A 57,671-nucleotide genomic window follows, 5' to 3' on the forward strand; every position below is an offset into this window, starting at 1 on the left:
AAACGGGTAAAGCGGCGATTTTATCCGCTAACCGTTCCAAGATGACTTTCATCCCTTCAAAACGGGCGATTTCTGAAATATTGTCCAGATGCGTATCGATGACTAAAAAGTCATGTCCTTTTCTATCTCTTAGTACCGTCCACAAACACAGACGCAAGTATTCCGCTTCTGGATGAATACTTGGCACATCAGGTGTCAGAGATAACCAAAATGAGCCTGAATCTACTTTAGAAAACATCGTCTTCTTATAATAGATCCCGATACCTTCTCCTGTTCCATCGCCGTCTCGTTCAGCAGTTACCGACTCGTAATCAGTCAATCTTGCTAAATCAGCGACTTGCGTCGGCCGGACTTCTTGTACGCACAAAATATCCCAATCATGATAATCGATCAATGCCAATACTTTGTCCGCACGATAAGACCATTGCCACTCTTTATCGTAATCCGTATCCACACGTAAATTGTAAGTTGCCACTTTCATTTCTTCATATCCTTTTTAACAATTTTTGGATCTGTTGCATTTCTTTTCGAATCTGTTTGGCTTCACCGCCGCCATGCCCTTTGTTTAAATACACAGTTAATTGTTTTGGGGTTGAGATTCGATGGTAACTGACAAAAAAATCGGTCATTGGGCAGATAGGATCCTGGCTCCCTACTGAAGCAAAGACAGGGCCAGTGATTTTTGCTGCCAGATTTTTCAAATCATAGTAGGCCATTTGGTAATAGATGGTCTCCTTGCTATCTGGAAAGGTATCAATATATTCTTGCATCACATGATAGCTCCCAGTTCTGCTTTCGATGCGGTGAGAAATATTCGAGTGACTAGGAACATCTGCAAAAGTCGCAAAGATTGGCGTTTCAGCCAGCGCATTGACAATTAATGCAATCCCGCCGCCTTGTGACCCGCCTCTTAAAATCACTCGTTCAGAATCAATCTCCGGCAGCTCTGCTGCGACCTCTAGCAGGCGAAGACTATCTGCAATCATGCGTTTCATATAAAAATCTTCTTTTTTTAAAATTCCTCGACCAAACGGTGCCTCATGTTGCGTCGTTTCATAAGGATGTGTATCTTTCGTACGGCCGCCTTGCCCGCGATTATCGATCACCAAGCAGGCACAATCAATCAATGCCCAGTGGGCAAACTGAAAGGGTTCCTGTAGGTGATTCATATAACCTAAATAATCGATGACGATTGGAAGTTGGCTCTTATTTTTCGGAACTAAAAGATAGCCGTAAATCGTTTCATTGTATAAACTTTGGAAATTGACCTGATAGACATCGATTCCTGTCAGCAATGCTGGTTGTTGCTTTCGTTCAAACGCTAATGGAATCTGTTTGATTTCTTGTTTGACTTGTCGCCAAAAACGGTCGATTTCCTCCTGAGATGGTTCATTTCTAATTGATTTCATTGACGTCACCCTCTTTTGCCCACACCTTATGAAAGAACAGTACTTGCAGATAAGCGAATCCTGAAATACCTAAACATACGAATAAGAAAGAATTGATCTTATTCAGCAATAGAAATACGAATACTGGAATCACTAGCAAGATGATCGCATTTGCGGTACTACTCAACACCGCATAGGCAGTTTCGTGTGCGGTTTGTTTGACTGTGGAAGAAAACAAACAAAACAGTAGGACAAACACCGTCAAGAATAAACCAGCTAAACTGCTGAGTATCACTGCCAACACCCCAAGATAAGTGGTGATTCCCATCAATCCATAAATGATCGCCGCGGTGACAGCAACATACCCCACGATGATCCCTTCAAGTACGATTCCACGTTTGATATTTGCTAGAAAAGCTCGACTATACCGTTGCCAAACTGGAACATCTTTTTCTTGGTAAAGCTGATCGATGGTTTGATACAAGGCGATCAAGGCTGGTCCTGTCAGTACAATCGTGACCGCAGGAACAAGGAACAAAAAACTTAATAGGATCATATCCGCGGCAAAGGAAAAGACACGATAGTACCATCCTTCATAAGAGAAAATTTGTTTCATCTCCACTCACCTGCTCCCTTTCTAGTTTCAATCCTACTGATTTCTTGTTGTTTTCTTACTCATCTCTTGTTTATTATCCTTTTGCTAAAGTAGTAAAAAGATCCTTTTACATATACTTTTGTTGGTACATTTCTACATCTGCTCGTCTACACTGCGCTTCGCCTACAGTTGCTTCTAGGCTGGCGCCAAGAAGAACTTGCATGTCTTGCTTTGTAAGCCAATCGCAGTGTTTCAAAGCACCGAGTAGGTACTTTTCTACATCTGCTCGTCTACACTGCGCTTCGCCTACAGTTGCTTCTAGGCTGGCGCCAAGAAGAACTTGCATGTCTTGCTTTGTAAGCCAATCGCAGTGTTTCAAAGCAAAAAGAGGAAAGGTCGTTGGGTCTCGCTTTCCTCTTTTCATCCTTTCTATAACTGATTATTTAAGTTTTTCGCGGTTTTCTGCCATTTTTTCAGATTTGACTTCTTTGATTGCATCCCAATTGTTGGAATCTAAGAAACTTTCAAAATCAGACAGTGTTGAATCAAACGTTTTTTCATCTTTTGAACGAATCAAGGAGATGACTGTGCTATTTAGTTTTGTTTTGATCGAATTATTGGAACGAGCTTCTGCAGTCCCAGCATCTGGATCTGTGTTCTCAATAACAAAGTGCGGATAAAGTTTTCCTTCACCCCATTCTTGCATTTGGGTTAATGCGCTCTCTGTTTCTACTTTCAATGCATTGACACGGTCATTGTTGAAGTAGTTGAAGCGACTGATACCATATTTCTTGTTGTACCCTTCGTTATCTGTTTTCTCCATTTCTTTTACTTCAGGTAAGTAATCGATTTTGCCTTCGTCATTGTATTCATAAGTGACGCCTTCAACACCGAATTTCGTCAAGATTTGTCCTGGTTCATCGATCAAGTAAGTGAATAGTTGAGTGACTTTTGCTGGATCGACTGCATCTTTTGTGATGTAGTTGATCAACCAGCCTGAGATACCGGTTTGATTCAATGTTGGTTTCCGGCCTGATGTGCTGGCTGGTCCATCAATAGCAATATAGCGAGTATCAGAATTCTTCATAAATTCAGTAAAGTTGCCGCCTTGACCACTAGTTCCTGCAACAAGCATCGTTGCATATTTCCCTTGTTTTACTTTTTCATCATAGGTCGGACCGTCATCTGTAAAGCTGTCATCACTGATGTTGCCTTCACGGTATACTTTGTTGAATGTTTTCAACCAATTGATATATTCTTCATCTAAGTTGCGGTCATAGTAATTACCAGATTCATCTTCTAATGGAACACCTAAGAAGTCTTGTAATTTATCTAAGAAAGGACCTGCTGTGTCACCGACAGTCGTGAAGCCCATTGGGGTTAGATCAGGATATTTCTCTTTGATTTGATCCATTACTTTGACAAAATTTTCTGGTTTAGAAATGTCTGGTTTGCCAAGTGCTTCATAGACATCTTCACGAATGACGAAGTTATCATTTACCGGAATATTGCCGCTTTCATAATCGGCTGCTGTATTCGAATAGTTTGGATAGCCATATGTTTTGCCATCGTCTAATGCAAACCAATTGAAGGTATCTTCTGTTACGACATTCAATAGGTAAGGATCATATTTTTTCGCTAGATCATTCAATGAGTAAGCCCAGCTATCTGCTTTAGTGGCTGCTTGACTGGTTTTGTCCATCAATGTCACGATGTCTGGCATATCGCCACTTGAAATAAGTGCATTCAACTTCGAGTCGTCTCCGGAAATAAATTCGATATCGATATTTAAATCTTTCTTGATCTGTGCGGTGGTAACATCTTCCCCAAAAGGTAATGCCGTCCAGTCTGAGTTGATGTACCAAGTGATTTTAGTTGGTTCTTTTTTGGTATCAAGTTTCCATGCTGGTGTTTTCTCATCAAGCTCATAACGATCTTTGATCGAAAAATCTGAGCTGCTAGCGTCATTCGAGCTGCCGCCACATGCTGCTAAGCTAAGTAATGCTGTTGCTGCCAATAAACTGCCTAATACTTTTTTCATACTGATCCCTCTTTCTATTCTTTTACCGCACCGGCCATCATACCGCCGATGAAGTGTTTTTGAAGTAATGGATAGATAATCAAAATTGGTACAGTCGTGATAACGATAGTAGCCAATTGCACCCCGCGGGTCGTTGCCTGCACGACAAAGTCGGTACTACCGCTTTCGGTCATCGTGCTTAAGTTGGACTGCACAATGATTTCATAGATCTTCATTTGCAGCGGATAGAGATATTCTTTGGTGATGTACAATTTTGTGGTCATAAAGTCGTTCCATTGTCCGACACCATTGAACAATATGATGGTAGCTAATGCTGGTTTCGTTAATGGTAGGAAAATCTTGTAAAAAATTTGAAATTCGCTGGCCCCATCGATTTTCGCCGATTCTTCCAAAGAAGGAGGAATCTCACGGAAAAAGTTCATCAAGATAACGACGTCATAATAGCTGAATAACGCTGGAATGATATAGACCCAAAATGAATCTAATAACCCTAACGATTTGATCAGCAAATAGGTTGGGATCATCCCCCCGCCGAAGTACATCGTAATGACTCCTAGCGTGGTGTAGATATTCCGGCCGATCAGCCGTGATTTACTGAGTCCGTATGCCACAACGGCACAAAACAGTGTATGTGTCACTGCCCCGATCAATGTTTTCAGTACAGAGATCAAAAATGCCCGTGGGATACTGTCATCGGAAAATACTTTCCGGTAATTCTCCCAAGTAAATCCCCGCGGCCATAAAACGAGACCGTTTTCAGCCAACCCTGAACTAGAAGATACCGATGAGACTAAGATATTCCAGATTGGAATAATGATCAGCAGCGAAAACAGAACGAGGATCACTGTGTTAAAGAAATAAAACCATTTGTTCTCTTGTGTTCTTCTTTTTATCACTTGGTCACCCCTCCTATAAGATAACTGAATTGCCATTGTTCAATTTGCGTGTCACACGATCGGTGATGACTAGAAGAATGACAGAAATGATTGCTATTCCCAAGCCAACCGCTGTTGCATATGAGAAATCGCCTTGTGTCAGACCCATTTTATAAACGAATGAGTTGATGACTTCCGATTTGTTTTGGTTTTGTGAATTCATCAAAACCAATGTCTGGTCTAAATTAGATCCTAAGATGCCGCTCACATTTAGGATCAGATTCAATGAAATGATCGGCGTCAAAAGTGGTAATGTGATTGTCCGAATCTGCGTCAACTTGGTGGCGCCATCGATTCTGGCCGCTTCATAAAAAGTTGGATCGATACGAGACATTCCTGCAAGATATAAAATCGTTCCCCATCCTACTTCTTTCCAAAGGTCAGATAAAACAGCGATCCACCAATATTTATCAGGATCCAACAAATGATTGACACCTTTATCCATCATTCCTAAAGACATCAGGACTTGGTTGATAAACCCATTGGTCGACAACCATGAAATCATCATACCGCCTAGGACAATCCAAGAAAAAAAGTGAGGGATATACGAAACGGTTTGAATAAATTTCTTCAATTTTCCGTCCCGCATCTCAAAAATCATAATGGCGAGAATAATTGGAATCGCAAAGCCTAAGCCTAACTTCATCATACTGATTGCTAACGTATTCCCAACTGCTTCCCAGAAAAAACTGTCGTGTAAAATAATTCGGAAATTCTCTAACCCTACCCATGGTGCAGAGGAAATCGTATCAATGACCGTATAATTCTTAAAAGCAATAATGATTCCATAAATTGGAATATAATTAAATACGATCATGAATGCCACGCCTGGTAGTACCATCCAATGCAGTTGCCGCTGCCGGTATATCTCTTTCAGCTTACTCATACGCAAAAACCCTTTCTGTTATCGTCTCAACGCTCATCCTATCTTTTTCTTTTTAGTGAAACGTTTCTACGAGTTGATTATAAATCGCGCTAGAAAGAAATGCAAGCCTTTACATCATTAAAGTTTTATCATTTTTCATTATCTCATTTTTAATGACTTACATATCCTTTAAAGATATTTTTCACAAACAAAAACCTTTAATAACAAGGTTATCCGCTACACCAGATCACTTATTTTTGTTTTTCTACAGCTCTTGCAACTGTTTATTGCGTTGTTTCTTTTCTCGAAGCAACTAATTTTAGAACATGAACGATAGAAAAACGTTTCACTAAACCATAAAAAAAAGAGCTTTACAGCTCTTCAAAATGATTTTCATAGCCAAAATGGGTATAAGCAAGTGTGGTAGCGATCCGTCCACGTGGTGTTCGTTTCAAAAACCCTCTCTGAATCAAGTAAGGCTCATACATATCTTCCACGGTCTCTGTTTCTTCACCGATGTTTACAGATAATGTGCTGAGGCCCACAGGCCCTCCACCATACAACTCGATCATCGTTCGAATCAGCTTCTGATCCACATAATCTAAACCAGCATGATCGACTTGCAAAAGCAGCAAAGCTTTATCTGCGATTTGGCGGTCAATGATTCCATTCGCTTGCACTTGCGCGAAGTCTCGAACACGTTTCAGCAAGCGGTTAGCGATCCTTGGCGTTCCTCGAGATCGTCGAGCAATCTCAAATGCCCCTTCTTCCACGATCTCCGTCTGAAAAATATCCGCTGAACGTAAGACGATTTCTTTTAAGTCTTGGTCTTCATAATATTCCATATGAGAAATGATCCCAAATCGATCCCGTAATGGTGCAGAAAGCATCCCTGCCCTAGTCGTAGCTCCTACTAGGGTGAATGGCGGCAACGGGAAATGGACCGGATGCGCAGTTGTTCCTTGGCCAACCATGATGTCCACGAAGAAATCTTCCATTGCAGAATAGAGCATTTCTTCGGCAACTCGCGGCAAACGATGGATCTCATCAATAAACAAGACATCCCCCGGCTGCAATTCATTCAAAATCGCAATCAAGTCTCCCGGCTTTTCGATAGCAGGTCCACTAGTCGTCTTGATGTTGACCGCCATTTCATTGGCGATGACCATCGCCATTGTCGTCTTTCCTAATCCAGGTGGTCCGTAAAGCAGCACATGATCCAATGCTTCTTCCCGATTTTTGGCTGCTTGAATGTAGATCGACAACTCTTCTTTTACTTTATTTTGACCGATATATTGCGCGAGAAACTGCGGACGCAATGATTTTTCGATCAATTCTTCTGTTTCATTCGTTTCCGGTGAAACAATCCGTTCATCCGTCACCTAACTCGCTCCTTATTTTTTCATCATCAATTTTAATGCTTCTCGTAAGTATTCATCTGTTGATTTAGTCGTATTAGGCGCTAAATATTTCTCAGCTTTCTTGATTTCTTTTTCACTATAGCCTAATGCTTTCAAAGCTGCCATCGCTTCGTCCAACGCGGTATTCGCCACAGTGACTGGTGCCGTTGGCTCTTCACCGACTAATTCTGCGACTTTTCCTTTTAAGTCCAATATCATTTGCTGTGCTGTTTTTTTGCCAACACCTGGGAATTTGGTTAAATAAGTGACATCTCCGTTTTCGACAGCCGTGATCAATCCCGCATGGTCTTCATTCGCCATAATTGCCAATGCACTTTTAGGACCGATCCCAGAGACGCTGATCAGTTTTAAAAATAATTGCTTTCCTTCTAATGTAGAAAACCCGTATAAACTATGGGCATCTTCTCTAATTACTTGATGCAGATAAATCTTCACTTCTTGATTCAGCTTGCCGCTGAACGCATACGGATTGCCGAATGCCACTTGATAACCGATACCGTGCGTTTCAACAACGATATACGCCGGAAAGATATCCGTGACTTTTCCAATAATATATTCGTACATAACCGTTCCTTTCTATACATCTAGCTGTACATACGTTCCCTTTATTGTAGCATAGACTGAAAGACAAAAAAAGAAGCAAGCGAAGCTTGCTCCTTTACTCAACAAGAGAAGTATATTCTCCATATCCTTGCTCAGCCATTTCTTCCAATGGGACGAATCGCAAGGCTGCGGAATTGATGCAGTAGCGCAACCCGCCTTTGTCTTGCGGGCCGTCTGAAAAAACATGTCCTAAATGGGAATCTGCTTCTTTACTGCGGACTTCGACACGGTGCATGCCATGAGAGAAATCTGCTTTCTCTTTGATTTCTTTGCGGTCGATGGGCTTCGAAAAAGAAGGCCAGCCACAACCAGCATCATACTTATCTGTCGAAGCGAATAGCGGTTCGCCGCTGACGATATCCACATAGATCCCTTTTTCATAAAAATCATCATAAGTCCCTGTAAAAGGACGTTCGGTCGCATTTTCTTGTGTGACCGCATATTCGATCGGTGACAATTTCGCTTTCAAATCTTCTTTTGATTCTGACATTTTTCTCACCTGCTTTCTTCTCTTATCTTGCCTTTTTTCCAATCGTTTGTAAACGAACTTGCTTCTTTACTTAAGAAGAGGGCAGTTCTGGCCACCTTCTGGTTCTTTCAGCAAAATGATAAAACGGCGGCTGGTCTTTCGTATAGATTTCTTCTGTGAAAACTGCTTCTGTCAATTCTTGAAACAAACCAGTGGCAAAGAAGAATTCTGCCGTCTCCTGTGCATAATAAAATAAGCTAGAACCACACTGGCGGCAAAATCCCCTTTACGCCCAATTAGAAGAGTTATACCGTTGAATCAAGGATTCGCCAGTAAATGTGATTTGATCACGGGAACAAGCGGCCAGCGCTAAAAAAGGACCACCATGAAATTTCTGACACATTGAGCAATGACAAGCAGTCACTTGGGGACGAACCTCCGTTAGCTCAATCGTAACTTGACCACAAAGACACCTACCGGATAGATTCATTTTTCCAGCTCCTCCGGAAATTCTTTTAATAACTTGGCAACCGTATTAACAGGGAAGCCAACGATCGTATAAAAATCCCCTTGGATCGCTTCAACAAACACTTTTGCTGCTCCTTGGATCCCATAGCCCCCGGCTTTGTCTTGATATTCCCCAGTTTTCAGATACTCGGTAATCATTTGCTCCGTCAACAGACTAAAGGAGACTTGTGCAGAAACCAATTTTTCTCGTCGTTTTTCTTGTTTTTGTAAAACGACCGCAGTATGGACCCAATGAGTCTTTCCACTCATCTTCTGCAACATCCTTCTGGCATCTGCTTCATCAACAGGTTTGCCGAAAATCTCCTGGCCAACCACTACGGTAGTGTCACTGGCGATCACAAGATCTGTGGGAAAGCAGGCTGTGACAGCTGCTGCCTTTTCCCGCGCCATTCGCTGCACATACTCCTCTGGTGCCTCTCCAAATACCACAGACTCATCGATATCTGCCGGCTGTATCTGAAAAGATGGGACCAATTCCGCTAATAATTCTTTTCGCCGTGGCGATTGAGAAGCTAAGACAATCATTCCATTCCACTCCTTGCACGATGCGGATCTTGGATCCGTTTAAACATTCGCTCCATATCACTATTGGTAAAATGAATCAATACCGGACGTCCATGAGGACAATTGAAGGGATTCTCACACTTTGCAAGATCCGCCAACAGGATTCGTGCTTGCGCCTCATTTAGATAATGATTGGCTTTGATCGAACGTTTGCAGCTCATCATGATCGCTGTTGCTTCCCTGAATTTCTTGACGCTGACTGAACCTGTCTCTAAAAGCATGTCGATCATTTCTCGAATGATGCTTTCTTCTTCTCCTGCTGGGTACCAAGTGGGATGCGCCCTTACAATAAAGCTGTTCGCCCCAAACTCCTCCAAATGGATCCCAACTTCTTGTAATTTTTTAGTTTGTTCCTTCAACTTAATCGCATCATTATTGGGATAATCTAAGACGATCGGTACCAATAATTCTTGCAAATCGTCGCTCACTTCTCCGATTTTTTCCCGAAAATATTCATATTTGATCCGTTCTTGGGCCGCATGCTGGTCCACGATATAAAGTCCTTCGTCGCTTTGAGCAAACAGGTACGTCCCATGCATCTGTCCGAAATATTCTAAATGAGGGAAACGTTGCTTGGCAGGCGTTTCTTCTAACAAACGATCCACATATTTCGTATAGTTTTTCTGTCCGGCATGCAGTTCAGGATGCAGCCGTTCTTGCGCCTGCTCTTCGATTAACGACAAGTCCTGCTGACTGGCATCCTCGAGAACAGACGCTGCTGGTTGATCAACTTCTTGGACAATCTCTGTCACAGGTCCTGTCGCAGCAAAGGGATCTCGCAACGTTTTATTGGGCAGTGTTTCTTCCAGACTATCGAAAACTGCTTGATTTTCCACAGAATATGCCGAAGACTCCGGAGCCTTTTCCCTTTGCTCCGCGCTTTCTGGAAGTTTTCCACCTTCCTCCACAGGGTTTTCCACAAAGTTATCCACAGTCTGTTGATAACCTGATGACGCCACTTGAAACTTTCCTGTCTCGCGGTTGAAAGTTAATCCCGAAGAAGTCGTAGGACTCGTTACCAGATCCAGTTTCGTTTGTTCCACAGGTTCAGTGGTCACTTTTTTCTTAAAACGAAGATTATCGGCAGCATTCGGAATCAAATTCTCGTCTCGCAAACTGTCATTGATCGATTTACTGATCAATTTGGTCAGTTCTTCTTCTTTTGATAAACGTACTTCTTGTTTAGTGGGGTGAACATTGACATCGACTAATAATGGATCCATCGTGATCTCCAGGACCGCAATCGGGAATCGTCCCACCATCAATTTTGAGCCATATCCAGCAACGATTGCTTTATTCAAGGCAAAATTCCGAATGCATCGTCCATTGATGATCGTGGATAGATAATTACGGCTAGCCCGGGTCACTTCAGGCAACGAGACATAACCAGTCAGCTTAAAATCAAGATCTTCACTGTTGATAGCTAACATTTTTTTAGCAGTCTCAACACCATAGATCCCGGCGATGGTTTGTTTCAAATCCCCGCTACCAGTAGTAGTCAGCATTTTATTGCCTTCATGGACCAAGCGAAAAGCAACTTCCGGGTGACTCAATGCAATACGGTTCACGATATCGCCGATATTGGCCAATTCTGTCTGCAATGTTTTGACATATTTCAAGCGCGCTGGCGTATTATAAAAAAGGTTTTCTACAGTGATCTTCGTTCCTTGGCGCAAGTTCGCTGGTATATGTTCTTCCACAGTGCCTCCCTTCAACCGAAGGAATGAGCCTTGGGAAGCATCTTTGACAGCTGTTTCGATTGTTAAAATCGAGACTGAGGCAATACTTGGCAATGCCTCACCGCGAAAGCCAAGTGTCCGTATCCGAAACAAGTCATCGCGGTTATGGATCTTACTGGTGGCATGGCGCTTGAAGGCCGTAACGACATCTTCTTCGGCAATCCCCTCGCCATTATCGATCACCTGGATTTTGCGTAGACCGGCTTCTTCAATGAAGATATCGATCTGTGTGCTGCCGGCATCCACTGCATTTTCCACAAGTTCTTTGACAACAGAGGCTGGCCGTTCCACGACTTCACCGGCAGCGATTTGATTCGCTAGACGTTCAGATAATTCTTGGATCTTGCCCATCTGTTTTCCTTCTTTCTAGATTCGTTTTTGCAATTCATAAAGCTTATTTAACGCATCCATTGGGGTCATTTCTAAGAGATTCAGTTTTTTCAACTGATCGATGACGCCAACTTCTTCTGTGGACACCTCGCTAAACAATGAAAGCTGTTGTGTTTCTTCTATCACAGGCTTTTCGATCGTTGGTTCATGTTCTTCCAGAGCTTTCAAGATCGTTGCCGCCCGTTGTAGTAATCCGCTAGGCAGTCCTGCAATTTTCGCCACATGGATTCCGTAGCTCTTGTCTGCCGGACCTTCCATCATTTTATGCAGGAAGACAACTTCACCGTCTTTTTCTACCGCTCCTACATGAATGTTCCGCAAACGCAGTAATTCTTCGTCCAATATGGTCAGTTCGTGATAATGGGTCGAAAAAAGGGTCTTCGCTTTGACTTCTTTATGGATATATTCAATGATGGCTTGAGCAAGTGCCATCCCATCATAGGTGGCTGTTCCACGCCCTAATTCATCGAATAGGATCAAACTGTTTGGTGTGGCATGACGCAACGCCTGATTGGCTTCCATCATCTCGACCATGAATGTACTTTGTCCAGCAATCAAGTCATCGCTGGCACCGATTCGGGTAAAGATGCGGTCAAAAATCGGCATTTCTGCTGATTGCGCAGGAACAAAACAACCGATTTGAGCCATAATCACTAACAGTGCCAATTGCCGCATATACGTACTCTTACCAGACATATTCGGTCCAGTGATCAGTAAAATATCGGTGTCTTCATGCATCACGATGCTATTAGGAATATATTCTTGGTGCCCCAGCACTTTTTCCACAACGGGATGACGCCCATCGATGATATTCAAGGAGCGCTCTTTTTTCAAAACTGGCCGTACATATTGATAGCGTTCAGCAATTGTCGCAAAACTTTGTAACACATCGACTGCACTAATGGCTTTGGCTAATTTCTGCAAGCGAAGGATACTTTTTTTCACTTCTTCTCGTACTTCCAAGAACAATTGGTATTCCAGATCCACCGATTTTTCTTCCGCTTCTAAAATCACTGTTTCCAGCTTCTTTAATTCAGGTGAAATAAAACGCTCCGCATTAGCAAGGGTCTGTTTTCGTTCATAACGGCCTTCTTCGAGACCAGCCAGATTGGCTTTGGTGATTTCGATGTAATAACCAAAAACACGGTTGAAGCCCACTTTTAAATTCTTGATGCCTGTTTCTTGGCGTTCTTTGGCTTCTAACTCAGCTAGCCACTGCTTGCCGTTGCGCATCGCTTCCCGATACTTGTCTAGTTGTTCGTGAAAGCCATCTTTGATGACATTTCCTTCAGTGATCTGCAGCGGTGCGTCTTCATCGATGGCGCTATCGATCAATGCCACTAACTCATCCAGTGGCTCCAATTCGATCAACAGGTCATTCCACTCTCCACGATTGATGCCTTTGATCAACTGGGCGATCAGAGGAACTTGCTGCAAAGAAGATTTCAGCTGCAGAAGATCCCGTCCATTGACATTGCCAAAGGCAACTCGCCCAACTAAGCGCTCCATGTCATATACTTTTGTCAGTGCGTCTTGTAAGTCTGCTCGTTCAAAAAAGCTGTCCAACAATGATTGAACCATTTCTTGACGTGCAAAGATCTTCTTTGGTTGGATCAAAGGACGATCCAACCACTGCTTCAATAAACGGGCACCCATTGCTGTTTTGGTTTCATCTAATAACCATAAGAGTGTTCCATGCTTTTTGCCAGTTCGAATGGATCGACTCAATTCGAGATTGAACTTTGAGTAATAGTCCATTTTCAAAGAATGATCTGGTTGATATTCTACTGCTTGCTGGATATGAGCCAAGCTGCGTTTTTGGGTGATTGCGAGATAACTCAATAATTTGCCAGTGACCGTCTTTTCATCTTCAGGCAATCCGCTAGTCAAAAAACGGAATTCAGCATTTTCTTCATATGTCTCTTGTTTTGAAAAAACAACACTCAAGCGAGTGGTCAACAGTTCTTTAAGGGAGTCAGGAACTTCGCTGCACAAAACGACTTCCTTGGTTTGTAAGGCAGCGGCCTCATTCAATACCGCGTCCTCGTCTTCTAAAAGCGCGGTCTTTAACTCGCCGGTACTCAAGTCTGCATAAGCAAAACTGTAACCTTGCGTCGTTTTCATCACAGCCGTCAAGAAGTTATTATCTTTGGCGGACAGCCCTTTGCTATCCATCACTGTCCCTGGAGTGATCAATTGAACGACTTCCCGTTTGACCATTCCTTTGGTGGTTTTGGGATCTTCGACTTGTTCACAGATGGCGACTTTATAGCCTTGTTCGATCAACGTATCAATGTAATTACTGGCGGCATGATAAGGGACTCCGCACATTGGGATCGGTTCTTCCGCATTTTTGTTGCGGCTTGTCAATGTCAGCTCCAAGATTTGTGCAGCTTTGATCGCATCTTCATTGAACAGTTCATAGAAATCTCCCAGACGATAGAACAAAAAAGCATCTTGGTATTGTGCCTTGATGCTTAAATATTGTTCCATCATAGGAGTGTTTTTAGTTTTTTGAGGCATGAGCATCTTCCTCCTCGATGGCTTTATTCACTTGCTTTTGGATTTCTGTTGTGACGTAGTGCAGCAATTCATCTGCTTCCTGAAGTGCCGCACGATAGGCGATCACGAGTGGATGCTGGTCATATTGTTGGGTCAACTCAGCCACTCGTCGCAAAGCATCCTTTTTTGCTTCCGGTTTATCATAATGTTCATACTGAACGATTTCTTTTTGGGTTTGCTTGATTGCTTCTTCTAACTCCAGCAGCTTTTGATTCTTTTGCGCCCGTTGTTGAATCCTTTGAAACTCTTGTACTACCGGGTGTTGTGCCAATAATTGCCGCAACGCAGCCAATTCTTGTGCTACTGCTGTTTCTTTTTCTAATGGGTCCATGATTCTCCTATTCTGTAAAAGGCCGGTCTTCGCTGATTTGGATTGGACGAATCGATTTGGCTTTTCCAGTTTGTTCATCGATCTCGATCAGACAAGCGGACAAAATACTGCGTCCGTTCTCGATCACTTCAAAGCGTTGCGGCAATGCCGTCAAGAATTTTTCGATGATAGGTTCTCGTTTCATCCCTAAAATCCCATCATAAGGACCAGTCATTCCTACATCTGACAAATAAGCCGTTCCTTGTGGCAAAATTCGGGCATCATTGGTTTGTACGTGGGTGTGTGTGCCGACGACTGCAGAAACTCGTCCGTCTAGATACCAGCCCATGGCTTGTTTCTCACTCGTTGTCTCACCATGAAAATCAACAAAGATAAATGGTGTACGCTTGCGGGCGATAGTCACCAACTCATCCATTTTACGAAAAGGGTCATCAATGTCGACCATGAAAGAGCGTGCTTGCATATTGATGACTGCTAATTCGATCGCATTGACTTTCACAAAGACCATTCCTGTACCAGGAGTCCCTTCTGGAAAATTTGCCGGACGAATCATTTTTTTTGCATCACCAATAAATTCAAAAATATCTCGATTATCCCATGTATGATTTCCTAGTGTGATCACATCGACGCCATCTTGAAGAAATTTCTTATAAATTTTCCCCGTGATCCCCCGACCCGCAGCTGCATTCTCGCCATTTGCGATCGTCACTTGCGGCCGATAGGCTTTCTTCAATTTTGGTAAATACTCTGTCAAGGTATTTCTCCCTAACGATCCAACCACATCTCCAATAAATAATACCCGCACACTTTTTCCTCTTCTCTTTTAACATCTTTCTTTATTATAAGTGTTTTTCTTGAGAAAAAAAAGAGCTATTCCATAACAGCAAACAACCTTAAACTACAGGAATTCCTTCCTACCGACTGCTCTTGTTGCTCTTCTAGGACCCTTTAGAAAATAAAACACTCTCCAAACAACGTTGGTCGTTTGGAGAGTCATCATTATTCAGCAACACGTTTCACGATCGCAACGATTAAGTCCCGCGCCTTTGCCATCGCTTCAACAGTGATAAATTCATATTGACCGTGGAAATTCTCGCCGCCGGTAAATAGATTAGGGGTTGGGATCCCTTTGTAAGTGATTTTGGACCCATCTGTGCCGCCGCGAAAAGGGGCTTCGATCGGTGTGATCCCTAAGTCTTTCATTGCTTGACGAGCAATGATAACACTTTGAGGATTTTCTTTGATTCGGTCGCCCATATTGTAGTATTGATCATACAGCTGATAGGTGATCCGCTCACCATAGTACTCATTCAACTTTTCAATGATCTGCACCATCTTCTCCTTGCGCTTTTGGAAAAGCGTTTGATCGTGATCACGAATGATGTAGGAGAGTTCTGCTTGCCCGATATGTCCAGAAAGATTGTGAAGTAAGTAAAAGCCTTGATAGTCTTTTGTTTTTTCCGGGACTTCTGCTTGCGGCAGTGCCGCATCGATCTGGTTGGCGATCTTTAATGCATTGACGAGACGACCATAAGCCGTCCCAGGATGGACGCTTGTTCCGTTGATTTGGATATCGATCCGCGCAGCATTAAAGGTTTCATACTCCATATGTCCCACACGACCACTGTCCATTGTATAAGCAAAAGCCACTGGGAAATCGGCTGGGTCAAACAGATCCGCCCCTTTCCCAATTTCTTCATCCGGACCAAAAGCGATCCAGACATCTCCCCGTTCTTGTGGATCAATCGTTTGTAAAATCCGCAATGCATCGATGATCTCAGCAATCCCGGCTTTATCGTCTGCACCTAGGAGCGTCGTTCCATCTGTAGTGATCAACGTCTCACCTATGTAGTCTTTGAGGTTAGGAAACTCAGCGACTGTCATCATGATCCCCAACGGCTCATTGAGGCAAACGTCTTTGCCATCATAATTTTCATGGATCTGGGGTTGGATGTTTTCGGCTGCAAAATCAGCGGTGTCTACATGTGCGATAAATCCGACAGCCGTTTTGTCCGGATTTCCTGCAAGACGTCCGATCACAAAGCTATTCTTTTCATGGTACAACACATCGTTAAGCCCCATAGACTGCAATTGATCCCGTAATAAAAGTGCCAGCTCAACTTGTCCAGGGGTAGTAGGAATTGTTTGGCTGCTTGCATCGGAACGGGTATTGATTTTGGCATAACGCAAAAAATCGGCGATCATTGGTTTGTCCTTCACTTTCGTCACTTCCTTCAAAAAGATAATGGTCGATGGTCCGTTTCATGGATGATCTGTCGGAAATCTGCAAATCCTGCATCTAATCCTCGGAGCAGCATTTCTGCTGTACCGATATTCGTAGCCAACGGGATTTCATAAACATCTGACAGACGGATCAATGCGGTCACATCCGGCTCATGTGGTTGCGCTGCCAATGGATCGCGCAAAAAAATCACCATATCCAACGCATCCTCCGAAATCATCGCCCCAATTTGTTGATCGCCTCCTAAAGGACCAGACTTATAGCGATGAACGGATAGTCCCGTAGCTTCTTGGATTCGTTTTCCTGTTGTTCCTGTGGCATATAATTGATGCTGTGCCAAGATTTCGCGATAAGCGGTGACCATCTTCACCATCAATTCTTTTTTGCGGTCATGGGCTATCAATGCTATTTTCATCTTCACTCCTCCTCTTTTTTCCATTGTACCAATACTTGCTGAAAAAAAGAAACTGTGCTCCCAAGAATAAGACATTGCCTAATCTTACACAGAGCTTCCATCATAGAATCAACCGGATCCCTTAGTAAAATAGGTAGGCTGCCACCTTAAGAAGGGGCACCGAAGGAAATCCTTCTGGCAATTTGCGGGGCTGATTTCTCTGATTTGGCTGTTGCAAAAAATTTCAGGTTTGTCTGTTTCTTAGGACACAGTTTGTTTAAATCAAGTCTAGTTCTTTCAATGCTTGCCAGATGCCATCCTCATCATTGCTGGCGGTGACTTTATCAGCAATCGCTTGAATCTCGGGAGCCGCGTTACCCATGGCCACGCCGACGCCGGCAGCTTGCAGCATTTCGCGATCATTTTGGCCATCGCCAAAACAAATCACATCTTTTTGTGAGATTCCTAGTTGGTGTGCCACCGAAAGAATCGTGGCTGCTTTTGAACCATCTTTTGGCACGACATCGACACTGTTTTCATGCCAGCGAACAAAACGTAATTTACTGTAGCGATCGTCAAAATAGTCTTCATACTCTTTCCCATAAAAAGCCAACGCTTGATAGACTTCTTTTTCTTCCGGAAAGTGCATGTCTAATTCAGGCAATTGTGCGCCAAAAGAGCGCATTGCTTCATCCATGATGCCAATATTTAAAGAAGAAGCTCGTTTAGCCGTATCCATTCCCACAAATGCGGTATCGATCCCTAACTCGTTTGCTTCAGCAACAAATGCTTTTAGCTGTTCTTCATCTAATAAATTTTTGTACACTTGTTGGTGTGCCAAAAATGCAGCAGCGCCATTGCATAAAATATAATTATCAAAAGCAAGGGAGCGGATGATGTCTTTCGCATGGAAACGACTGCGGCCTGTAGCAACTGTCACGAAATGCCCAGCATTTCGCAGCAACTCCAATGCTTCAATCGTACTTTCCAACGGTTGCTTGTTCGAATCCAGTAACGTGCCATCAATATCAAAAGCAAAGAATTTCCGATTCATATCCATAAAAAACTAAGACTCTCTTTCTGTAAGAAATAACAAGAATTTTTACTTTTGGATCATGTTCTCTCCAAAAAGCATACCCTATTCTTAACATAAAAAGCTGTCTATTTCAATAAGTGGCGGATCTTGGTGAATGACTCTTGCTTACCAATGAAGGTGGCTCATTTTTTGGGGAAACTGAAATATTTTCAACCACATGAAGTGTTTGCCTCAATCGTCTTTGTCTATTTGGCAGTGACTGGTTGAGTGCCCCAGACTTCATCTGCCACTTCAATGATCAGCTGCAATTTCTTCCATTGATCTTCTTCTGACAGAATGTTGCCCTCCTCTGTTGAAGCAAAGCCACACTGCGGACTCAAGCTCAAACGCTCTAAGGGCACGTATTGGCTGGCTTCTTTGATCCGGGCAATCAAGCTTTCTTTCTCTTCCAGAGCCCCATTTTTACTTGTGACTAGACCGAGAACAACTTTCTTTGTTTCTGGGACAAATCGCAATGGCTGGAAGTCCCCAGAGCGATCATCATCAAACTCCAAGAAAAAGGCTTCGACCGCTTCATGTCCCAACAGCGAATCCGCAACTGGCTCATAGCCTCCCGATGCCGCCCATGTCGAATGGTAATTGCCACGGCAAACATGGGTAGTCACGTGCAGGTCGTTAGGCAGATCCACCAATGCACTGTTATTCAACCGCAGATACAATTCTTGTAATTTTTGTGTATCATACTCATCGTTGGTCCTTGACTGCCAGTAATTTTTGTCCACCAGCATCCCCCACGTACAGTCATCCAATTTTAGATGACGACAGCCAAGATCATACAAGGCTAAAATGGTTTCACGATAGGCTTGCGCAATATCAGCAAGCAATACTTCCCGATCCGGATAGATAGCGTTCACTTTTTCTTCGTTGCTGCCTCGAACAAGTTCGACAAACAATTGAGCAGGCGCTGGGATACTCTGGCGAACAGGCACCCCATCTGCTTGAGCCGCGACAAAGCGATATTCCTCAAACACGGGATGTTCTGGATTGAATGCGACTTTCCCAGCTAATCGTGCAGAATCAGCACGGGTTTCTTCCCCATGGAACAAGTAGCCTTGATCCATCAAAATATGCTCTATTCCTTGAAATCCCCAGAAAAAATCCAAGTGCCAATAACTACGGCGAAATTCGCCATCGCTGACATATTTCAAGCCAACTTCTTTTTGTTTTGCGACTAACTCACTGATCGCCTGATCCTCAACTTCTTTTAACTCGGATCGAGTGATTTTTCCTTCAGCGAACGCTTCCCTTGCTTGCTTCAACTTCTCCGGACGCAAAAAACTTCCTACAATTTCATAATGATTGATCACTTGGCACATAGTTTCTCCTCCTTTTTTGGGTAAAAAAAAATCCTTAAGAGTTATCTCTTAAGGATGTAATAAATTTACATGGTACCACCTTAGTTTGCATCCGACTTACGAAGAATGCCTCTACTCCAATGCGACGCTGTTGCGTGATATTGGGGTCTCAGTAACGGGGACATCCGTGCGCTTCTAAAACTTGCGTTCTCGAAACACCCACTCAAAAGCCATTTTCAGATTCGTTTTCTTTCACCCTTTTTCAGCTGTCGGGGCTCTCTGTTAGAAATTCCACAGAATCTTACTTTCTTTTTCTACGTGTTTACTTATTGATTTTTAACAAGGATAGCAGAATGATTTTAGTGTGTCAATATTGATTTAAAAAAAAAGAAGCATTGCTGCTTCTTTCTTCGTTTAATCCACATAAGTTGATTTTGATTGATTGAGCCATGCATAGCCCAGACCCATGATCAAGCCGCCACCGATATAGTTCCCGATAAAGGCAAAGACAAGATTGTGAATCACGCTGCCGACAGTCATACCAGCTAAGTGGCCGCCAGATGCCCAGAAAGCTAACGTAAACGCTGGGAAGTTAGCGATGACGTGTTCATAGCCTAAGAAGGCAAAGATAAAGATAATGAAAATAATCGCAGCTACTTTCCCTGCATCATCTTTCATCCGCATACTTACTAAAACAGCTGTATTAACGACAATGTTTGCGAACATTGCTTCGACGACGATTTGGAGTGTCGGCTTATCAAGTTTTGCGGTAATGGAAGTCAATAAGAAATTATCCGCAGGCAACCCTTGAAAAGGTCCAGTCAAAGAAATAATTGATCCAAAAATCAAACCACCGACTAAATTGAAGAGCACACAAGTGAACAAAATCTTCAATGCCAAAGGAACACTCAATCGTTTGCGATAAACACCGACGGTCATATACAACATATTTGATGTGCCTAATTCTGCGTTCATATATAAGATCATGACAAGGGACCAACTAAACATAAATGCATACAACATTTTTCCTAGTCCATGTGCAATGTCCTCACCTTTCATAGCAATCGCAAAGGCAATCGCTGTTCCTAGCGTCAAGAAAAGACATGCCATCATGGCCCGTACAGCATAGCGTAAATAACTGCTTTTGATCAAATCGACCTTCTTTTCAATGGAAGAATCAATTTTTTCAAATAATGGGGATACTGGATTCATTTTTCTGCTCCTTTTTATGGGTATGATAATTGAGTTCGTTATAAAGTACACAATACCTTCACATTTTAATAACCAAACGCCTATTTGTAAAGTGTTTTCTGAAAAACGTTACTTTTTATATGAAATTTTCATCACATTTTCATTGCAATTGAATTCAATCATACCTTGACTTTTCCTCTTATTTTATCGTATACTGTTCCTTGTGTAAAATAATGCAGCAGGGAAATAACAGCTCGTCACCAGTTCGTTGCCTAAAAGGTTCAATTGCGTAACCGCGGCTGCAAAGGTGAAGATTGAAGAACGAACTGCACGGATGTGAATTTTTCAACGGATTATTTTACTCCAAACTATATTTATTGGAGGAACTAAATTATGTCTCGTTATACAGGACCATCATGGAAAATTTCTCGTCGTTTAGGAATTTCTCTTTCAGAAACTGGTAAAGAATTGGCACGTCGTCCTTACGCTCCAGGACAACACGGACCAAACAGCCGTGGCAAAAAATCAGAATACGGTATGCAATTGACTGAAAAACAAAAACTTCGTCATATGTATGGCATGAACGAACGTCAATTCCGTACATTGTTTATCAAAGCAAGCAAAATCAAAGAAGGTAAACACGGTGTTAACTTCATGATCTTGTTAGAACAACGTTTGGATAACGTCGTTTACCGTTTAGGTCTTGCAACTACTCGTCGTCAAGCACGTCAATTAGTAAACCATGGCCACATTTTAGTAGATGGCAAACGTGTAGATATCCCTTCTTACCATGTTGAAGTTGGTCAAGTGATCAGCGTTCGTGAAAAATCACAAAACATCTCAACAATCAAAGAAGCAATCGAAGCAACTACTGGTCGTACAGCATTTGTAAGCTTTGATGATGAAAAATTAGAAGGTTCATTGACTCGTTTACCAGAACGCGATGAATTGACTGCAGAAGTTGACGAAGCACTAGTCGTTGAATTCTACAACCAAAAACTATAAGAATTTTCACCAGAAGCTGCGACAGAAATCTTGTCACAGCTTCTTTTTTTATAAATTGTTAGAAATAACTTCTTCGGAAAGAAGTCAAAATTTCACAGAAATCCGACAAGCAATTTTCGAACTCTCCTTTTCATCTCTCTTGAAGCAGACTACTTCTGACATGACCTCTTTTTTGAGAAATCAAAAAAACTGTGCTGGTTTCCCGAAGGAAATACCACACAGTTCGCGATTAATCGGCAGGTCGACTTCAAATAATATTGACGACGGACTCTCCGGATGAATTTTTTTGATGATAGTTGAACAACAGCAAATCTTTCTGACGCTTTTTAAAGATTACTTTCCGAATATTGCGTGGCACAAATTTGCGGATATCATCTTCATTATATCCTACTTGCAGTTTGTCGCCATCAACAATGATGGGACGTTTCAATAAATTCGGGTATTGCTCAATCAACGCTAATAATTCTTCTAATTTCAAGTCATCCAAATCAATGGCTAATTTTTGATACACTTTTGAACGTGTTGAGATAATATCTTCTGTCCCGTTTTTTGTCAAAGAAAGAATTTCCAGTAGTTCATCACTATTTAATGGATCGCTAAAAATGTTTCTTTCTTTGAAGGGTAGTTCATTTTCGGTCAACCAAGCCCGCGCTTTGCGACATGATGTACAGCTAGGCGTTGTGTATAGTGAAATCATTGATCATTCTTCCTTTCTGATTTTTCTGCGGATTCTTATTGATTATCTGTGATTTTTTCGATCGTTTCTTGTTTGACGACATCCACGATGCGAATGTTGATTTCTTTGACTTCTAAAGCAGTCAACCGACTAACTTCTTGCAAAACAATTTCTTGGATCTGAGCAAACAACCGGGGAATATCCTTCCCGTAGGCAACAATAACTTCCAAATCAATTGCTACTTGTTCTTTGCCAACTTCCACTTCGATCCCCGATGTCACATTGCTCTGGTCGGCCAAATCTTCCGTCATACTTGAAAAAAATTTTCCATCTGCACTGATTAAGCCATCAATTGACGCCAAGGCTACACCTACGATCGTCTGCAAGACTTTCTCCTCAAAGGTAAGCGAAGCAGTCTCTACATTTGCCGCTTGTTCATTTTCCATTTTTCACACTCCTTGTTTGCATTTCTGAAAAAAGAACGTTTTTTTTAGTAACAGATCCACCAAAACCAACAACCTTTTGCGGTTATCTGCCACCATAGGTAAAAATACCCTCCTCTATTAGCATAGAAGTTTTTTGTTTTTTTTACAAAGAAAAACACTTGTTACCGGATACTTTTTTTGCAAATTACCGAAATAAGGTACGTTTTTTTAATATAAAAAAGCGATTCCAGAAAATATTTTCCTCGATCGCTTCTTATATTTTATCTGATTTATCTAAAAAGATTCTTCCTCAATCCTACCGCTCATTCAACCTTGTATAGCTCCGGTCAGAAGACACTTCCTTATAAGCTGGTCGCATGATTTTTTGGGCATTGACTAATTCTTCGATTCGATGAGCAGACCAGCCGACGATTCGCGCAATCGCAAACATCGGTGTGTAAAGTTCTTCTGGCAAGTCTAACATTTTATAAACAAAGCCGCTGAAAAAATCAATGTTCGCACTGACGCCTTTATACATTTTTCGTTTTTGAGCAATCACTTCTGGAGCGATTCGTTCAACAGTTGTGTAAAGTTGATATTCTTGCCAAGCGCCGATGCCTTTCTCTTGTGCGAGTTTGGCTACATAATTTTTAAAAATTGCCGCTCGAGGATCATTGTCACTGTAGACAGCATGTCCCATACCATAGATCAAGCCCTTGCGATCAAAAGCTTCTTTATCCAAAACTGCTTCTAAATAACGACGAACTGCAGCTTCATCTGTTGTATCAGCAATCTGGCGTTTCAGATCACTCATCATCTCCGTCACTTTGATATTGGCTCCACCGTGTTTAGGCCCTTTTAGCGATCCTAATGCGGCTGCGATCGTCGAATAAGTATCGGTACCGCTAGAAGTAACTACCCGAGTAGTAAAGGTCGAGTTGTTTCCGCCCCCATGTTCCATATGAAGCACCAGCGCCATATCCAAGGTTTGAGCTTCTTGAAAACTATAGGCTTTATTAGGACGCAGCATGGTCAAAATCGTTTCTGCCGTGCTTAATTCCTCCGAAGGGCGATGAATATACATACTTCCCTCTTGATTGTAGTGATTATAGGCGTGGTAAGCGTAGATCGCCAGCAGTGGAAAGACACTGATCAGCATCAAACTTTGCTCTAATACATTCTCAATACTGACATCATCGGCTTGCGGATCATAACTGGCTAATGTCAAAATACTGCGAGATAAACTATTCATGATATCCGCAGAAGGTGCTTTCATGATCACGTCACGAACAAAATTGGTTGGAAGCGTACGTTTATCCGCCAATAACTGACGAAATCCCTGCAATTCAGATAACTTTGGCAGCTCGCCAAAAAGTAATAAATATGCAATCTCTTCAAAACCAAACCGATTTTCTTCAACGAATCCTGCAACCAATTCATTGATATCGATTCCTCGATAACGTAATTCCCCACAAGCCTCGAGGGGCTTCCCCGCCACGATTTTTTCTGGATAAATGGTAGAAATGGTTGTTAAGCCGGCTAAGACACCTTTTCCATCTAAATCTCTCAGTCCACGTTTTACGTCATACTCTGAATAAAGATTCATATCGATTTGATTGTGTTTCTGACACAATGATGAAAGATATACGATATTCTTTTCTTTTTCTAATTTTTCCACAGCCATGTTACCTCCTAACATCCTTACGTAAACATGCTACTAACTTCATTTGATTCAAAAAATAAAAACTTTTAAACATTATAGCACGATGTTTATAAAATGAAATATTTTTCATAATTTTAATTGATTTTTCTTTTTATAAACGTATAATTATTCCTAATAGATTGATATTTAAGGAGGATGCTTATGAATTGGCACACAAACCTGATCGTGAATGATCAGCGCTATACGTTTATTGATTTAGCAAAGGTCGCGGCTGACTTTAACGCTGAATTAAAAAGATTGCCTTACTCGATTCGCGTGTTACTAGAAAGTGTCGCCCGTCACCAAGATGAAGAGATCACTGCTGTTTACTTGGATTATTTGGTCAATTGGAACGCTGAACAGCCCACAGGCGTCGTACCTTTCAAACCCGAACGTGTCGTTTTGCAAGACTTCACTGGTGTTCCAGCGGTCGTAGACCTTGCTGCGATGCGAGACGCAATCGTTGCCTTAGGCGGGAATGCAGATACAATCAATCCTGAGATTCCCGTGACTTTGGTTGTCGATCATTCCGTCCAAGTCGATTGTGCAGGGACTCCGGAAGCAGTGGCTTTCAATACGGCGCGTGAATTTGAACGAAACCAAGAGCGCTACCAATTCTTGAAGTGGGCTCAGGGTTCATTTGACAATTTTGAAGTCGTCCCTCCAGAGACCGGTATCATCCATCAAGTAAATATTGAATCACTTTCTGATGTGATTTTGGAAAAAAAAATTGCTGGCGAGCCGTTTCTTTTTCCGGATACATTGCAAGGAACAGATTCCCATACAACGATGATCAATGGTCTCGGTGTATTGGGCTGGGGCGTTGGCGGTATCGAGGCAGAAGCAGCGATTTTGGGCGAGCCGTCATTTTTCCCGACTCCAGAAGTTATCGGTGTCTGTTTTGTGAACGAAATGCCTGCCGGTACGACCGCAACTGATTTGGCGTTGACTGTTACTGAAGTCTTGCGAAAGGAGCAAGTGGTAGGAAAATTTGTTGAATATTTCGGAACCGGTTACCAACGGTTAAGTTTAGCTGACCGTGCGACCCTTGCCAATATGGCACCAGAATATGGCGCCACTTGCGGTTTTTGTCCAATTGATGAAGAGACCCTCAACTATTTAGCTACTACGGGACGAACACCCGAATTGATCCATAAGGTTGCTGCCTACACAAAAGCCAATCATCTCTTTTATGATGCGACGGAGATACCAGACTACACCAAAACGGTCACCATCGATCTAGCCAAGATCCAGCCCGCATTGGCAGGACCAAAACGACCACAGGACCGTATCTTATTACCGGAAGTTGGCACTGATTTCGATCGTTCCCTCACGGCTGACATCGGACCAAAAGGCTTCGGTCTTTCGGAGAAGGAATGGCAAAAAAGCAGCCAAGTTAACTGGCCAAACGAGCCTTCCGAAACATTGCAGACAGGAGATATCGTACTTGCAGCTATCACTAGCTGTACGAATACGAGCAATCCCTTCGTCATGCTCTCTGCGGGATTGTTAGCAAAAAAGGCGGTAGAAAAAGGATTGACCGTGCCAAAATCGGTCAAGACTTCCTTGGCCCCTGGTTCCCAGATCGTAACCACCTATTTGACTGCCAGTGGATTATTGCCTTATCTTGAACAATTAGGCTTTTATTTAGTTGGATACGGCTGTACGACTTGTATCGGCAACTCCGGTCCATTAGAAGCACCCGTAGCAGAAGCAATCGAAAACGAAAATTTACTGGTCGCTTCTGTTTTATCTGGAAACCGCAACTTTGAAGGTCGGATCCATCCACAGATCAAAGCCAATTATTTAGCTTCTCCTCCGTTAGTCGTCGCCTATGCCATTGCTGGAACCATCCGGAAAGATTTGACGAAGGAGCCTCTAGGCGTCGTAGCAGGACAAGAAATTTATCTGACGGATATCTGGCCAAGTAACGAAGAAGTCAATGAATATATTCAAGCTTTTGTTGGACCAGAAGCGTTTCGTGCAGCTTATGCGCATCTATTCGACGCCAATGAGCGTTGGAACCGTATCGATACAACTGCCAGTGATTGTTATGCTTGGGAGGACACATCAACATATATTGCCCACCCACCCTATTTTGATTCCTTGACCAAAGAATTACCTATCCAAACAAGTTTGTCTGATTTGAAAGTGTTAGCCAAATTGGGGGATTCTGTTACGACAGACCATATTTCTCCCGCTGGTAGCATTGGATTAGATTCTCCCGCCGGCAGGTTTTTGCAAACCAAAGCTGTTCCTTACCGTGAGTTCAACTCTTTTGGTTCACGGCGAGGCAATCATCACATCATGATGCGGGGAACTTTCGGCAACATTCGTTTACAGAATCAGCTGGTTCCTGGAAGTACTGGCGGGATCACCCATTATTTTCCTACAGGGGAAACGATGTCAATCTATGACGCTGCCATGAATTATCAGAAAAACGAACAGTCTTGCATTATTTTAGCTGGTAAAGATTATGGGATGGGTTCTTCCCGAGATTGGGCAGCTAAAGGGACCCAACTTTTAGGCGTCAAAGTAGTCTTGGCAGAAAGTTTCGAACGGATTCATCGCAGCAATTTGGTCATGATGGGTGTGATTCCTCTAGAATATCTTGCTGGGCAAACTGCCGCTTCCTTGGGATTGGATGGCTCTGAATCCTTCTTTATCCAACTGCCCGAAGAACCGCAGGTCAATCAGCAGATTGATGTGACAGCCAAACGTACAGATGAAACAATGATCACCTTTCCGACTCGGCTGCGTTTCGATGCACCAGCAGATATCCGTTACTGGAAACATCAAGGAATCTTACCAATGGTCATTCGCAAAAAAATAGAAGCAGGAGGAACTAGCAATGCATTCTGAAGCGTCCTTATCTAACACTGTTCTCACAATTCCTTATATCAGTGGTGACGGCATTGGTCCAGAAATTTGGCAAGCAGCGCAACCTGTGATTGATGCGGCCGTAAAACAAGCGTATGGTCCCAAAAGAAGGATCCACTGGCAAGAAGTTTTAGCTGGTGAAAAAGCATTTAGACAAACCGGCGAATGGTTGCCGCAGTCGACTCTTACCACTATCCAAGAGGCTAAAATCGCATTGAAGGGACCATTGACCACACCAGTTGGCAAAGGATTCCGATCCCTCAATGTCACATTGCGCCAAACATTAGACCTCTATGCTTGTGTTCGGCCCGTTCGATACTTTGCCGGGGTACCTTCTCCTTTGAAGCATCCGGAAAAGACGAATATGGTGATTTTCCGTGAAAATACAGAAGATGTTTACGCAGGAATCGAATTTGCAAAAAATGATCCCCTCACGAAACAATTAATTGAGGTGCTGCAAACACAATTCAGTGTCAAAAACATTCGCTTTCCAGAAAGCAGCGCCATCGGGATCAAACCGATCTCAAAAGAGGGCAGTCAGCGGTTGATCAGCGGAGCGATCGAGTATGCTATCGCACACCACTTGCCGTCTGTCACCCTTGTTCATAAAGGGAACATCATGAAATTTACCGAAGGCGGCTTCAAAAATTGGGGCTATCAATTAGCGGAAACGAATTATGCCGATCAGTGCTTCACGATGAACCAATGGGCAACAATTAAATCTGAGCAGAATATTGAAGCGGCTCAAGCAGCACTTGCTGCTGCACAACAAGCCGGAAAAGTCATTATCAATGATGTGATCGCAGATAATTTCCTGCAACAGATTCTTTTGTACCCAGAAAAATTTTCAGTGATCGCAACTTGCAATCTCAATGGCGACTATCTTTCCGACGCATTAGCCGCTCAAGTCGGCGGAATTGGGATCGCTCCAGGTGCAAATATCAATTATGTAAGTGGTGCCGCAATCTTTGAAGCAACCCACGGTACTGCCCCCGATATCGTTGACACAGGAAAAGCCAATCCCTGCTCGTTGTTGCTCTCTGCTTGTATGCTCTTGGAATATATCCAGTGGGATGAAGCAGCAGTTCTTATTACCACAGCCATCGAGACAGCAATCAAGGAAAAGAAAGTCACAACTGACTTTGCGGCAGCTATGACTGACGCGCATTGTTTGTCTACCAAAGCGTTCGGTGACTATCTGGTCACATTGATCACTCCATAATCATTCACCGCTCTCGTTGACTTGTCATTTTAGACAACTCAACGAGGGCTTGAATTTTTTTGAGACAACTCAACGAAGGCTTGATTGTATTTCAGTTGCTAGTTCCCCTATACTGGAGACACGAAAGGAGGAGTTCACATGAATGAATTCAACATACGGCAAATCGGCCAACGGATTGCCAGCAAACGTCGAGAACTAAATATGACTCAAAGCAACTTAGCAGATCAATTATTGGTCAGTTATCAAGCTATCAGCAATTGGGAGCGAGGCAATACATTGCCTGACATCGAAAAATTGTCCCAGCTAGCAACAATTTTGCAGTTATCCATTGACGAACTATTAGGAAATAGCGGAGTTGCAGTAATGCATTACCACGAGGGAGTCGCCGATTCTCAGGAAATCACCACGTTGGCGCCGATCATTAAACCTAAAGAATTGGCAGCTGCGACTCAAGCCCAGCCTTTTGAACTTGAGTTAGTGGAGCAATTGGCACCTTTTTTGAGCAGTGAAGAATTATTTGCTTTATTGAAACCTATAACAGAACCGCTGACCGAAGAAGCACTAGAAGAATTTTTACCTTTTTTAGAGACAGATCATTTGGAACAATTGATGAAAGAGGACTATACTTTCGCTTTTCTGGAAGAAGCAGCGCCCTACTTATCTGCCACTTTCTTAGCCCAAAAAGTTGAGCAGTCTGTCTCAAACTCGCTGTCTTTGTACGAGTTGGAAGATATTGCCCCTTTTCTCGAAAAGCAAGATCTAGGACGCATTCTTCAAAAGATCCTGGCAGCGTCAGAGAATCCGGAGCAACGGTTGTCAGAGCTTGAAGACCTGCTACCTTTTCTCGATGAATCTACGTTAGTAACGCTTGTCGGATACTTTCCTGTACCCTCTGAGGTTTTTGAACTGTTTACCCCTTTTTTGGCTACAGAAACTTTGTTGCAAGCGTTGCGAAAAAAACGTTGATTTACTCTTTACTTTTCGTTAACCAAGATTTATAATTTCGTTAACCAACTATTGGATTATGTGTTAACGAAAGAAGGATACTATGAAACTACCATTGCGAGAACAAATCTATGCTGCTTTTTTTGCCATCATTATTGCTGGGCTGTCTCAACTAACCATCCCATTAGGATTGATTCCTCTGACAGGCCAAACCTTTGCTGTCGGCTTGGCGGTAACCTTTCTAGGAATGCGCACAGGGACCATGTCGATCCTTATTTACTTATTGCTGGGGTTGATCGGATTACCAGTTTTTGCCGGCGGAGCAAGTGGCATCGGCGTCTTATTCGGACCTACAGGCGGCTATCTGATTGGTTTTATCTTTAATGGACTCTTGACGGGGAAACTTTTGGAAACAGGCCGCGCCGGATATGTGAGAGGGATGTTAGCGAATATCGCTGGTGCATTAGCAACATTGTTTTTTGGTACCTTATGGTTAAAATGGAGCACCGCTATGTCTTGGACTGCTGCCATCAATGGCGGTTTTGTTCTCTTCCTTCTGCCCGGTGTGATCAAAGCCATTGCTGCGGCTTATTTAGGGATTTTCTTGCGGAAAAGATTGCAGCGGTAAAAAAAGAGAAAGTAGCAAACGTGGACTGCTTCAAGCAATAAAAAGGAATTGCCGAAAATTGCTGCTTTATTTTTTTGAAATTTCTGCTTATTTCCGAAGAAGCTACTGTTAGTCGTTTATTCGAAAAAAAGAGGGACTGTGCCATAAGTCATCATCCAACAAGTTAAACCGAATAATAGTCTGTTGCTAGGATAGATTCCTCTGACTTTTGCGACGAGGAGTCCCTGCACCGCAGGAGCAATAATCATTAATGTTCGGATAGTTTTACTTGTAGGAGACTTATGACACAGTCCCGCACGCTTTTATCTCGTAGCGAATCAATAGTTGATCCATGTGATTGCTTGCTGGAGCTCTGCTCTTAAATGGGCTGCTTTGTATTGATTGAACGCTGCTTGATTAGTTCGCAAAAGTCCCCGTAGCTTTGTTGGCTGAAAATTTTCTGTCAACTGATTTTCCAGAACAAATCGTCGGGTCAATTGCCATTCATAGTAATAGCCCAAAGGACGACAGCTATAAATCGTCTGTCCAATCACTTGATCTTCAAACCGACGATGGGTATGACCAAAGACTACTTGACGCACATTGTCCGCCTCATCAATAACTGCCCCAAATTCTGGTGAACCTAGAAACGCGTTCAAATGATTCCAACGAACATACTTCCCCGTTTGTTTGACGATAAAGGTTGCTTTCGGAACAAAATGAGTCGTTACGATGACTTCTTTATCTTGAGGGAGCCCTCGCAATGTTTGACGCAGTCTTTCATTGATCTGATGACTGATTTCCGGATCGGTTCCTGTCCGCTGAATCATACGATCATACCAAAAGAGGCGCTTGAGACGAAGGATCTCTTCTGTGCTTTGCAAGTCAGAATAGCCGTAGTCATACCAGCCATTGACACCTAACAAGAGTGTTTTTTCCGATAAAGCGACTGTTTGAAAGTTCAAGAAAGCTGGATCAGGATAGGTTTCGATCAATGATTCTGATAAATCAGCCATTTCATGATTGCCCCAATGAAAGGTAGTAGGCAGCTGTCTTTGAAAGAAATCAATGACGGTCATCGCTGCTGTCTCTTTGTTTGCAATATCTCCAGCTAGATGCAAGTGCGTCGCTTGATTGGCGTCTAGCAATTCGGCTATCAGCTGCAAGTCTGTTGCACTGAAATGATTGATATCGACATGCAAATCGCTGATAACGGCTAATTTCCCCATATCAGTTTCCTGCCACCTTTTTGTCCATGCGCAACAGTTGAACGTTAGATGCCAGCAGACCGCTGTCACTAGTCAACTGCAAGCGCTGATAGTCAGGATCGACCACCAAGCGTGTCCGCTCTTCTAAATACATTGCTGCGCCTTGTTTTAACCAAACTGTTCCAATTGCTGTATCCAGCTTCGTATCATAGATAGACAATCCTTCTTCTGGATAATCTGCTGGTACGAGGATCAAGCGAAAACTAATATCTAACCGGCAAGAGATCGCCGTAGCCGGAAAAGGTCCCACACCATCTTCAAAATCTAGATAAATTCGATCTCCCTCCTGTTTGACTTCTGAGATTTTTGCTACTGCTGCTGCATCCATATCAATCGTTATTTCCATAGCGATTCTCCTTTACATGATTCGTTTTTGCCACTCGTCTCGGGTAATTCCCCGCATCACTTCGTCCACTACTTGCCCACGAAATCTTCGCGCAGCCGGAATCTGTGCTTCCACTTTCATGCCAATTTTTTCCATCACGCGACCAGATCGATGATTTCGCTGATCGTGCAGTGCATAAATACGAACAAGCGCTAATTTTTCAAAACCCAAAGACAAAAGCATCCGAGCAGCTTCCGGTACGATCCCTTGCCCCCAGAAAGCTTTATTCAAGGTATAGCCTAGTTCTGCCACTTCCTTTAGCGGGTCCACCCGCAAGTCGATCGTTCCGATCATATTGCCACTCATTTTCTCTTCAATAGCAAATTTACCTAATGGCGCCGCTAAAAAATACGTTGCAATGGCGATTTTTGTATCCACAAGTGATTGATGCCTCGGAAAAACAAACTCCGTCGTTTCTTCATCACTTGCGTATTCGAATAAATCATTGGCATCTGCCATCGTCACAGGACGCAACCATAATCGTGGTGTCTCGATTCGTTGATTTTCTGCTAAAATCAATAAGTGGTTCTTTTGGATTTCCATGTTTTCACCAGCTTTCTTTCTGATCTTTTTTAGTCTTTCTTATGACCTCACTGAAATAGCTAAATGTTTCTAATAATCGACGCTCCCTTTTTTGTGCTATAATATAAAGCAAGAAAACGCTTAGGAGGATTTTCAATGTCCGATGAATTGGAGAAACGCCTAGATACAGGAATGTACGGGACACCTCGTGTTAATCCAGATGAACAAAGAAAATACTTGGGAACGTTTCGTGAACGTTGTTATCTAAGTATGACGGTAGCAGAAATGAAGAAAAAGGACAACCAAGAAACGTTACAGTCGGTTCTCCCTAACTATCAAGGGGCACTGATCTTGATCAACGGAAAATTGCCCGAAACGCTTCAGACGACCTTTATTTCATTGATTACGAAACAACAGCTCGATTTTCGAGTGGTGACTGACGCCCAGACTGCTGATCCTGACAGTATCGGTTTACTGATCGTTGCCAATGAGGCAGTGAATGAAGAGGTAATCGATATCGAAGAAAAGTATCCTCAAAAGACAAAATCATCTTCCGAAGAAGATCCCATCAAAGAAAAAAAACCATTCTGGGAACGATTCTTCCGCTAAACAAACCAACGGATCAATTACTAGTGATCCTTCACTAGTACGAACAGCAAAAGAAGTTGTATTAGAAATGGTCAGCTTTAAGATATTTCGGCTTATTTCCGAAGAAGCTACTTCTAACCATTTATTCTAAAAAAAGGAACAGTGACAAAAGCCTTGTCACTGTTCCTTTTTCAACTTCTGACTGTTAAGCGGCTGTTAAAATCGTTCCGGAAAAAGCAGCTTGAGGACAGACATGGTTAAGCGGCGGCTTTGTCCTTGGTACGGGTAAATATGCATATGCATAGCGGGATTGAAGTTCGCTTCAATAATGCCGTATGCTCCCGGATCCTCCGTGGGCTTTTCCTTGTCAGGAATAATCAAATCAATCCCACTGATTCGTGCCTGTAATGCGGTCACGGCATCTGCAGCGATTTTTTTGTAGTCATCATTAAATTGATCGGTGACATCGATCGAATCGCCGCCCGTGCTGATATTGGAATTTTCCCGCAAGTAAACGATTTGTCCTTTTTCTGGGACAGAATCTATGTGATAGCCTTGCTCTTTCAACATCAACTGTTCCAATTCACCTAATTGGATCTTCTCCAACGGTGTCCGATGGTGGGTCCCCCGTAATGGATCGGTATTTTTCTCTGCAACTAATTCCTTGATCGTGCGCCGACCATCTCCTATTACATTTGCCGGTATTCGTAGCAAAATTGCTTCAACTTGACCATCGATCACAAAGAAACGATACTCTGTTCCAGCAAGGAATGCTTCAACTAAAATCGACTGGTCTTCAGCAAAAGCTAAACGGACAGCAGCTTGATAGTCCTCCAACGAAGCGCCATCCTTAAAGATCGAGATTCCCACGCCATAGTTGGTTGTTTTGGGTTTGACGACAAAACCTCTGTCAGCAAATTGCGGGTAAGCAGCAAGCGCCTTTTCTACAGTGGCGAATTCTGCTCCTGCAGGAACCCGAAAACCATTCTCAGCTAAAATCTTTTTTGTGACCGTTTTATTGGCCATGATCAAAGGAACGATATAACGATCCTTACTTGTCATATTAGCGTTTTTGACATATTCAACATGTTCATCGATCGATAATTTCAAGAACTGATCAGATTCATCCAACACTTCCACCTTGATTCCCTTTTGAATCGCATCGAACATCAAAATTTGTGTTGACAGTTCCATGTTGGTGAAGCCTGCTAACTGATAAGGTTTTTCCCAGGCAACTTGATGATAGGATACTCCTAGTTCAGTTGCCACTTGAGCCTGACTTGACCTTTGGCTGGCTTGATATAAACGACCGGCAAAAGTTTTGCCGGGATCTTCCAACATTGGCAGCAGTTGATCCAGTAAAGGCATTGTCGGCAGACTGATTTCCTTTGCAAAAGCGATCAATTCTTCCGCAACTACTTTAGCTTCTTCAAGATAGATCGTTTGATTCAATGGGTGTTCCAATGCCACTTGATTGTTTTTGCGATTTCCTTCTTCGACCCAAGCATCGGCATCAGCGCCCTCCTCTTTCGTTGCTAAGTATAACAAGAAAAGGTGCAGAAATTTCACTTGATCTTGCGAAATACCATACATTTCAAAGGGATTGATATCAATATTGCGTAATTCAATGTAACGAATTCCCGCTGTTGCTAAGTCGGCAACCTTTTGCCCCCCTCGCAGGCGAACTGGTGCATAAAACTCTTTTTCCTCAGATAGTTTGCCAGTTTCTACCAGCTCAGCGATATCCGCCAGATAGGTCTCAAGAGAGGCATAAGACACGTTGACATCGGTATGATTCGTGTAGCCATAGCGGCTGTTACGAATGCTGCGGACAGGTTCTTGCGGTCCAGAACCCGCCATAAAATAATTGGCTTCCGTTTGCGGCGTTGCTCCAAAGAAATAAGTCAAAAACCAGCGGTAATGCAAGTAATTTCGGGTAACTTTCAAGTAAAGTTCTGTTTTAAACCTACGATAATCTGTTTCTGACGACTTGGTAAATAACTTTCTTAAAAAATCATCCCCAAATTCAAAATTGAAGTGGATGCCGCTGACCATTTGCTTACGACGCCCATACGTCCTTGCCAAAAACCGACGATAAAGAACATCTTCAAAACGATCCAGCTTTGCGATCACGATATCCTCTTCTTTTTCCGGCAACGCAGGCGGCATACTTAATGGCCAAAGCATCTCCTCAGGTGCCATCGAACGATAAGCAACATCATGGATCGCAGCCAGATAACGAAATAGTTCCTCTGAGCTTTCCGCGACTGGCGTGATCAATTCCAACTGATTTTCAGCAAAATCGGTTTGTATGTACGGATGAAAACTACGATTGCCTAATGCTTCAGGATGATCTGTCCCAGCAAAACTTCCGTCTAAACGTGCACGCTGCGCCTCACGTTCGATCCCATAACGCCCATCAAATAAGTAGGGACGCAGTTCTTCTTGTATAAAAAGTGATTTTAGTGTCATATCATTGCCCTCTTTGTCTTAGATTCTTCCTTATTATAGTCAATAATCCAGCAGAAAAAAATGAAATTGTGCGATTCTCTTTGCTAGTTTTTTAAAAATTACCAAGTTTTTACAAATTACTTGAATAAATTTGATATTTGACCTCTAAATAAAGTATACTTACTATATAATAGTAAATTATTATGTCAATATTACAACTTTTTTGAAAGGAAGAATAGTGAATGAAACCACTCAATCTTACCAAACGCGAACGTCAGATCATGAATATCTTCTGGAATGCTGAAAAACCTTTGTCTGCAAATGACATTGCGGTTCAACAACAGGACTTAAGTAAAAACACGATCCAAGCCGTTGTCCGAAAATTAAAGAACCATGATTTATTGAAAGTAGCTGACATCGGCTACAGCGGTACTGTCTTGACCCGCTTGTATTCTCCAAATGTTTCTCAAGAAGATTTTCTAGCTGCCGAACTCTCTGAACAATCGTTGCTGAATCTAGTCTCGAATTTCATTGAAAACAGTGAGGATGCCGAGACATTGAATGATTTGGAAAAAATCATCAAAGAGCGGCAAGCACAGCTAAAAAACTGATTTCTGAAACAAGTTGTTCTTGTTCACAGAGAAATGTCCACGCTGAACATTTCTGACAAGACAAGGAATCTTTCTTGGAATGATTTCAATTTCAGGAACAGCAGCTACATCCTTTTAGCTGCTGATGGGGAGGTTTTGTGAACCAGAAGTCACACGTCATCTGTTACGTATTCTGCTGTGGTACTTCATGTACATCGCAGCTGTCAAACAAACGTATGCCTATAAAGTTTATTTCCATAACCGAGGAGCTTTATGCAAGTTCCTTAACAAAAAATATCCGAACTACTACTGATTACTCCTACCGTTAACGCCATCGCGAGATGATGAAGAGGAATAATCAAACATAGTTCGGATATTTTTGTCTTATTTCAAGCGATGAACAGCATCAACCTTCGTTGATGAGACCTTTAAATAGCCCAACAACAAACTCATTTGGATCAAACGGCTCAAGGTCGTTGATTCCTTCCCCTAATCCGACCAATTTAACCGGTAAACGCAATTCATTGCGAATCGCTAAAACGATCCCACCTTTGGCAGTTCCATCTAATTTCGTCAAGACCAATCCTGTAACATCCGTGGTTTCTTTGAATTGTTTGGCTTGGTTCATCGCATTCTGACCAGTCGTCGCATCTAACACGAGCAACACTTCATGAGGCGCATTCGGCTCTACTCGTTGAATGATCCGTTTGATTTTCTCTAACTCATTCATCAAATTGACTTTATTTTGCAAACGACCAGCGGTATCAACTAATAGAACATCTGCTTGCTCTGCTTTCGCTCGTTCCATCGCATCAAATACGACGGCTGCCGGATCACCACCAGCTTTCCCTCGAACGACTTCCACACCTGCTCGATCCCCCCAAACGACGAGCTGATCGATTGCTCCAGCTCGAAAGGTATCCGCAGCTGCCAACAACACTTTCTTGCCTTCTGATTTGAATTGATGCGCCAGTTTTCCAATGCTGGTGGTTTTACCGACGCCATTCACACCGACAAATAAAATGACGGTCAATCCAGGTTGCATATTTAGTTCGTTGACTTCGTCGACACCCGCTTCACCGTAAAGATCGACTAGTTTTTCAATAATAACATTTTGAACCTCTGCCGGCTTCTTGACATTTCGCAACTTGACCTCTTGACGCAGTGCATCCGTGATCTTGATCGCTGCATCAAAGCCTACATCGGCTCCAATCAATGTCTCTTCGACTTCTTCAAAAAAATCTTCGTCTACAGAGCGAAAATTCGCGAACAGCTCATTGAGTCGTTGCCCGAAAGTTTTGCGAGATTTCGATAGTCCCTTCGTGTACTTATCTTGTACATCCTCTTTGTGAACCGCTGTTGGCTGAGGTTGTACTTCAGGTTTTTTTACCGTTTCACTAGGTGTCACGACGTCGAATGGTTCAGCTGATTTCAGATCTTGTGCTCCTTCTGATGATGAAGTATCAGCCGCGGACTCCTCTGTTTCTGTTGGCTGCAACGCGGAATCGGTAGTAGTTTCTGGACGAGAATCCAGTGTTGGTTCCGTCGATTCTACTGTTTGTTCTTGTGCGGAATGGTCATCTGCGACGGATGACTCATCGACAGATGACTCTGGAGATTCAACTGGTTCCTCTACTTCGCCTTGCACTTTGTCTTGCTCTTTTGATTCACCAATCAAAGCTTTTTTAATTTTGTCAAAAAATCCCATTTCAAACGCCTCCTTTCAAAACATATTTTTCGATGACAGTTGCTACACCGTCTGCTTCATTCGAATCTGTTACCACATCTGCGGCTTCCTTGATTAAAGGCACGGCATTAGCCATCGCTACACCGAGTCCTGCATAGCGAATCATCGGCAGATCATTTTCTTCATCTCCGATCGCCATGACTTCATCGATAGTGATACCTAAATCCCGAGCCAGCAATTCAATCCCATAGGCTTTCGTAATTCCTTTAGGCATAAATTCCAGCAAATTATTCCGAGTTTTGATTACTTCATATTTCTCTCTGATTGCTGAAGGAATTGCCAAAATCTTCGGATCCAGTACTTCTTGATGATAAGCAATCACAGCTTTATTATAGAGTTTCGACTCATCCAGAGCTTCTATCGCATACGGGCGGCAATCCAGCAATGGATTCAGCGAACCATAGATCGACTGATTCGTTGCTGAAGTCGGCAAGCACAAAACGATTTCTTCGGATACGACATCCAGCGGCAAATCCAGTTCTGCTGCGACAGCAACCAATTCATGAATATCAGCCAATTGCAAAGCGGCTTTTTCCATGATTTCTCCCGTATCGTTTTTTTGCACCAGACCACCATTAAAAGTAATGCTATAGTCCCCTGATTCATTCAATGACAACTCTTCTAAATAAGGACGAATTGCCCGTAAAGGACGACCTGTGCAAAGGACGATTTTTACTCCTTGTGCTTTTGCTTGGGCAAGAACTTCTTTATTTTTTTGCGATACTTGTTTCTTTCCATCCAGCAAGGTACCGTCTAAATCAATTGCGACTAATTTGATCATTTTGCTACTCCTTCTTGATCTGCGACAAAATTTCCGCCTTCTTTGACATCTTCCAAACGCACAGAAACGGTCTTAGATACACCGGATTCCTGCATCGTCACGCCATACAACACATCTGCCGCTTCCATGGTCCCTTTGCGATGTGTGACAACGATGAACTGTGTATCATTTTGGAAGTCGCTTAAATAATGGCCAAAGCGTGATACATTGGCTTCGTCTAAAGCAGCTTCAACTTCATCCAGCACACAAAACGGGACGGGACGGACTTGAATGATCGAAAACAGCAGTGCGATGGCTGTCAGCGCTCGTTCGCCTCCAGAAAGTAGACTCAAGTTTTGCAGCTTTTTACCTGGTGGTTGGGCTTCGATCTCAATACCAGTATTTAGTAAGTCCTTTGGATCTGTCAAAATCAATTCCGCATGTCCCCCGCCGAACATATTGGGGAAAACTTGCTTGAACTGCAGACGAATCGCATCAAAAATCTCACCGAAACGTGTTTTGACTTCTTCATCCATCTCGGACATTGTATCGAATAATTGTGCTTTTGCAGAAAGCAGATCATCTCTTTGACTGGTCAAGAAGCTGTGACGCTGTTCCACTTGATCATATTGCTCGATAGCATTCAAATTGACTGGTCCAATCGCATCGATTTTTCCTTTTAGATCTTGGATTTCTCGTTTTGCAGCTTCCGGGTCATCGATTGCTGGATAGTCATTGGCCGCTTTTTCAAAGCTCAATGCATATTCTTCCTGCAAGTAAGCCAACCGATTATCCATCACCAAATCCGCGCGGTTTTTCTCAATTTCTACATTGGTCTTTTCGGATAGTTTTTCTTTTTGTTGCAAGTTTGCCAAACTGAGAGCTTCATCCAACTGTCCAATTTCCTGTTGGACGATTTGTCTTTGTTGCCGAATGTCCGCCAATTCTTGTGTCAGTGTTATTTTTCGTTGAGTAAAATCACTGATTTGCTGATCCAGGCTTTCTTCCGAAATTTCATGGTCACTCACATTCGAATTGATTGCTGCTAACTGCCGTTCTAGCGACTGTTGGCGTGCTTCATTCTCCGCTAACGCTTCCGCATTCGCAGCAATTTTTTGTCTTAAATGTTCCACTTGTTCTTTTTGAACAGCAAAATCAGCTTGTAATTGGGCGGCTGTCGCTGCTAACTGGCTTCTTTTTGCTTCGATTAAATCTTCTTCTGCATTCATGCTTTGAATGTCGTGATCGATTTTTTTCAGCTGCTGCGCAATGGTTTGCTGTTCCGATTCCAACCGAGTCTTCTTCTCGTTATACTCTTCAAAAAAGGCCTGAATCTCGCGATTTTCAAAGTCAAAGACTTGCTGCTCTTTTCTCAACCGTTCCAACTCGTTGGTGAGGTTTTGCAGTTGATTTTTTAGTTCGTGTTCCGTCATTCGAGCCGTTTCACCGGTGGTTCGCAGCTCTTCCAAGGCTGCTTGAGCATCTTTTGTCACCGTTTCGAAGTGCTGCACTTGTTTCTCTGTTTTTTGCAGGCGTTCATCCAATTGAGCGGCTTGAGCCGTTAATTGCTGCAACTCATTGCTTTGACTAAATAGGCTGCCGGCATTTTTCTTCGTCGCTCCACCGGTCATCGAACCCCCGGCATTCATCACGTCGCCTTCCAGTGAAACGACACGATAGCTATAGTTCAGCGCTTTAGCTAATGCATTAGCACTTGTCAGATCTTCTGCGATGACGATACTTCCCAATAGATTTTCGGCAATGTTTTTTACATTTTCATTGAAACGCACCAGCTCACTAGCAACGCCGATAAATCCTGGTACTTGTTGTGCTTGAGAAACAGCATAACTAGGTAATTGGCGAGACTTGATTGTCGTCAACGGAAAGAATGTGGCCCGACCACCACGATTTTGTTTCAAATAGGTAATCGCTGCTCTGGCATCACGTTCGGTTTCTACTACTACGTGCTGGGCAGAAGCGCCCAGTGCTGTTTCGATAGCAACTGTATATTCTTCTGGTACTTCGATCAATTCTGCAACAGCACCCACGACACCGGTTAGCTGCTGCTTATTTTTTAGAACTAGTCTGACGCCTTGATAAAAGCCAGCATAGTTTTCTTGGATATCCTGTAAACTCCGTTGTTTTGCCCGCACTTGTTGGACTTGGTTCATTAACTGATACATTTTTTTCTGTGCATCATCAAATTTTTCTTTGTTATCTTTGGCTTTCTCTTGTAAATGGATATATTGCTTCCGCTGTTCGTCCAACTGTTGCTGCACGGCTTGCAAGCGTTCATTAACGATTTCTGCGGCTGTCGCTTTTTCTTTGATCGCTGTCGACAGTTCTGTCTGCTTCGTAACGGCTGTCTGATTTTTTGCCGATTCTTGCTGGTATTGGCGCTCAAGATATTTGAGCTCATTGCCGACCGTTGCTTGCTCCTGCATTGCTTCAACATATTGACTGCGTAGTTCTTCGATGATCTCTTTGGCCGATTTCTGATACTTTTCTTGTTCCGCTCGACAATCAGCAATCGCTACTTCTGCCTCTTGGACACTGCGATTCTTTTGCGACAGTTCATGAATCAATTCAGCTTTTTCGTCATTCAACTGTTGGAGGCGTTCACTGACGGCATCCAAGGTCTCTTGATATTCTGCTGTGCTTTTTTGCGTATGCTTGGAGCGCTCCAACAGTACTTCTTTTTGGCCTTCGGCTTGCTTCAGCCCTTCCGTTACTTGCAACAGCTGCTGATTGAGCTGCTCCAATGATTCATCGAAGGCTGCTCGACGCTGCCGCAATTGCTGCACACTGCGTTCATCGGTATTGATTTGCTGCGTGATTTCAGCCAACTGATGATTTAATAGTTCCAGCTGTTCTGTAGCTGTTTCCCACGCCCGTTTGGCTGTCTGGATCTCCATGACAGAAAAAGCCACGTCTACTTCCGTTAATTTTTCCTTCAATGACAAAAATTGTTTGGCCGCTTCACTTTGAGCAGCTAACGGAATCAATTGATCCTCTAACTCATAAATAATATCTTGTAGACGGTTAAGGTTGTCTTCTGTTTCAAACAATTTCTGTTCTGCTTTTTTCTTACGCTGTTTGTATTTCAAAACACCGGCAGCTTCTTCAAAAATACCGCGACGATCTTCTGGTTTGCTGCTGAAAATCGCTTCGACTTTCCCTTGAGAAATAATCGAAAATGATTCTTTTCCTAGCCCGGAATCCATAAAGAGTTCCTGGACATCTCGCAGGCGGCAACTTTGTTTGTTCAAATAAAAGTCGCTTTCACCGGTTCTCCTTAACCGGCGAGTCACACTGATCTCACTGTAATCCATTGGTAAATAGTGATCGGTATTATCTAAAATAATCGTTACTTCCGCTACATTTAATGGCTTGCGAGTGTCAGATCCTGCAAAAATGATATCAGGCATCTTGCCACCACGCAGGCTTTTGGCAGACTGTTCTCCTAAAACCCAACGAATCGCTTCAGTAATATTGCTCTTGCCGCTGCCATTTGGTCCTACGACCGCAGTCACACTATTTTCAAAATCAATGATCGTGCGGTCTGCAAAGGATTTGAAACCGGCAATCTCTATTCGTTTTAAATACACTCCGCCATTCCTTTCTTATTGATCAAGACTTGCTAAGGCATTTTCTGCCGCTGCTTGCTCTGATAATTTCTTTGATTTTCCTTGCCCCTCGCCAATCAGCACATCGTCACAATAGACTTCTGTCCAAAAGATTCGTTCGTGGGCAGGACCTTCTTCTTTCGTTAAACGATAGTTGATGGACACATCGCCAGATCGCTGCAAGACTTCCTGCAATCGGGTCTTGTGATCCATCTCATGGGAAAAAGCACCTGCTTTTACTTTTGGAAAAACAACAGCCGTCAAGAAACCGTCGACGCTCTCCAAACCTTGATCCAAGTACAACGCACCTAAAAAAGCTTCAAAAAGATCGCATAACAATGAGGGACGCTTACGTCCGCCAGAGTTTTCCTCTCCTTTGCCTAACCGAATATATTGATCAAAACGGCAATCTTTGGCAAACATTGATAAGCTATCTTCGCGAACGATTGCTGCCCGCAGCTTTGTCAACTTCCCTTCAGGAAGGTCCGGCAGTTCACGGTACAAATACCGTGAGACGATCAATTCTAAAACAGCATCTCCTAGAAATTCTAGGCGCTCATTATCGGATAGGTGCAAATTGCGATGCTCATTCACATAAGATGAATGCGTAAACGCTTGTTCGAGTAAATCTACATCATGGAAGACAATGCCGTAATCCTCTTTTAATTCGTTCATTAGCTGTGTATTCATTTGCCACATTCCTTCATTAGTTTATCGACACTTCCCTATTATACTGGTTTTTGGCTAATTATGAAATGTTTCGTCCAAAAACTTGAAGCCTCCATAAAAAAATTTTAACTGTTTATTCTCCTGCTCTTTGTTTCCATGACTGATTCATTGTTTTTTATTGATTTTGCCGCGAACAAAATAAAAAAAGACGTTCCCGAAAGAACGTCTTTTCCTAAATTAGCGAGATTCTGCTGTTACAGAAACTGTTGCCCATGGATTGTGATCTGCATCATATGCCCATGTGAAATCTTTGACGCGATTAGATACTGGTAATACTTCGTTACGGTAAAGCGAAGGAATAACAAATGCTTCATCCGCAGCGTATTCTTGCCATGCATCAAATGCTTCTTTACGTTTTGCTTCATCAAATGAATCTTTAGAGTCGATTGCTTCTAATAGCTTCGTATTTTCATCAGATTCAAAACGAGTGTAGTTAAATGCTGAGTTTGGTCCATAAAGTCCGGTTGGTGAAGGATCTGAACCTGTTCCCCATGCACCTTGATACACATCGATTTCAGGATCATCATTTTTCAATTTATCATAGAATGCTTGGAAATCAATCAAACGACCAGTTGTGTATTTCACATCTAAGCCGATTTCATTCCATTGTTGGATGTAGTAATCAGCCAATGGTTGAGCTGTTTCGCCACCTGACATTGAAGCAAAATTGATGGTTAATTTTTCACCGTTTTTGTCTTCACGCATGCCGTCGCCGTCAACATCTTTGTAACCAGCATCGTCTAACAATTTGTTTGCTTTGTCGATATCTTGTGTGTAACCTTTAACTTCTGTATCGTGCAATGTTCCAAATACCGGTGGGATCAATGTTGTCGCATTTGAACGTAGGCCATTATAGAAACGGCTACCGACAGCATCATTATCTAGTGCGTAACCCATTGCTTGACGCAATGATTTGTCCGCCATTTTTGATTCAGGATTGTAGTTAACTTTTCCTTCTTTATCATCCCAAGTACCTAACTTAAATCCAATATACGTATAAGCTTGCTCAGGACGGCCCAAGATTTGGTAGCCATCTGCATCTTTGTAAGTTGGGTAAGTATCTGTTGGCATTGACAATGCTAAATCATATTGCTTCGCTTTTAAACCTTCTACGATTGAAGCTGTTGGAACTGCTTTAAATGACAATTTATCCATTTTAGGTTTGCCACCGTAGTAATACTCATTTGGTACGTATTCTACAGATTCACCGGCTACGATGTTTGACATTACGTAAGGTCCGAAAACGATTGGTGTTTTACGAACAGGATCACTTGATTCCATATCTTTGACTGCAATACCTTCAAACGCATGTTTTGGTAAAGCAGAAGACCAGATACCGCCGCCTGCTTGCATCATACCAGGGTGAACTTCTTTGTATTGAATTTTAACGACTTTGTCGCTTTCTTTTGTGATTCCTGAGATTGTGTCAGATTTGCCATCGTGGTAATCTTCCATCCCAACAATATTTGTAAAGTTGTTGTCATAACGGATTCCTGTGTAATCTTTGTTACCGATCACTTCATAGGAGAAAATCACGTCATCTGCTGTTACATCTTCGCCGTCTGACCATTTCAAATTGTCGCGTAATGTAATCGTTGCTGTGTTATTATCTTCATCTAATTTAAGATTTGCAGCCCCACCATCAACAATTCGAAAATCAGCATCTGTTAAGAATAAACTTTCATTACTTGGTTGCATGAACTGAGAATCATAATTGTCTTGATAAAATTCAGTTTGGAACAAACCTTGGAATTGTGTATCCATAACTACTGCGACGTCCAATGTACCGCCTTTGATTGCTTCTGCGTCATTTTTGACTTCAACCGGCATAGAGCTAATATCTTCTGTTTCAGTTGCTGAGTTGCTGCCGCCTGATGAATCTGTTCCGCCACTATTGCCGCCACAAGCTGCCAATGCTAAGACTGACAAAAGTGTGACCATACCAAAAATATTTTTCTTCATCCTGTATCCTCCTTGTTTTAACCTAGTCGTTGACGTGCATCGGCTGAACGCTTAAATGCCTGACCAACGTAGTTTATACTCAACATCAATACTAAAATCAATATTGACGCGGGTAACCATATCCATTGTCTGTTGACCAGCACATCACCGCTGCTGGCGTACCCAATCAATGTTCCCAAACTTGGAACATTCGTTGGCAGACCAAAGCCCAAGAACGTTAGAGTTGTTTCGATACCGATATTTGCTGCAAAGTTCATCGTCAAGTTGGTGATGATCAATGAGCTTAAGTTCGGCATGATTTCGCGAAACATGATCACAAAATCATTGGTCCCTAATGTTTTTGACGCACTCACATAATCTCGGCGCCCTTCAGAAAGGGTCTTACTGCGGAAGAGTCTCGCTTTTCCGACCCAATAAAAGGCACTCATGACCCAGATAAACGTCCAAACATTGTAGCGAGGTATGATCGAAACAATAACGATAATGATCAACATGATCGGTAAGATCATGACAAAATCGACGATACGCATCAAGATATTATCAATCAACCCGCCATAGTAACCTGAAATGATCCCCAAGCCAACTCCGACGATCGATGTAATGATCGTGATGGAAAACCCAATCAAAATCGAATTACGCGCTCCAATGATCAATTGTCCCCAAACATCACGGCCACCTTCATCCGCCCCTAATAGGTAGGTGCCGCCATTTGGTGAGACTGCTCCTGGTGCAGCATATTTATCTAGAATACTTACATGCATGACTTGGCTTTGATCAATGACTGCCGAGCCGATGAATACGAAAAGCAGTACTGCTACCAACAAGACCAACGAAAAAATAGCGATCTTGTCTTTTAAAAATTCACGAAAAATCATTTGTAATCCCATAGGTGGGATACTTTCTTGTTTTAACACTTTTTCTTTCTTTTCAGACACGTTTATCCCCTCCTACTGGATTCTGATTCTTGGATCAACAATACTCATAATGATGTCTGATAGCAATGTACCGATCAATGTCGCCAGACCTAATATCAAAGTCAACGAAGTGATCACGGCATAATCCCGCTGTACAATACTATCGATAAATAATTTTCCGACACCTGGGTAAGCAAAGATTTTTTCAATGACCACTGAACCAGCGATCAATGAAGTGATCTCATACCCCATTTGAGATGCGATCGGCAAGGATGCATTTCGGAACACGTGACGTGAGAAGACTTTACTAGTTGGCACCCCTTTCGAACGAGCAGTTCGCACGAAATCCAATGATTTGGAATCAATCACTTCACTCCGCAGATACTGGATCGTCACAGCGGTACCTAATAGCGCAGAAGTGATAGCCGGTAAGATCAGATGATACAGACGGCTCCAAAACTCAGCCATTCCCGTTACGCCTGGTGCTACAGACCCCCCAGTTGGGAACCAACCTAAACGATAACCAAAGATAAACAGTGCAATCAATGCAAAGATAAACAATGGTACCGCAAAACTAAAGAAGTTATACACGACAACGACTTTATCTAAAATCGAATTTTGGTAACGTCCAGCCAACATTCCTAAAGGAATCGCGATCACATACGTTAAGATAACTGTTAACAAAGATAGCCACAATGTGTTGCTGATCCGTCCTGAAAGTAATGTTGCTACTGGTAGTTTATAGATAAAACTTTGACCAAAATCTCCTTTAAGTGCATTTCCGATCCAACGGAAATATTGTGTATACCAAGGATCATTCAATCCGGCTGCTTCCCGCATCCGTTCAATAACTGCTGGATCTTGGTTCGGATTAATCAATCCTGTAAATGGATCCCCGGGCATTGCTTGTGCAATCAAGAAAATTAAGACACTCAAAATAATGACTTGCGGGATCATTAATATCAAACGACGTAGAATTGTTTTCCACATTATTCAGCACCCCCATTTTTCAAAGCGACTTGATGTGTTCCTGTGATGGTTCTAAGGTCATAAACACGACCTGTTTCATCATAGTAATCTTTTTGGTGAGTGACATATTCCAACTCTACCCGACGGCGGTTTTCTTTATGCGCCTCACGATTTTTCACATCAATTTGAGGAATAGCTGACAATAACCGCTTCGTATAAATATGACGCGGATCTTGATAAATATCTTGGCGTGTACCGATTTCAACAAAACGACCTTTATACATGATGGCGATATTGTCGCACATGTGTTTCACAACACCCAAGTCATGAGAGATGAATAAGAAACTTAAGCCAAACTCTTGTTGGATTCGTTTCATAAAGTTGAGCACCTGTGCCTGTACAGACAGGTCCAATGCAGAAACAGGTTCATCAGCAACGATCAATTTAGGGTTCGATGCCACTGCGCGGGCAACCCCCAAACGTTGTCTCTGTCCACCAGAGAATTCATGTGGGTATTTGTATAAAGCATCTTCTGGCATCCCAACGATATCCAAAAGCCGTTTCACCCGTTGTTTTTCTTCTTGGTCACTCAAACGTTCAAAATTCCGTAGCGGTTCAGCAATAATATCCACTACCCGCTTTTTAGGATTCAGACTTGACATAGAATCTTGAAAAATCATTTGAACATCCTTGTTGTAATTCATTTTTTTGCGGACAGAGCGCTTTGTGACATCTTGTCCTTCGTAAATGACTTCACCGCTGGTAATCTTTTCCAAGCCAACGATTGCTTTCCCTGTTGTTGATTTTCCAGAGCCTGATTCTCCTACCAGACCGTAAGTTTTTCCCTTTTCGATGATGAAATCCACACCGTCAACAGCATAGACATAGTCCGTTACGCGGTTGAAAAAACCGCTGCGAATCGGATAGTGGACTTTCAGATCTTTGATTGTGATTAATTCTGACATCTACACTTCTCCTTCTTCGTCTCTAAAATGAAAATGCTTATAGCAAGTACAGCGAACTAAATGATCTGGTGCAACTTCATGCAGGACAGGATTTTCTTCGTGGTCACTAGCTGGGATCCAAGGGATACGAGCAGCAAAACGGCAACCAGTTCTTGGCATGTTTTTCAATGAAGGAACGACGCCTTCAATCACGTGCAGTTCACTGTCTTGAGAATCTTCTTGTGGAATTGAGTTCAGCAAAGAGCGTGTATAAGGGTGTTTTGGATTTGCAAACAACTCTTCCGCTGTGGCAACTTCAACAAACTGACCGCCATACATAACGGCTACACGATCAGCCATTTCTGCCACTACACCTAAGTCATGGGTGATCAAAATGATTCCCGTTTGTGTTTCAGCCTGCAAATCTTTCAACAAATCTAGGATCTGTGCTTGGATGGTTACATCCAATGCAGTGGTTGGCTCATCAGCAATAACAATTGGCGGTTTGCATGCGATGGCAATGGCAATGATCACCCGTTGCCGCATCCCACCGGATAATTCGTGGGGATACTGGCGACCCACCCGTGCTGGATTTGGAATTCCTACTTGATCTAGTAATTCAAGGGCCCGGGCTTGTCTCTGTTCCGCATTCATATTTGTATGATAAGATAAACCTTCTTTGATTTGGTCTTCAATACGCATGAGTGGGTTCAAAGCGGACAATGGATCTTGGAAAATCATCCCAATGTCGTTCCCGCGAATTTTGTTGTAAAGTGTTTCATTTAAGTTTGACAAATTCAAGTCTTTGTATAAGATTTCACCGGTGATTTTGGTATTGTTTGGATCATGCAATCCCATAATCGTTGTAGCTAAGGTACTTTTTCCACATCCGGATTCGCCTACGATCGCTAAAATCTCATTGCGTTCCAACGTAAAAGAAACACCGTCTACAGCGTCATAGTAATCATCTTTAATACGAAAACCTGTATGTAGGTTTTGAACATCTAGTAATTGATTATCAGTTGACAATCGAATACCCCTCTCTTTTTTATAAGATGAAGTGCCCTCTAATGTAAAAAAGTAGGAATTATAAGTCAAATTCCAAATGCTTTCTTAACATCGTGTAATATTTTCTTAATAATTATATAGAATCACTCACTAGATTGCAAGTCTATAAATTTTTAAGATACTGAATTTTCAGAATACTTACATTCCATTTACATTTTTTCAGGATGGTGCAAAGAAAAGGCACTTTTTTTCGAGAAACGAATGGTTATTAAACAAATTCTGATAAAGAAAGAGCTGGGTCATCTATGACTCAGCTCCTGTATCTGTCTTAAGCAAGATGGCTTGAAATATAATCAACTGCTCCGCCGACTGTTTCAATCTGTTCGGCATCTTCATCAGAAATCTCCGTACCAAATTCATCTTCTAATTCTAAGACGAATTCCATCACACTGATTGAATCAGCATTTAAGTCGTCTTTAATACTCATTGTATCCGTTACTTTATCTGCATCGATCTCAAAATGGTTTGCGATCACTACTGCAACTTTCTTGAATACTTCTTCTCGCGTCAATTGCCTTCACCTCCACGCGTTCGCACAAAACATAGAATGGCTAACAAACATTGTACTGCTTACATGCAAATTTGTCTAGTCCTTTTTTGCATTTTCATTACAATGATTGCAGTCTCATTGCGTTGGCTCTTCATGCTTAGGTGTTTCTTCAAAATGAGCCACCAATTGAGGAACCACATCTGCCTGCAACATGGTATAGATTTGTTTGATGGTTGCTGCCACGGCATCTGGTCCAGTCGCTCCATGTGTTTTGATCACTGGTGCTTTCAGACCAAACAAGACAGCCCCTCCGTGTTTGGCATAATCCATCTCATTTTTTAAATTGCGCAAGGCATCTTTCAATAATAAAGCCCCTAATTTCCCTTTGGTTCCGGAATTCATGATGGATTGTTTCAATAACGACATCATATTCAATGCGGTTCCTTCAATGGATTTCAAGACGGCGTTCCCAGTGAATCCATCTGTGACCACAACATCCGCTGCACCGTTCAAAAGTTCCCTAGCTTCAACATTTCCGATAAAGTGAATCGATGATTCTTTGGTCAACAATTCAAACGCTTTTTTGGTTAACTCGCTGCCTTTGGTCTCTTCCGTCCCATTGTTTAGCAACCCTACTCGCGGTTGTTGAATGCCTCGGACTTTTTGAGCGTAAAAAGAACCTAACACAGCATATTGAACGAGATGTTCTGCTTTATTGTCAGCATTCGCTCCTAGATCCAGCATATCAAAGCCAGTTTCTTTCCCAAGTACAGGCATCGTCGACATTAAGCCAGGACGTTCGATTCCTTTGATACGACCTACGATAAACAAACCTGCAGCTAACAAAGCACCGGTATTTCCAGCAGAGAAAATGGCATCCGCTTGACCTTCTTTGACCGCTTGGGCTGCTAAGACCATCGATGCGTTCTTTTTGCGGCGGATCGCTTTAACAGGTTCATCATCACTGTTGATTTTTTCATCGGTATGAATGATTGTAAGCTGACTTTCGTCTGTCACATATTTTCTGATTTCATCTTCTTTTCCGTATAATAGAAATTCGATTTCTGGATATTCTTTTTTTGCTAACATGACGCCTTCAACGATCGCTTTTGGTGCGTTATCGCCACCCATGGCATCTACGGCAATTTTCATGACATACGCCACTCCCTTCATTTTTCCAAGTTAGTATACCATATTCTTTAATCAAAAAATTGATTGTCTCGTTTTTCTGCTGCTAAATAATCGGCTAGCGCTTGATACTCCGGTAAAATCTGCCATTGGTGCTTCTGCCAGATTTGAGTTGCTTCTACTTGTGCAACTTCAAGAATATGGGCATCGGCTACTAAATCGGCTGCGGCGAATTCAGGTAAACCTGATTGACGATTACCAAAGACTTCCCCGGGACCTCGCAATTGCAGATCTTTTTCACTGACGACAAAGCCATTGGTGGTTTCAGTCATGATTTTCATCCGCTCTATTCCGGTTTCATTTTTGGGATTTGCCACCAAAATACAGTAAGAAGCATCTGCACCACGGCCGACACGCCCCCGCAACTGGTGCAACTGAGCTAACCCAAAACGATCTGCATCAATAATCAACATGACTGTCGCATTGGGTACATTTACCCCTACTTCAATAACTGTCGTTGATACCAAGATCTGTAACTGGTTGTCCTTGAACTCTTCCATGATCGCGTCTTTTTCTATATTTTTCATTTTGCCGTGGAGAATGCCCACTTGGTAGTTAGGGGCAAAATAAGCCTGCAGCTGCTCGTAAATCTCCGTAGCATTCTTGACATCTAACATTTCTGATTCTTCAATCAGCGGACAGATCACATACATTTGATGTCCTTTCGCTAATTCCTGACGAGCCCAGTCCAGCACAGATTCCAATTGAGGTGGTCGTACCCAACGCGTTTCGACCGGAATCCGGCCAGCTGGCATCTCATCGATGATGGAAACATCCATCTCACCATAGGCCGTGATGGCCAAGGTTCGTGGTATCGGCGTCGCCGTCATGAACAAAACATCCGGCAAATATCCTTTTTCTCGCAATATTTTTCGCTGATTGACACCAAAGCGATGCTGCTCATCTGTGATGACTAAACCTAGACGGGCAAAATTGACCCCTTCTTGGATCAACGCATGCGTCCCTACGACAATATCGATCTCACCTGCAGCCAATTGCTCCAAGATCACTCGCCGTTCCTTTGTCTTGGTGGACCCTGTCAGCAGTGCCGTTGTCACTTCTAGCGGATCAAATAACTGGTTAAGGCTTTCCAAATGTTGTTGTGCCAGAATCTCAGTTGGTACCATTAACGCCCCTTGAAAGCCAGCTGTCATAGTGGCGTACAGTGCGATAGCAGCCACAACTGTTTTGCCGCTACCGACATCTCCTTGCAGCAGTCGCTGCATATGTTGCGGACTTTTGAGGTCATGACAGATCTCGTTGGTGACTCGCTTTTGAGCAGCAGTCAATTCGAAAGGCAGTGTCTGGGTGAAAGCTTTTAACCGCTGAACATCATAGTCAATGGCTAAGCCGTTCTTTTCAGCCTTTTCGGAAATTTTCAATCCTTGGATCTGCATTTGAAATAGGAAGAACTCTTCAAAGATGATTCGCCGCTTTGCTTGATGACTTTCTTGCGGATCTTTTGGAAAGTGCATAGCTCGCATAGCAGTCTGGCGATCCAATAACCGATATTTCTCCGTTAAAGTTAGAGGTAAGATTTCCTCGATCTGGTCTCCGTATGATTCAAATGCCTGCCTGATCAAGTCAACCAGCACGCTTTGCCGTACCGATTTGTTTACATGATAGATAGGAGCGAAATCACCTGGCTTCTTGCTGCCAAGAATCTTCATCCCAGCTAGTGATTTCCGTTTCGCATCCCATTTCCCGTAAACCGCGATTTCTTCAGACAAAACAACTTTATCTTTTAAATAGGGCTGATTAAAAAAGGAAACATTGAATACATCATGATCTTGCATCATTCGAAACTGCAGCCGACTCTTTTTGTAACCAAAACGATTTACAACAGCCGGGGAAACAACGATTCCTTTGATCGTGACTTTTTCTTGATCTTGTATCTCGTTCAATTGACGCTCTTGAATATCTTCGTAGCGAAAGGGGTAATATCGCAATAAATCTTCGATTGTCTGGATTCCAAGCGCTGCGAGATCTTTTGCTCGCTTTTCTCCGACACCAGACAAAACAGTGATTGGCTGATCAAGCATTTCTTCCCTCCTCAAAACTAGTTGTTTGCAGATTGCTTTCTTTATTTTACTCTTCTCTGTTTAAATTACGAAGAATTTGAATGAAAAAAGATGAGCAAAAACAGGCTGTTTCTCTATCAATCAAAAAAGAGACGGAAACAAAAATCGCCCTGCGACTTTTGCCCCGTCTGCTTTCAAGTTTTATTCAGCCGAGAAAAGATACGGATAAACAGGTTGATCTCCTTGATGGATCTCCACTTCGATCTCCGGATAGATTTCTGTCAATGCTGCTTCGATTTTTGCTGCTTCTTTTGCTTTTCCTTCTTCGCCGATAATAATCGTAACGATTTCTGTTTCATCTGAAATCATCTTCTGCAATGTATCCATGGAAGCAGAGAAACAATCGGGTACAGAAACCACGATTTTCCCATCAACCATTCCCAAGAAATCACCTTCTGTGATTTCAATTCCATCGATCGCTGTATTACGAATCGCGTGTGTCACCGAACCACTGACAACACTTGACAAGATTTCAGTCATCGCTTGTTGATTTTCCGCTAACGTTGCTTGTTCATTGAAGGCCAACATTGCTGTCATCCCTTGTGAAATCGTACGGGTCTCAACAACAGCGACTGGGATGTCCGATACTTCTGCTGCTTGTTGTGCAGCCATAAAGATATTCTTATTGTTTGGTAAGACGATAACCTGATCTGCGTTCACTTCATTGATAGCAGTCACGATGTCTTCCGTGCTTGGATTCATCGTTTGACCACCGCTGATCACATAGCTTGCACCTAAGCTGGTAAATAGTTTATTTAATCCATCACCGGCTGCGATAGCAATGATTGCATAAGGTGTACGCGGACGTTTCACTGCAGCAGAGGGTTGATCGTGCTCCAGAATTGTTTCATGCTGTACACGCATATTATCCACCTTGATCTTGATCAAAGAACCAAATTTTTGGCCATAGTTCATGACTTCACCTGGATGTTCTGTGTGTACATGGACTTTGATAATCTCATCGTCATTGACGACTAAAAGAGAATCTCCAAGTTCGTTTAGATAATTTCGGAATGTTTCATAATCAAACGTACTGTCCACTGTTGGTCCTTCACCAATTTTGACCATGATCTCTGTACAATAACCGAATTTGATGTCTTCTGTAGCCATTTGTCCTTGAACGCTGCGATGATGTTCGGCATTGACCATTTCATCCATTGCTGCTGGTGTTGGTTCATAGACCTCATTGGCTTGATATTCTCCAGTCAGTGCATTTAAGAACCCTTCATAAATGAACAATAATCCTTGGCCACCACTATCGACTACACCAACTTCTTTCAAGACTGGCAATAGATCTGGTGTTTTGGCTAGCGCACGTTTTGCTCCGTGAACGACTGCTTTCATGACTTCTACACAGTCATCACTAGTTTGTGCTTTTTTCTCACCGTATTCTGCAGCGATACGTGCTACTGTCAGAATCGTTCCTTCTACGGGTTTCATGACTGCTTTATAGGCGGTTTCGACCCCATGTGTAAAGGCTTGTGCCAATTCTGGCGCAGTTAATGTTTCGACCGTGGGGATCGCTTTAGCAAATCCACGGAACAATTGAGACAAAATGACGCCTGAGTTTCCTCGTGCGCCCATTAGTAGTCCTTTTGAAAGAGTTGTGGCAAGATCGCCCACTTTTTCTGAAGTGGCATCTGCTACTGCTTTAGCACCGCTTGTCATTGATAAATTCATATTCGTTCCTGTATCTCCATCAGGTACTGGAAATACATTCAATGAATTGACAAACTCTGCATTTACTTGTAGACGAGCCGCGCCTGCCTGCACCATCTCTTGAAACTGACCTGCGCTGATATTCGTTACCTTCACTGATAATCCTCCTTAAAATCATCCGCCGCAAGCGGATCACTTGCCTAATCTGGCAGTACACGTACACCTTGGACAAAAACATTCACTGAATTTGCTGAAACGCCTAGCATTGTTTCAAGATTATATTTCACTTTTTCTTGCACATTGCGGGAAACTTCAGAAATTTTTGTACCATAGCTAACGATCGTGTAGACATCCACTGCAATACCGTTTTCTTCTTGACGAACAACGACACCGCGAGAATAGTTTTCTTTGCGTAAAATTTCATTGATGTTGTCCTTGATCTGTTTCTTGCTGGCCATGCCCACAATACCAAACACATCTGTTGCTGCGCCACCGACAACTGTGGCGATGACCTCGTTGCTGATTTCAATAATACCTGATGAGGTTTTGATTTTTACAGCCATAATATAGCCTCCTTAAGCGGGATATTCCCATCTTTCTTCTCTCACATTTTATCATAGCTGCTAGTCAAATAAAAGGATGTGACTTATGAAAAGGGGCTTGGCATCAGATATTCTTGTATTCTGACCTTGTTTAATTTACAATGTTTACTGCTAAAAGTCAATCTTTCTTGAAAATTACCCTTGCATTTTCTAACTTTCTATGATAAATTCAGATGGTATGAGCTGAAATAGCGCTCCAACATCAAGGCAAAGGAGGAAATAACCACATGGCTAAAGTTTGTTACTTTACTGGACGTAAAACTACAAGTGGAAACAACCGTTCACACGCAATGAATGCGACAAAACGTACTGTGAAACCTAACTTGCAAAAAGTTCGCGTTATGATTGACGGAAAACCTAAAAAAGTTTGGGTGTCAACTCGTGCTTTGAAATCTGGAAAAGTTGAGCGCGTATAATCTTAACCACACATTTTCGGCCGTTCTTGCGAGCGGTCTTTTTTGTTGTCTTCCGTTTCATTCCTCCTTTCCTTTCTTATGTCCTTTGTTTTTTCTTTAAACAGCTAATGACATTGTTTTTTTAATCCTTTGAATTATGGTACACTAATAAAAAATTCATAAGGATTAGGTGACTATTCTTGGCTACTATCAAATCATTCATCAAACAACATTGGCCTTATATGACCGCCAGTTTTCTGCTGCCGTTACTGATTATGGCAGTCATTTATTTAACGATCGGAATCTATCCCGGCAGCAGCCGCAGTGTCTTAGCGAGCGATGCCTTTTCGCAATTTTCGAATTTCCATGCCAGTTTTCGTAATGTCTTATTAGGCAAGCAGAGTATCTTCTATACTTGGAATGCCTCTTTAGGGTTGAACTATCTTGCACTGATCTCTTACTATTTAGGTGGTCTTTTTACGCCGCTGGTTTTATTGTTTCCCAATCAATTGATGCCAGATACGCTCTATGTGCTGACACTTTTGAAAATCGGCAGCGCCGGACTCGCATTTTGGTTTTACGCGAGTCAAACATTTAAAATCCAACGGTGGCATCATGTTACGCTTGCTGTCTGCTATGCGTTGATGTCCTTTATCACTGCTCACTCCGAATTGATCATGTGGCTAGATGCACTTATTTACCTGCCATTAGTGATTCTAGGGATTGATCGGCTCTTGCAACAAAAAAAACCGACTCTTCTGTTTGTCAGTTACCTACTGTTATTTATCTCAAGTTTTTATATGGGATTCATGATCGGAGTGTTCTCCGTCTTGTATCTATTCGTGCAATTAGGTCGCGATTGGAAGCAAAACAAGAAAGCAATCATCCCTTACGGCATCACTTCTTTATTAGCCGGTGGGGCTTCCATGATCATCATTTTGCCTGCTGTACTTGATTTACGTTCAAATGGGGAAGAATTGTCCACTATCACGAAGTTCAAGACAGAAGCTACTGGTGTTTTCGATCTTGTAATGAAAAATATGATTGGCGTATATGATACAACTAAATACGGTTCGATCCCGTTTATTTATATTGGCCTACTGCCATTACTACTTTGTATTTTATACTTTGTTTCTAAGAGAATTCCTTTAAAAGATAAACTGCTATATGCTGGATTGTTTAGCATTTTGATCGCCAGTTTCTATATCGTTCCCTTGAATCTCTTCTGGCATGGGATGCATGCCCCAAACATGTTCTTGTTCCGCTATGCCTATTTGTTCTCCTTTCTAGTGATTCTTTTGGCTGGTTATGGTTGGGAACAGCTGCAGCAAAAAGACCGAGGTCTGTTTGTGATTGTCGGACTATCTACGATTGCTCTCTTTGCACTTTCTTATGGACTGGGAGGAAACTCGTATGAATTCGTCACCACAGCCTCTTTTGCGTTAACGATTGTTTTCTTTGCCCTTTACTTGCTGTGTATCGGTTTCGGTCAACTTGGTATGCTAACTAAAAAGAAAGTGGCACTTCTCTTGTTGGTTTTCGTTTGCGGTGAAATGGCGATCAACACGAGTGGGATGGTTCGCGGAATCTTAAATGATTGGAATTACGCCTCTCGAAGTCTGTTCACTGATCCTTATCCTTCAATCAAGCAATTGGTGGATCAAGCCGATAAAGACAATGAGACCTTTTTCCGTTTGGAAAATCTGGATCCCGTTTCTTCCAATGACAGTATCAACTATGGTTACAGCGGTGTCAGCATGTTTTCTTCAATCCGCAACCGCAACTCCTCTAGTTACTTAGATAAATTAGGTTTTCGTTCAAGAGGAACGAATCTTAATATCCGTTATCCGAATAATACATTGCTAATGGATGCTTTCACCGGCATCAAATACAATATTAGCAAACAAAACTTAACAAAATACGGTTTTGAACGCGTAGGAGAAGCTGGAGACTACAAGCTTTATCAAAATAGCAACGCTCTTCCCCTTGCCATGTTAGCAGAGCCTTCGATCAATAAGATCCAACAGCCTGCCAACGACAATCTAACCAGCCAGAAGAATTTGATCAACGGTTTGGCAAACATTGAACAAAACTATTTTGATTTTCAACCGATCACTGTCATTCACAGCAAAAACACCGATATCACTGAAAATGGCATGTACACGACATTCCAAGAGCAAGAAAGCAATGTGGCGAAAGAGATTACTTGGCAAGTAGAAGTACCTGCTCATTCCCAAGCCTATCTTAGTCTGTATCCGGCAAACTTCGGTGAATTAGAGAGTTCTACAGCTACGATCACTGTGAACGGGGAACAGCGGGAAAGTCAAATTGGAATCAATGGTCAATATTATGATCTAGGCTACTATGATACGGCAACGACCGTGCAGTTTACGGCAAGTTTCTATGGCACTCAGTCAATTTCTTTCCAAAACCCACAGGTGGTGACATTAGACACTACCGCCTTTCAACGGGCAATCGATGCCATTCAAGAGAGAGGTGTTGCGATGACTGTCGGCAAACAAAATGCCGAAGCCGATATCACTACTGAGAAAGAACAGCAGCTTATCACTACGATTCCTTATGACAAGGGCTGGTCTGCCAAACTGGATGGCAAACCTATCG

At 42.5% G+C, this 57,671-nt stretch carries 51 protein-coding genes and 1 other annotated feature (2 of these 52 cut by a window edge); of the genes, 9 read left to right on the forward strand and 42 right to left on the reverse strand.

Translation table 11 applies throughout. The features are described 5' to 3' along the window. The 21 genes from ACTFWY_RS06095 to ACTFWY_RS06195 all read right to left on the reverse strand — a co-directional run. On the reverse strand, positions 1-481 hold the 5' portion of the coding sequence (locus ACTFWY_RS06095; protein WP_003128105.1) for an endonuclease/exonuclease/phosphatase family protein. It extends 287 nt beyond the left edge of the window; only the first 481 of its 768 coding nucleotides appear in the window; it begins with the start codon at positions 479-481; its stop codon lies off the left edge, out of view. Positions 482-485: 4 nt separating this feature from the next. Then, a complete protein-coding gene (locus tag ACTFWY_RS06100; protein ID WP_005470078.1) occupies positions 486-1,409 on the reverse strand; it encodes an acetylxylan esterase in 924 nt (307 codons plus the stop codon). Then, positions 1,396-2,004, reverse strand: coding sequence for a DUF624 domain-containing protein (locus tag ACTFWY_RS06105; protein ID WP_003128102.1), 609 nt, complete (start codon positions 2,002-2,004; stop codon positions 1,396-1,398). Before ACTFWY_RS06105 ends, ACTFWY_RS06100 begins: the two co-directional genes overlap by 14 nt. Positions 2,005-2,110: 106 nt before the next feature. Beyond that, positions 2,111-2,407 (reverse strand): hypothetical protein, encoded by a 297-nt coding sequence (locus ACTFWY_RS06110; protein WP_040013641.1) that lies wholly within the window; start codon positions 2,405-2,407, stop codon positions 2,111-2,113. 15 nt (positions 2,408-2,422) lie between these two features. Beyond that, the gene (locus tag ACTFWY_RS06115) at positions 2,423-4,024 is read right to left on the reverse strand and encodes a sugar ABC transporter substrate-binding protein (RefSeq protein WP_096710888.1); all 1,602 of its coding nucleotides are present in this window, start codon (positions 4,022-4,024) and stop codon (positions 2,423-2,425) included. 14 nt (positions 4,025-4,038) lie between these two features. Further along, entirely contained in the window at positions 4,039-4,920 is an 882-nt protein-coding gene (locus ACTFWY_RS06120) for a carbohydrate ABC transporter permease (protein ID WP_021150594.1), read from the reverse strand. Between the two features lie 13 nt (positions 4,921-4,933). Beyond that, on the reverse strand, positions 4,934-5,845 hold the full coding sequence (locus tag ACTFWY_RS06125; RefSeq protein WP_005470074.1) for an ABC transporter permease: 912 nt from the start codon (positions 5,843-5,845) through the stop codon (positions 4,934-4,936). Positions 5,846-6,195: 350 nt separating this feature from the next. After that, positions 6,196-7,206, reverse strand: a complete 1,011-nt coding sequence (ruvB, locus tag ACTFWY_RS06130; RefSeq protein WP_003128097.1) for a Holliday junction branch migration DNA helicase RuvB — start codon at positions 7,204-7,206, stop codon at positions 6,196-6,198. A 12-nt stretch (positions 7,207-7,218) separates the two neighbouring features. Continuing rightward, the gene (ruvA, locus tag ACTFWY_RS06135; protein ID WP_003128096.1) at positions 7,219-7,809 is read right to left on the reverse strand and encodes a Holliday junction branch migration protein RuvA; all 591 of its coding nucleotides are present in this window, start codon (positions 7,807-7,809) and stop codon (positions 7,219-7,221) included. A 94-nt stretch (positions 7,810-7,903) separates the two neighbouring features. Beyond that, the gene (gene msrB, locus ACTFWY_RS06140; RefSeq protein ID WP_096710887.1) at positions 7,904-8,338 is read right to left on the reverse strand and encodes a peptide-methionine (R)-S-oxide reductase MsrB; all 435 of its coding nucleotides are present in this window, start codon (positions 8,336-8,338) and stop codon (positions 7,904-7,906) included. A gap of 265 nt (positions 8,339-8,603) precedes the next feature. Continuing rightward, a complete protein-coding gene (locus tag ACTFWY_RS06145) occupies positions 8,604-8,807 on the reverse strand; it encodes a GFA family protein (RefSeq protein ID WP_096710886.1) in 204 nt (67 codons plus the stop codon). Then, positions 8,804-9,370 carry a Maf family protein gene (locus ACTFWY_RS06150; RefSeq protein WP_096710885.1) on the reverse strand — a complete coding sequence of 189 codons (567 nt, stop codon included), beginning with the start codon at positions 9,368-9,370 and terminating at the stop codon, positions 8,804-8,806. Before ACTFWY_RS06150 ends, ACTFWY_RS06145 begins: the two co-directional genes overlap by 4 nt. Beyond that, on the reverse strand, positions 9,367-11,499 hold the full coding sequence (gene mutL, locus ACTFWY_RS06155) for a DNA mismatch repair endonuclease MutL (RefSeq protein ID WP_096710884.1): 2,133 nt from the start codon (positions 11,497-11,499) through the stop codon (positions 9,367-9,369). Before mutL ends, ACTFWY_RS06150 begins: the two co-directional genes overlap by 4 nt. 15 nt (positions 11,500-11,514) lie before the next feature. Next, positions 11,515-14,061: a DNA mismatch repair protein MutS gene (gene mutS / locus ACTFWY_RS06160; RefSeq protein ID WP_060813256.1), complete on the reverse strand. Its 2,547-nt coding sequence runs from the start codon at positions 14,059-14,061 to the stop codon at positions 11,515-11,517. Next, positions 14,045-14,431, reverse strand: a complete 387-nt coding sequence (locus tag ACTFWY_RS06165) for a YlbF family regulator (protein ID WP_005470065.1) — start codon at positions 14,429-14,431, stop codon at positions 14,045-14,047. The genes mutS and ACTFWY_RS06165 overlap by 17 nt, the downstream gene beginning before the upstream one ends. A gap of 7 nt (positions 14,432-14,438) precedes the next feature. Further along, the gene (locus ACTFWY_RS06170) at positions 14,439-15,236 is read right to left on the reverse strand and encodes a TIGR00282 family metallophosphoesterase (RefSeq protein WP_003128088.1); all 798 of its coding nucleotides are present in this window, start codon (positions 15,234-15,236) and stop codon (positions 14,439-14,441) included. Positions 15,237-15,430: 194 nt separating this feature from the next. Beyond that, positions 15,431-16,636, reverse strand: coding sequence for a peptidase T (gene pepT / locus ACTFWY_RS06175; protein ID WP_005470063.1), 1,206 nt, complete (start codon positions 16,634-16,636; stop codon positions 15,431-15,433). A gap of 29 nt (positions 16,637-16,665) precedes the next feature. Then, positions 16,666-17,088 carry a methylglyoxal synthase gene (gene mgsA / locus ACTFWY_RS06180; protein WP_003128085.1) on the reverse strand — a complete coding sequence of 141 codons (423 nt, stop codon included), beginning with the start codon at positions 17,086-17,088 and terminating at the stop codon, positions 16,666-16,668. Between the two features lie 256 nt (positions 17,089-17,344). Then, on the reverse strand, positions 17,345-18,121 hold the full coding sequence (locus ACTFWY_RS06185; protein ID WP_003128084.1) for a Cof-type HAD-IIB family hydrolase: 777 nt from the start codon (positions 18,119-18,121) through the stop codon (positions 17,345-17,347). Between the two features lie 227 nt (positions 18,122-18,348). After that, on the reverse strand, positions 18,349-19,479 hold the full coding sequence (locus ACTFWY_RS06190; protein ID WP_003128083.1) for a 5-methyltetrahydropteroyltriglutamate--homocysteine S-methyltransferase: 1,131 nt from the start codon (positions 19,477-19,479) through the stop codon (positions 18,349-18,351). A 47-nt stretch (positions 19,480-19,526) separates the two neighbouring features. Further along, positions 19,527-19,784: a binding site (T-box leader), on the reverse strand. 88 nt (positions 19,785-19,872) lie between these two features. Next, positions 19,873-20,670: a formate/nitrite transporter family protein gene (locus ACTFWY_RS06195; RefSeq protein ID WP_003128082.1), complete on the reverse strand. Its 798-nt coding sequence runs from the start codon at positions 20,668-20,670 to the stop codon at positions 19,873-19,875. Between the two features lie 372 nt (positions 20,671-21,042). Here ACTFWY_RS06195 and rpsD point away from each other — a divergent pair, with 372 nt between their 5' ends. Further along, on the forward strand, positions 21,043-21,654 hold the full coding sequence (rpsD, locus tag ACTFWY_RS06200) for a 30S ribosomal protein S4 (protein WP_003128081.1): 612 nt from the start codon (positions 21,043-21,045) through the stop codon (positions 21,652-21,654). Positions 21,655-21,901: 247 nt separating this feature from the next. Here rpsD and spx read toward each other — a convergent pair whose 3' ends face one another. The 3 genes from spx to ACTFWY_RS06215 all read right to left on the reverse strand — a co-directional run bounded on the left by spx (position 21,902) and on the right by ACTFWY_RS06215 (position 24,433). Beyond that, on the reverse strand, positions 21,902-22,351 hold the full coding sequence (gene spx / locus ACTFWY_RS06205; RefSeq protein ID WP_003128079.1) for a transcriptional regulator Spx: 450 nt from the start codon (positions 22,349-22,351) through the stop codon (positions 21,902-21,904). 35 nt (positions 22,352-22,386) lie between these two features. Continuing rightward, a complete protein-coding gene (locus tag ACTFWY_RS06210; RefSeq protein ID WP_003128077.1) occupies positions 22,387-22,776 on the reverse strand; it encodes an Asp23/Gls24 family envelope stress response protein in 390 nt (129 codons plus the stop codon). A gap of 295 nt (positions 22,777-23,071) precedes the next feature. Continuing rightward, entirely contained in the window at positions 23,072-24,433 is a 1,362-nt protein-coding gene (locus ACTFWY_RS06215; protein ID WP_172956408.1) for a citrate/2-methylcitrate synthase, read from the reverse strand. Positions 24,434-24,619: 186 nt separating this feature from the next. Here ACTFWY_RS06215 and acnA point away from each other — a divergent pair, with 186 nt between their 5' ends. From acnA to ACTFWY_RS06235, 4 genes are all read left to right on the forward strand, one after another. Next, positions 24,620-27,319, forward strand: coding sequence for an aconitate hydratase AcnA (gene acnA, locus ACTFWY_RS06220; protein ID WP_005470052.1), 2,700 nt, complete (start codon positions 24,620-24,622; stop codon positions 27,317-27,319). Then, positions 27,309-28,559 carry an NADP-dependent isocitrate dehydrogenase gene (gene icd / locus ACTFWY_RS06225; protein ID WP_003128073.1) on the forward strand — a complete coding sequence of 417 codons (1,251 nt, stop codon included), beginning with the start codon at positions 27,309-27,311 and terminating at the stop codon, positions 28,557-28,559. The genes acnA and icd overlap by 11 nt, the downstream gene beginning before the upstream one ends. 138 nt (positions 28,560-28,697) lie before the next feature. Continuing rightward, on the forward strand, positions 28,698-29,525 hold the full coding sequence (locus tag ACTFWY_RS06230; RefSeq protein ID WP_096710883.1) for a helix-turn-helix domain-containing protein: 828 nt from the start codon (positions 28,698-28,700) through the stop codon (positions 29,523-29,525). 82 nt (positions 29,526-29,607) lie between these two features. Beyond that, positions 29,608-30,132: a biotin transporter BioY gene (locus ACTFWY_RS06235; protein ID WP_003128071.1), complete on the forward strand. Its 525-nt coding sequence runs from the start codon at positions 29,608-29,610 to the stop codon at positions 30,130-30,132. Positions 30,133-30,449: 317 nt separating this feature from the next. On the opposite strand, the gene ACTFWY_RS06240 is transcribed toward ACTFWY_RS06235, so the two are convergent. The 3 genes from ACTFWY_RS06240 to ACTFWY_RS06250 are packed head-to-tail and all read right to left on the reverse strand — an operon-like array spanning position 30,450 to position 32,307. Beyond that, positions 30,450-31,340 carry a metallophosphoesterase gene (locus ACTFWY_RS06240; RefSeq protein WP_096710882.1) on the reverse strand — a complete coding sequence of 297 codons (891 nt, stop codon included), beginning with the start codon at positions 31,338-31,340 and terminating at the stop codon, positions 30,450-30,452. 1 nt (position 31,341) lies between these two features. Continuing rightward, positions 31,342-31,725, reverse strand: a complete 384-nt coding sequence (locus ACTFWY_RS06245; RefSeq protein ID WP_003128068.1) for an iron-sulfur cluster biosynthesis family protein — start codon at positions 31,723-31,725, stop codon at positions 31,342-31,344. A 12-nt stretch (positions 31,726-31,737) separates the two neighbouring features. Beyond that, positions 31,738-32,307, reverse strand: coding sequence for a GNAT family N-acetyltransferase (locus ACTFWY_RS06250; protein ID WP_021150613.1), 570 nt, complete (start codon positions 32,305-32,307; stop codon positions 31,738-31,740). A 135-nt stretch (positions 32,308-32,442) separates the two neighbouring features. On the opposite strand from ACTFWY_RS06250, the gene ACTFWY_RS06255 reads away from it, so the two are divergent. Beyond that, positions 32,443-32,895, forward strand: a complete 453-nt coding sequence (locus ACTFWY_RS06255; protein ID WP_041119905.1) for a YueI family protein — start codon at positions 32,443-32,445, stop codon at positions 32,893-32,895. 195 nt (positions 32,896-33,090) lie between these two features. Here ACTFWY_RS06255 and gshAB read toward each other — a convergent pair whose 3' ends face one another. Continuing rightward, the gene (gene gshAB, locus ACTFWY_RS06260) at positions 33,091-35,346 is read right to left on the reverse strand and encodes a bifunctional glutamate--cysteine ligase GshA/glutathione synthetase GshB (protein WP_096710881.1); all 2,256 of its coding nucleotides are present in this window, start codon (positions 35,344-35,346) and stop codon (positions 33,091-33,093) included. Positions 35,347-35,567: 221 nt separating this feature from the next. Between gshAB and ACTFWY_RS06265 the strand changes: the two genes are divergently transcribed. Further along, positions 35,568-35,936 carry a BlaI/MecI/CopY family transcriptional regulator gene (locus ACTFWY_RS06265; protein WP_003128064.1) on the forward strand — a complete coding sequence of 123 codons (369 nt, stop codon included), beginning with the start codon at positions 35,568-35,570 and terminating at the stop codon, positions 35,934-35,936. A gap of 385 nt (positions 35,937-36,321) precedes the next feature. Here the strand turns inward: ACTFWY_RS06265 and ftsY are convergent, their stop codons facing one another. The 14 genes from ftsY to ACTFWY_RS06335 all read right to left on the reverse strand — a co-directional run bounded on the left by ftsY (position 36,322) and on the right by ACTFWY_RS06335 (position 54,615). After that, positions 36,322-37,623 carry a signal recognition particle-docking protein FtsY gene (gene ftsY / locus ACTFWY_RS06270; protein WP_060813268.1) on the reverse strand — a complete coding sequence of 434 codons (1,302 nt, stop codon included), beginning with the start codon at positions 37,621-37,623 and terminating at the stop codon, positions 36,322-36,324. A gap of 1 nt (position 37,624) precedes the next feature. Next, positions 37,625-38,443 carry a Cof-type HAD-IIB family hydrolase gene (locus tag ACTFWY_RS06275; RefSeq protein WP_003128060.1) on the reverse strand — a complete coding sequence of 273 codons (819 nt, stop codon included), beginning with the start codon at positions 38,441-38,443 and terminating at the stop codon, positions 37,625-37,627. Continuing rightward, on the reverse strand, positions 38,440-42,030 hold the full coding sequence (gene smc, locus ACTFWY_RS06280; protein WP_060813269.1) for a chromosome segregation protein SMC: 3,591 nt from the start codon (positions 42,028-42,030) through the stop codon (positions 38,440-38,442). The genes ACTFWY_RS06275 and smc overlap by 4 nt, the downstream gene beginning before the upstream one ends. 15 nt (positions 42,031-42,045) lie before the next feature. Further along, positions 42,046-42,738: a ribonuclease III gene (gene rnc / locus ACTFWY_RS06285; protein ID WP_003128057.1), complete on the reverse strand. Its 693-nt coding sequence runs from the start codon at positions 42,736-42,738 to the stop codon at positions 42,046-42,048. Positions 42,739-42,954: 216 nt separating this feature from the next. Beyond that, on the reverse strand, positions 42,955-44,739 hold the full coding sequence (locus ACTFWY_RS06290) for an oligopeptide ABC transporter substrate-binding protein (protein ID WP_096710880.1): 1,785 nt from the start codon (positions 44,737-44,739) through the stop codon (positions 42,955-42,957). Positions 44,740-44,756: 17 nt separating this feature from the next. After that, a complete protein-coding gene (locus tag ACTFWY_RS06295) occupies positions 44,757-45,626 on the reverse strand; it encodes an ABC transporter permease (RefSeq protein WP_202399184.1) in 870 nt (289 codons plus the stop codon). A gap of 60 nt (positions 45,627-45,686) precedes the next feature. Continuing rightward, positions 45,687-46,643 carry an oligopeptide ABC transporter permease gene (gene opp4B / locus ACTFWY_RS06300; protein ID WP_005470040.1) on the reverse strand — a complete coding sequence of 319 codons (957 nt, stop codon included), beginning with the start codon at positions 46,641-46,643 and terminating at the stop codon, positions 45,687-45,689. Further along, positions 46,643-47,587: an ABC transporter ATP-binding protein gene (locus ACTFWY_RS06305; protein WP_021150619.1), complete on the reverse strand. Its 945-nt coding sequence runs from the start codon at positions 47,585-47,587 to the stop codon at positions 46,643-46,645. Before ACTFWY_RS06305 ends, opp4B begins: the two co-directional genes overlap by 1 nt. After that, positions 47,588-48,595, reverse strand: coding sequence for an ABC transporter ATP-binding protein (locus tag ACTFWY_RS06310; protein ID WP_003128052.1), 1,008 nt, complete (start codon positions 48,593-48,595; stop codon positions 47,588-47,590). A 307-nt stretch (positions 48,596-48,902) separates the two neighbouring features. Next, positions 48,903-49,145, reverse strand: coding sequence for an acyl carrier protein (gene acpP, locus ACTFWY_RS06315; protein WP_003128051.1), 243 nt, complete (start codon positions 49,143-49,145; stop codon positions 48,903-48,905). Between the two features lie 114 nt (positions 49,146-49,259). After that, positions 49,260-50,276, reverse strand: a complete 1,017-nt coding sequence (plsX, locus tag ACTFWY_RS06320) for a phosphate acyltransferase PlsX (protein ID WP_003128049.1) — start codon at positions 50,274-50,276, stop codon at positions 49,260-49,262. Between the two features lie 47 nt (positions 50,277-50,323). Beyond that, positions 50,324-52,387, reverse strand: coding sequence for an ATP-dependent DNA helicase RecG (recG, locus tag ACTFWY_RS06325; protein ID WP_260617732.1), 2,064 nt, complete (start codon positions 52,385-52,387; stop codon positions 50,324-50,326). 147 nt (positions 52,388-52,534) lie between these two features. Beyond that, positions 52,535-54,208 (reverse strand): DAK2 domain-containing protein, encoded by a 1,674-nt coding sequence (locus tag ACTFWY_RS06330; RefSeq protein ID WP_003128047.1) that lies wholly within the window; start codon positions 54,206-54,208, stop codon positions 52,535-52,537. Positions 54,209-54,252: 44 nt separating this feature from the next. Then, the gene (locus ACTFWY_RS06335; protein WP_003128046.1) at positions 54,253-54,615 is read right to left on the reverse strand and encodes an Asp23/Gls24 family envelope stress response protein; all 363 of its coding nucleotides are present in this window, start codon (positions 54,613-54,615) and stop codon (positions 54,253-54,255) included. Between the two features lie 266 nt (positions 54,616-54,881). On the opposite strand from ACTFWY_RS06335, the gene rpmB reads away from it, so the two are divergent. Continuing rightward, positions 54,882-55,070, forward strand: a complete 189-nt coding sequence (rpmB, locus tag ACTFWY_RS06340) for a 50S ribosomal protein L28 (protein WP_003128045.1) — start codon at positions 54,882-54,884, stop codon at positions 55,068-55,070. Positions 55,071-55,249: 179 nt separating this feature from the next. Continuing rightward, positions 55,250-57,671, forward strand: the 5' portion of a protein-coding gene (locus tag ACTFWY_RS06345) for a YfhO family protein (RefSeq protein ID WP_003128044.1). Its footprint extends 209 nt past the window's final position; 2,422 of the gene's 2,631 nt are visible here — the first part of the coding sequence; it begins with the start codon at positions 55,250-55,252; its stop codon lies beyond the right edge, outside the window.

The sequence above is a fragment of the Enterococcus sp. 125944 genome, assembly GCF_051909435.1.
Taxonomy (GTDB): Bacteria; Bacillota; Bacilli; order Lactobacillales; family Enterococcaceae; genus Enterococcus_D; species Enterococcus_D gallinarum.

Excerpts from the sequence above, each read along its gene's own strand:
- ACTFWY_RS06100 (WP_005470078.1), bottom strand. The coding sequence starts at position 1,409 with ATGAAATCAATTAGAAATGAACCATCTCAGGAGGAAATCGACCGTTTT.
- ACTFWY_RS06105 (WP_003128102.1), bottom strand. The coding sequence starts at position 2,004 with ATGAAACAAATTTTCTCTTATGAAGGATGGTACTATCGTGTCTTTTCC.
- ACTFWY_RS06110 (WP_040013641.1), bottom strand. The coding sequence starts at position 2,407 with ATGAAAAGAGGAAAGCGAGACCCAACGACCTTTCCTCTTTTTGCTTTG.
- ACTFWY_RS06115 (WP_096710888.1), bottom strand. The coding sequence starts at position 4,024 with ATGAAAAAAGTATTAGGCAGTTTATTGGCAGCAACAGCATTACTTAGC.
- ACTFWY_RS06125 (WP_005470074.1), bottom strand. The coding sequence starts at position 5,845 with ATGAGTAAGCTGAAAGAGATATACCGGCAGCGGCAACTGCATTGGATG.
- ruvA (WP_003128096.1), bottom strand. The coding sequence starts at position 7,809 with ATGTACGAATATATTATTGGAAAAGTCACGGATATCTTTCCGGCGTAT.
- msrB (WP_096710887.1), bottom strand. The coding sequence starts at position 8,338 with ATGTCAGAATCAAAAGAAGATTTGAAAGCGAAATTGTCACCGATCGAA.
- ACTFWY_RS06145 (WP_096710886.1), bottom strand. The coding sequence starts at position 8,807 with ATGAATCTATCCGGTAGGTGTCTTTGTGGTCAAGTTACGATTGAGCTA.
- ACTFWY_RS06150 (WP_096710885.1), bottom strand. The coding sequence starts at position 9,370 with ATGATTGTCTTAGCTTCTCAATCGCCACGGCGAAAAGAATTATTAGCG.
- mutL (WP_096710884.1), bottom strand. The coding sequence starts at position 11,499 with ATGGGCAAGATCCAAGAATTATCTGAACGTCTAGCGAATCAAATCGCT.
- mutS (WP_060813256.1), bottom strand. The coding sequence starts at position 14,061 with ATGCCTCAAAAAACTAAAAACACTCCTATGATGGAACAATATTTAAGC.
- ACTFWY_RS06165 (WP_005470065.1), bottom strand. The coding sequence starts at position 14,431 with ATGGACCCATTAGAAAAAGAAACAGCAGTAGCACAAGAATTGGCTGCG.
- pepT (WP_005470063.1), bottom strand. The coding sequence starts at position 16,636 with ATGATCGCCGATTTTTTGCGTTATGCCAAAATCAATACCCGTTCCGAT.
- mgsA (WP_003128085.1), bottom strand. The coding sequence starts at position 17,088 with ATGAAAATAGCATTGATAGCCCATGACCGCAAAAAAGAATTGATGGTG.
- ACTFWY_RS06185 (WP_003128084.1), bottom strand. The coding sequence starts at position 18,121 with ATGAATCGGAAATTCTTTGCTTTTGATATTGATGGCACGTTACTGGAT.
- ACTFWY_RS06190 (WP_003128083.1), bottom strand. The coding sequence starts at position 19,479 with ATGTGCCAAGTGATCAATCATTATGAAATTGTAGGAAGTTTTTTGCGT.
- ACTFWY_RS06195 (WP_003128082.1), bottom strand. The coding sequence starts at position 20,670 with ATGAATCCAGTATCCCCATTATTTGAAAAAATTGATTCTTCCATTGAA.
- rpsD (WP_003128081.1), top strand. The coding sequence starts at position 21,043 with ATGTCTCGTTATACAGGACCATCATGGAAAATTTCTCGTCGTTTAGGA.
- spx (WP_003128079.1), bottom strand. The coding sequence starts at position 22,351 with ATGATTTCACTATACACAACGCCTAGCTGTACATCATGTCGCAAAGCG.
- ACTFWY_RS06210 (WP_003128077.1), bottom strand. The coding sequence starts at position 22,776 with ATGGAAAATGAACAAGCGGCAAATGTAGAGACTGCTTCGCTTACCTTT.
- acnA (WP_005470052.1), top strand. The coding sequence starts at position 24,620 with ATGAATTGGCACACAAACCTGATCGTGAATGATCAGCGCTATACGTTT.
- icd (WP_003128073.1), top strand. The coding sequence starts at position 27,309 with ATGCATTCTGAAGCGTCCTTATCTAACACTGTTCTCACAATTCCTTAT.
- ACTFWY_RS06230 (WP_096710883.1), top strand. The coding sequence starts at position 28,698 with ATGAATGAATTCAACATACGGCAAATCGGCCAACGGATTGCCAGCAAA.
- ACTFWY_RS06235 (WP_003128071.1), top strand. The coding sequence starts at position 29,608 with ATGAAACTACCATTGCGAGAACAAATCTATGCTGCTTTTTTTGCCATC.
- ACTFWY_RS06240 (WP_096710882.1), bottom strand. The coding sequence starts at position 31,340 with ATGGGGAAATTAGCCGTTATCAGCGATTTGCATGTCGATATCAATCAT.
- ACTFWY_RS06245 (WP_003128068.1), bottom strand. The coding sequence starts at position 31,725 with ATGGAAATAACGATTGATATGGATGCAGCAGCAGTAGCAAAAATCTCA.
- ACTFWY_RS06250 (WP_021150613.1), bottom strand. The coding sequence starts at position 32,307 with ATGGAAATCCAAAAGAACCACTTATTGATTTTAGCAGAAAATCAACGA.
- ACTFWY_RS06255 (WP_041119905.1), top strand. The coding sequence starts at position 32,443 with ATGTCCGATGAATTGGAGAAACGCCTAGATACAGGAATGTACGGGACA.
- gshAB (WP_096710881.1), bottom strand. The coding sequence starts at position 35,346 with ATGACACTAAAATCACTTTTTATACAAGAAGAACTGCGTCCCTACTTA.
- ACTFWY_RS06265 (WP_003128064.1), top strand. The coding sequence starts at position 35,568 with ATGAAACCACTCAATCTTACCAAACGCGAACGTCAGATCATGAATATC.
- ftsY (WP_060813268.1), bottom strand. The coding sequence starts at position 37,623 with ATGGGATTTTTTGACAAAATTAAAAAAGCTTTGATTGGTGAATCAAAA.
- ACTFWY_RS06275 (WP_003128060.1), bottom strand. The coding sequence starts at position 38,443 with ATGATCAAATTAGTCGCAATTGATTTAGACGGTACCTTGCTGGATGGA.
- rnc (WP_003128057.1), bottom strand. The coding sequence starts at position 42,738 with ATGAATACACAGCTAATGAACGAATTAAAAGAGGATTACGGCATTGTC.
- ACTFWY_RS06290 (WP_096710880.1), bottom strand. The coding sequence starts at position 44,739 with ATGAAGAAAAATATTTTTGGTATGGTCACACTTTTGTCAGTCTTAGCA.
- ACTFWY_RS06295 (WP_202399184.1), bottom strand. The coding sequence starts at position 45,626 with ATGGGATTACAAATGATTTTTCGTGAATTTTTAAAAGACAAGATCGCT.
- opp4B (WP_005470040.1), bottom strand. The coding sequence starts at position 46,643 with ATGTGGAAAACAATTCTACGTCGTTTGATATTAATGATCCCGCAAGTC.
- ACTFWY_RS06305 (WP_021150619.1), bottom strand. The coding sequence starts at position 47,587 with ATGTCAGAATTAATCACAATCAAAGATCTGAAAGTCCACTATCCGATT.
- plsX (WP_003128049.1), bottom strand. The coding sequence starts at position 50,276 with ATGAAAATTGCCGTAGATGCCATGGGTGGCGATAACGCACCAAAAGCG.
- ACTFWY_RS06335 (WP_003128046.1), bottom strand. The coding sequence starts at position 54,615 with ATGGCTGTAAAAATCAAAACCTCATCAGGTATTATTGAAATCAGCAAC.
- rpmB (WP_003128045.1), top strand. The coding sequence starts at position 54,882 with ATGGCTAAAGTTTGTTACTTTACTGGACGTAAAACTACAAGTGGAAAC.